General features: G+C 43.9%; 51 protein-coding genes and 1 pseudogene (1 of these 52 running past the window's edge). 28 read left to right on the top strand and 24 right to left on the bottom strand.

What is annotated here, in order from left to right:
- Positions 1-1,109: 1,109 nt before the first annotated feature.
- The 4 genes from ACHUFW_RS01885 (at position 1,110) to ACHUFW_RS01900 (ending at position 4,765) form a co-directional block, all read left to right on the top strand.
- A complete protein-coding gene (locus ACHUFW_RS01885) occupies positions 1,110-1,361 on the top strand; it encodes an OadG family protein (RefSeq protein WP_394200289.1) in 252 nt (83 codons plus the stop codon).
- 15 nt (positions 1,362-1,376) lie between these two features.
- The gene (gene oadA / locus ACHUFW_RS01890; RefSeq protein WP_394200290.1) at positions 1,377-3,176 is read left to right on the top strand and encodes a sodium-extruding oxaloacetate decarboxylase subunit alpha; all 1,800 of its coding nucleotides are present in this window, start codon (positions 1,377-1,379) and stop codon (positions 3,174-3,176) included.
- A gap of 8 nt (positions 3,177-3,184) precedes the next feature.
- Entirely contained in the window at positions 3,185-4,315 is a 1,131-nt protein-coding gene (locus ACHUFW_RS01895; RefSeq protein WP_394200291.1) for a sodium ion-translocating decarboxylase subunit beta, read from the top strand.
- A 261-nt stretch (positions 4,316-4,576) separates the two neighbouring features.
- Positions 4,577-4,765 carry a hypothetical protein gene (locus ACHUFW_RS01900; protein WP_394200292.1) on the top strand — a complete coding sequence of 63 codons (189 nt, stop codon included), beginning with the start codon at positions 4,577-4,579 and terminating at the stop codon, positions 4,763-4,765.
- 10 nt (positions 4,766-4,775) lie between these two features.
- Here ACHUFW_RS01900 and ACHUFW_RS01905 read toward each other — a convergent pair whose 3' ends face one another.
- The 3 genes from ACHUFW_RS01905 to ACHUFW_RS01915 all read right to left on the bottom strand — a co-directional run bounded on the left by ACHUFW_RS01905 (position 4,776) and on the right by ACHUFW_RS01915 (position 7,159).
- The gene (locus tag ACHUFW_RS01905; protein WP_394200293.1) at positions 4,776-5,111 is read right to left on the bottom strand and encodes a PBPRA1643 family SWIM/SEC-C metal-binding motif protein; all 336 of its coding nucleotides are present in this window, start codon (positions 5,109-5,111) and stop codon (positions 4,776-4,778) included.
- 485 nt (positions 5,112-5,596) lie between these two features.
- Entirely contained in the window at positions 5,597-5,782 is a 186-nt protein-coding gene (locus tag ACHUFW_RS01910; protein WP_084632593.1) for a hypothetical protein, read from the bottom strand.
- Positions 5,783-5,908: 126 nt separating this feature from the next.
- Complete coding sequence (locus ACHUFW_RS01915) at positions 5,909-7,159, bottom strand: dicarboxylate/amino acid:cation symporter (RefSeq protein WP_394200294.1); 1,251 nt, start codon at positions 7,157-7,159, stop codon at positions 5,909-5,911.
- 356 nt (positions 7,160-7,515) lie between these two features.
- Between ACHUFW_RS01915 and ACHUFW_RS01920 the strand changes: the two genes are divergently transcribed.
- The 6 genes from ACHUFW_RS01920 to ACHUFW_RS01945 all read left to right on the top strand — a co-directional run bounded on the left by ACHUFW_RS01920 (position 7,516) and on the right by ACHUFW_RS01945 (position 16,912).
- Entirely contained in the window at positions 7,516-7,938 is a 423-nt protein-coding gene (locus ACHUFW_RS01920) for a YqaA family protein (protein ID WP_394200295.1), read from the top strand.
- Positions 7,939-8,006: 68 nt separating this feature from the next.
- On the top strand, positions 8,007-10,841 hold the full coding sequence (locus ACHUFW_RS01925; RefSeq protein ID WP_394200296.1) for a M16 family metallopeptidase: 2,835 nt from the start codon (positions 8,007-8,009) through the stop codon (positions 10,839-10,841).
- 186 nt (positions 10,842-11,027) lie between these two features.
- Positions 11,028-12,617 (top strand): glutamate--cysteine ligase, encoded by a 1,590-nt coding sequence (gene gshA / locus ACHUFW_RS01930; RefSeq protein ID WP_394200297.1) that lies wholly within the window; start codon positions 11,028-11,030, stop codon positions 12,615-12,617.
- Positions 12,617-13,051 carry a hypothetical protein gene (locus ACHUFW_RS01935; RefSeq protein ID WP_394200298.1) on the top strand — a complete coding sequence of 145 codons (435 nt, stop codon included), beginning with the start codon at positions 12,617-12,619 and terminating at the stop codon, positions 13,049-13,051. The genes gshA and ACHUFW_RS01935 overlap by 1 nt, the downstream gene beginning before the upstream one ends.
- Positions 13,052-13,176: 125 nt before the next feature.
- Positions 13,177-13,794 (top strand): transglycosylase SLT domain-containing protein, encoded by a 618-nt coding sequence (locus tag ACHUFW_RS01940; protein WP_394200299.1) that lies wholly within the window; start codon positions 13,177-13,179, stop codon positions 13,792-13,794.
- Positions 13,795-14,410: 616 nt separating this feature from the next.
- Complete coding sequence (locus tag ACHUFW_RS01945; RefSeq protein WP_394200300.1) at positions 14,411-16,912, top strand: hypothetical protein; 2,502 nt, start codon at positions 14,411-14,413, stop codon at positions 16,910-16,912.
- Positions 16,913-17,091: 179 nt separating this feature from the next.
- Here ACHUFW_RS01945 and ACHUFW_RS01950 read toward each other — a convergent pair whose 3' ends face one another.
- Together ACHUFW_RS01950 and ACHUFW_RS01955 are read right to left on the bottom strand one after the other, a co-directional pair.
- Positions 17,092-17,463, bottom strand: a complete 372-nt coding sequence (locus ACHUFW_RS01950; RefSeq protein WP_394200301.1) for a hypothetical protein — start codon at positions 17,461-17,463, stop codon at positions 17,092-17,094.
- A 2-nt stretch (positions 17,464-17,465) separates the two neighbouring features.
- Positions 17,466-17,912 (bottom strand): hypothetical protein, encoded by a 447-nt coding sequence (locus ACHUFW_RS01955; protein WP_394200302.1) that lies wholly within the window; start codon positions 17,910-17,912, stop codon positions 17,466-17,468.
- Positions 17,913-19,807: 1,895 nt separating this feature from the next.
- Here ACHUFW_RS01955 and ACHUFW_RS01960 point away from each other — a divergent pair.
- From ACHUFW_RS01960 to ACHUFW_RS01975, 4 genes are all read left to right on the top strand, one after another.
- Entirely contained in the window at positions 19,808-20,446 is a 639-nt protein-coding gene (locus ACHUFW_RS01960) for a hypothetical protein (RefSeq protein WP_394200303.1), read from the top strand.
- Positions 20,443-20,793 (top strand): hypothetical protein, encoded by a 351-nt coding sequence (locus ACHUFW_RS01965; RefSeq protein ID WP_394200304.1) that lies wholly within the window; start codon positions 20,443-20,445, stop codon positions 20,791-20,793. The genes ACHUFW_RS01960 and ACHUFW_RS01965 overlap by 4 nt, the downstream gene beginning before the upstream one ends.
- Positions 20,794-20,884: 91 nt before the next feature.
- A complete protein-coding gene (locus tag ACHUFW_RS01970; RefSeq protein ID WP_394200305.1) occupies positions 20,885-21,313 on the top strand; it encodes a hypothetical protein in 429 nt (142 codons plus the stop codon).
- A 479-nt stretch (positions 21,314-21,792) separates the two neighbouring features.
- Positions 21,793-22,566, top strand: a complete 774-nt coding sequence (locus tag ACHUFW_RS01975) for a hypothetical protein (RefSeq protein WP_394200306.1) — start codon at positions 21,793-21,795, stop codon at positions 22,564-22,566.
- A gap of 229 nt (positions 22,567-22,795) precedes the next feature.
- Here ACHUFW_RS01975 and ACHUFW_RS01980 read toward each other — a convergent pair whose 3' ends face one another.
- The 6 genes from ACHUFW_RS01980 to purE form a co-directional block, all read right to left on the bottom strand.
- Positions 22,796-23,437 (bottom strand): hypothetical protein, encoded by a 642-nt coding sequence (locus ACHUFW_RS01980; protein WP_394200307.1) that lies wholly within the window; start codon positions 23,435-23,437, stop codon positions 22,796-22,798.
- Between the two features lie 140 nt (positions 23,438-23,577).
- Entirely contained in the window at positions 23,578-24,087 is a 510-nt protein-coding gene (locus ACHUFW_RS01985; protein WP_394200308.1) for a hypothetical protein, read from the bottom strand.
- 305 nt (positions 24,088-24,392) lie between these two features.
- Positions 24,393-25,178 (bottom strand): helix-turn-helix transcriptional regulator, encoded by a 786-nt coding sequence (locus tag ACHUFW_RS01990; protein ID WP_394200309.1) that lies wholly within the window; start codon positions 25,176-25,178, stop codon positions 24,393-24,395.
- A 109-nt stretch (positions 25,179-25,287) separates the two neighbouring features.
- Positions 25,288-27,096: a flavin monoamine oxidase family protein gene (locus ACHUFW_RS01995; RefSeq protein WP_394200310.1), complete on the bottom strand. Its 1,809-nt coding sequence runs from the start codon at positions 27,094-27,096 to the stop codon at positions 25,288-25,290.
- A gap of 648 nt (positions 27,097-27,744) precedes the next feature.
- Positions 27,745-28,893 (bottom strand): 5-(carboxyamino)imidazole ribonucleotide synthase, encoded by a 1,149-nt coding sequence (locus tag ACHUFW_RS02000; protein WP_394200311.1) that lies wholly within the window; start codon positions 28,891-28,893, stop codon positions 27,745-27,747.
- Between the two features lies 1 nt (position 28,894).
- Complete coding sequence (gene purE / locus ACHUFW_RS02005) at positions 28,895-29,377, bottom strand: 5-(carboxyamino)imidazole ribonucleotide mutase (RefSeq protein ID WP_394200312.1); 483 nt, start codon at positions 29,375-29,377, stop codon at positions 28,895-28,897.
- 514 nt (positions 29,378-29,891) lie between these two features.
- Between purE and ACHUFW_RS02010 the strand changes: the two genes are divergently transcribed.
- From ACHUFW_RS02010 to ACHUFW_RS02020, 3 genes are all read left to right on the top strand, one after another.
- Positions 29,892-30,746 carry a hypothetical protein gene (locus tag ACHUFW_RS02010; RefSeq protein WP_394200313.1) on the top strand — a complete coding sequence of 285 codons (855 nt, stop codon included), beginning with the start codon at positions 29,892-29,894 and terminating at the stop codon, positions 30,744-30,746.
- Between the two features lie 343 nt (positions 30,747-31,089).
- A complete protein-coding gene (locus ACHUFW_RS02015; protein ID WP_394200487.1) occupies positions 31,090-31,635 on the top strand; it encodes a sigma-70 family RNA polymerase sigma factor in 546 nt (181 codons plus the stop codon).
- Position 31,636: 1 nt separating this feature from the next.
- The gene (locus ACHUFW_RS02020) at positions 31,637-32,239 is read left to right on the top strand and encodes a hypothetical protein (protein WP_394200314.1); all 603 of its coding nucleotides are present in this window, start codon (positions 31,637-31,639) and stop codon (positions 32,237-32,239) included.
- Positions 32,240-32,241: 2 nt separating this feature from the next.
- Here the strand turns inward: ACHUFW_RS02020 and ACHUFW_RS02025 are convergent, their stop codons facing one another.
- Positions 32,242-32,694, bottom strand: a complete 453-nt coding sequence (locus tag ACHUFW_RS02025) for a hypothetical protein (protein ID WP_394200315.1) — start codon at positions 32,692-32,694, stop codon at positions 32,242-32,244.
- Positions 32,695-32,855: 161 nt separating this feature from the next.
- Between ACHUFW_RS02025 and ACHUFW_RS02030 the strand changes: the two genes are divergently transcribed.
- From ACHUFW_RS02030 to ACHUFW_RS02055, 6 genes are all read left to right on the top strand, one after another.
- On the top strand, positions 32,856-36,128 hold the full coding sequence (locus ACHUFW_RS02030; RefSeq protein WP_394200316.1) for a S41 family peptidase: 3,273 nt from the start codon (positions 32,856-32,858) through the stop codon (positions 36,126-36,128).
- A gap of 297 nt (positions 36,129-36,425) precedes the next feature.
- Positions 36,426-37,580 (top strand): HlyD family secretion protein, encoded by a 1,155-nt coding sequence (locus tag ACHUFW_RS02035; protein ID WP_394200317.1) that lies wholly within the window; start codon positions 36,426-36,428, stop codon positions 37,578-37,580.
- A complete protein-coding gene (locus ACHUFW_RS02040) occupies positions 37,570-38,604 on the top strand; it encodes a DUF2955 domain-containing protein (RefSeq protein WP_394200318.1) in 1,035 nt (344 codons plus the stop codon). Before ACHUFW_RS02035 ends, ACHUFW_RS02040 begins: the two co-directional genes overlap by 11 nt.
- Positions 38,604-39,467, top strand: coding sequence for a hypothetical protein (locus ACHUFW_RS02045; RefSeq protein ID WP_394200319.1), 864 nt, complete (start codon positions 38,604-38,606; stop codon positions 39,465-39,467). The genes ACHUFW_RS02040 and ACHUFW_RS02045 overlap by 1 nt, the downstream gene beginning before the upstream one ends.
- Positions 39,468-39,510: 43 nt before the next feature.
- Positions 39,511-40,503: a helix-turn-helix domain-containing protein gene (locus tag ACHUFW_RS02050; protein ID WP_394200320.1), complete on the top strand. Its 993-nt coding sequence runs from the start codon at positions 39,511-39,513 to the stop codon at positions 40,501-40,503.
- Positions 40,504-41,137: 634 nt separating this feature from the next.
- Complete coding sequence (locus tag ACHUFW_RS02055; protein ID WP_394200321.1) at positions 41,138-42,520, top strand: Na+/H+ antiporter NhaC family protein; 1,383 nt, start codon at positions 41,138-41,140, stop codon at positions 42,518-42,520.
- Between the two features lie 228 nt (positions 42,521-42,748).
- Here the strand turns inward: ACHUFW_RS02055 and ACHUFW_RS02060 are convergent, their stop codons facing one another.
- The 4 genes from ACHUFW_RS02060 to ACHUFW_RS02075 all read right to left on the bottom strand — a co-directional run bounded on the left by ACHUFW_RS02060 (position 42,749) and on the right by ACHUFW_RS02075 (position 46,701).
- Positions 42,749-44,104, bottom strand: coding sequence for a DUF3300 domain-containing protein (locus ACHUFW_RS02060; protein ID WP_394200322.1), 1,356 nt, complete (start codon positions 44,102-44,104; stop codon positions 42,749-42,751).
- A 76-nt stretch (positions 44,105-44,180) separates the two neighbouring features.
- Complete coding sequence (locus ACHUFW_RS02065) at positions 44,181-45,668, bottom strand: ATP-binding protein (protein WP_394200323.1); 1,488 nt, start codon at positions 45,666-45,668, stop codon at positions 44,181-44,183.
- A gap of 2 nt (positions 45,669-45,670) precedes the next feature.
- Positions 45,671-46,342, bottom strand: coding sequence for a response regulator transcription factor (locus ACHUFW_RS02070; protein ID WP_394200324.1), 672 nt, complete (start codon positions 46,340-46,342; stop codon positions 45,671-45,673).
- A gap of 26 nt (positions 46,343-46,368) precedes the next feature.
- Positions 46,369-46,701: a PepSY domain-containing protein gene (locus tag ACHUFW_RS02075; protein WP_394200325.1), complete on the bottom strand. Its 333-nt coding sequence runs from the start codon at positions 46,699-46,701 to the stop codon at positions 46,369-46,371.
- 266 nt (positions 46,702-46,967) lie between these two features.
- Here ACHUFW_RS02075 and ACHUFW_RS02080 point away from each other — a divergent pair, with 266 nt between their 5' ends.
- From ACHUFW_RS02080 to ACHUFW_RS02095, 4 genes are all read left to right on the top strand, one after another.
- On the top strand, positions 46,968-47,864 hold the full coding sequence (locus ACHUFW_RS02080; RefSeq protein WP_394200326.1) for a choice-of-anchor H family protein: 897 nt from the start codon (positions 46,968-46,970) through the stop codon (positions 47,862-47,864).
- A gap of 121 nt (positions 47,865-47,985) precedes the next feature.
- Positions 47,986-48,435, top strand: a complete 450-nt coding sequence (locus ACHUFW_RS02085; protein WP_394200327.1) for a hypothetical protein — start codon at positions 47,986-47,988, stop codon at positions 48,433-48,435.
- 103 nt (positions 48,436-48,538) lie between these two features.
- Entirely contained in the window at positions 48,539-49,072 is a 534-nt protein-coding gene (locus ACHUFW_RS02090) for an outer membrane protein (protein ID WP_394200328.1), read from the top strand.
- A 74-nt stretch (positions 49,073-49,146) separates the two neighbouring features.
- Entirely contained in the window at positions 49,147-50,481 is a 1,335-nt protein-coding gene (locus ACHUFW_RS02095; protein ID WP_394200329.1) for an amidohydrolase, read from the top strand.
- Positions 50,482-50,576: 95 nt separating this feature from the next.
- Here the strand turns inward: ACHUFW_RS02095 and ACHUFW_RS02100 are convergent, their stop codons facing one another.
- From ACHUFW_RS02100 to ACHUFW_RS02130, 7 genes and pseudogenes are all read right to left on the bottom strand, one after another.
- Positions 50,577-50,828, bottom strand: coding sequence for a hypothetical protein (locus ACHUFW_RS02100; RefSeq protein WP_394200488.1), 252 nt, complete (start codon positions 50,826-50,828; stop codon positions 50,577-50,579).
- 130 nt (positions 50,829-50,958) lie between these two features.
- Complete coding sequence (locus tag ACHUFW_RS02105; protein ID WP_394200330.1) at positions 50,959-51,615, bottom strand: NAD(P)H-dependent oxidoreductase; 657 nt, start codon at positions 51,613-51,615, stop codon at positions 50,959-50,961.
- A gap of 432 nt (positions 51,616-52,047) precedes the next feature.
- Entirely contained in the window at positions 52,048-52,365 is a 318-nt protein-coding gene (locus ACHUFW_RS02110) for a heavy metal-binding domain-containing protein (RefSeq protein ID WP_394200331.1), read from the bottom strand.
- Between the two features lie 53 nt (positions 52,366-52,418).
- Positions 52,419-52,856, bottom strand: coding sequence for a hypothetical protein (locus tag ACHUFW_RS02115; protein ID WP_394200332.1), 438 nt, complete (start codon positions 52,854-52,856; stop codon positions 52,419-52,421).
- Positions 52,857-53,047: 191 nt separating this feature from the next.
- Positions 53,048-53,176, bottom strand: coding sequence for a hypothetical protein (locus tag ACHUFW_RS02120; RefSeq protein WP_394200333.1), 129 nt, complete (start codon positions 53,174-53,176; stop codon positions 53,048-53,050).
- A 3-nt stretch (positions 53,177-53,179) separates the two neighbouring features.
- A pseudogene (locus tag ACHUFW_RS02125) lies at positions 53,180-53,359 on the bottom strand (antibiotic biosynthesis monooxygenase family protein); the annotation flags it as partial.
- Between the two features lie 381 nt (positions 53,360-53,740).
- On the bottom strand, positions 53,741-54,037 hold the full coding sequence (locus ACHUFW_RS02130; protein ID WP_394200334.1) for a hypothetical protein: 297 nt from the start codon (positions 54,035-54,037) through the stop codon (positions 53,741-53,743).
- 296 nt (positions 54,038-54,333) lie between these two features.
- Here ACHUFW_RS02130 and ACHUFW_RS02135 point away from each other — a divergent pair, with 296 nt between their 5' ends.
- Complete coding sequence (locus tag ACHUFW_RS02135; RefSeq protein WP_394200335.1) at positions 54,334-56,637, top strand: penicillin acylase family protein; 2,304 nt, start codon at positions 54,334-54,336, stop codon at positions 56,635-56,637.
- A gap of 48 nt (positions 56,638-56,685) precedes the next feature.
- Here ACHUFW_RS02135 and pfaD read toward each other — a convergent pair whose 3' ends face one another.
- Positions 56,686-57,671, bottom strand: partial view of an eicosapentaenoate synthase subunit PfaD gene (pfaD, locus tag ACHUFW_RS02140; RefSeq protein WP_394200336.1) — the 3' portion only. The gene runs 643 nt beyond the window's last position; the window shows 986 of its 1,629 coding nt (coding positions 644-1,629); its start codon lies off the right edge, out of view; its stop codon occupies positions 56,686-56,688.

Raw genomic sequence — 57,671 nt, forward strand, 5'->3', positions numbered from 1 at the left:
GCCGAAGGCGCTCCCCTGCTAAGGGAGTATGGGCTTTATCTCCCATCGAGGGTTCGAATCCCTCCTTCTCCGCCATTATTAAAGCCCGTTGAGTGATCAGCGGGCTTTTTTATTGCCTGTATTTCCACGACTTCTGCATTGATATCTTATACCGATTGGTATGAGCCCAGCGCTGCTTTATCTTAGATTGTTGCCGTTATTTAGGGCATTTCTATCTTGCTTATATTAGCCATGCTCATTGCTATCAGACTGGTTAAAGCCCTGATTGTTTTAGCCTAGCTTATTTGTGCCCAGCTCAATTAAATCTGAGCAAGGGTGCTTGATATCTATTTGTCTCATCATTGTTCGCTTACTGTTATGTGGGGCCACTAGCTTTTTATTAGGGCTATGAGCCATTTACTGTGGCGGTATTGTCGATAACTCATCGCGCCTAACTTGTTTAGTCTCAGTACTACCCTGAGTTTTTTATTGGCCGTTATTGCCTGCTTTCTCGTTAGCAGACTCATTTTTAATTAGATGAGCCGAGGCTATTTTGTGAAGCAGTTTTTTGCCCTAGTGCTTATTGTGTTGCCAGCGTCAGGATGCACCAAACTGGTGAGCTGACAAAATGACGCTTGCAGAGGACTTTATGTCACGTTCGGTATCTGGCACAGAACAACTGCCTTAGAACACAAAGCATACAATGGCGTTATTGTTGTGACCTCTAGCTTGGTATAGTGATTTGTTTTGTGAATTTTTAGGTGGGTAAAGTGCATAAAATTGTTTTTCATGCCTAATGTTCTGTTTAAAGGAATCAATTTTTACACCGAAGTGTCTCAGTTTGCGAAAAAATTAATTGTGGAGGCTAAATTATTATCATATCTGCATTTTTGGTGCTAAAAAAATGAGAAATCACTGCTTGGCTGAGTTTGGTTATCGTAATTTTGGTAAGACCAATTTACAAAAGGCTCGCGTTTTTGTTATAGATTAGTTATGGTTTTCAATCTTGGAAGCGAATATTTGCCCAATATGGTGCAAATAGCCTCGCAGCAATAGCAGTTTGATACTGCCTAAAAATGCATTAAGTTAACCACTGGCATGAAGCAGTTATTAAACATGAAGAGGGAAGTATGAACGCAATTACACAACAGATAGTAGATGCCTTTGGCATCATGCTACTTGGTATGGGCTTGGTTTTCCTATTCCTGTCAATGTTGATCATCGCGGTTAAAGTGGTGGCGTGGAAATTTGCGCCTACACCTTCGAGCCATGAGAGCAGTGAGCCTGAGCAAGCACCTGCGAATAACCTCAATAATAATATCGATCCAAAGATTGTCGCAGCCATTACTGCAGCGATTCATCAGTATCGAGCAAAAGCATAAAATTAGGGAGTTTATATGAGCAAGCCTTTAGCATTAACTGATGTTGCATTAAGAGACGCCCATCAGTCCATTCTTGCCACTCGTCTTCGCATTGAGGATATGCTTCCTATCGCGGCGAAACTCGATCAAGTGGGTTATTGGTCGCTTGAATCTTGGGGCGGTGCCACGTTTGATGCGTGTATTCGCTATTTAGGCGAAGATCCATGGGAGCGTATTCGCGAACTTAAAAAAGCCATGCCCAATACACCGCAGCAAATGTTATTACGTGGTCAAAACTTGCTAGGTTATCGTCATTATGCCGATGATCTGGTTCACCGATTTGTGGAACGTGCCCACGATAATGGCGTCGATGTGTTTCGGGTATTTGATGCCATGAACGATGTGCGCAATTTAGAAAAAGCGGTTAAATCAGTTGTTGAAGTGGGTGGGCATGCCCAAGGAACGATCTCTTATACTACAAGCCCTGTTCATACTTTAGCGACGTGGGTCGATATGGCTAAACGCCTAGAAGATATGGGCTGCGACTCTTTATGTATTAAAGATATGGCAGGTCTGCTGAAACCTTTTGAAGCCTATGACCTAATCAGCCAACTTAAAAGTCAAACTGACTTAACGGTAGCACTGCATTGCCATGCCACTACAGGGTTAAGTACAGCGACTTACCAAAAAGCCATTGAAGCGGGTATTGATGTCCTTGATACCGCCATCTCCTCTATGAGCCAAACCTATGGTCACAGTGCCACTGAAACTTTAGTCGCGATGGTTGAAGGTACTGACCGTGCAACTAACTATGATATGGCGCTGCTTGAAGAAATCGCCGCCTATTTCAGAGAAGTGCGTAAAAAATATGCCAGCTTTGAAGGTGAACTCAAAGGTATCGATTCTCGTATTTTGCGTGCACAAGTGCCTGGTGGCATGCTCACTAATATGGAAAATCAACTGCGAGAGCAGGGTGCGTCAGACAAACTCGATCTGGTATTAGAAGAGATCCCTAAAGTTCGTGAAGACCTAGGTTATTTACCTTTGGTGACGCCAACGTCACAAATTGTCGGTACCCAAGCGGTGATTAACGTGTTAACCGGCGAGCGTTATAAGTCGATGACCAAAGAGACCGAAGGTGTATTAAAAGGCGAGTACGGTGCGACTCCTGCGCCAGTCAATAAAGCGCTTCAAGATAAAGTGCTTGATGGGGCTGAGGCCATTACTTGCCGACCTGCGGATCATCTTAACGCTGAGCTTGATAGTTTACGCACAGAGTTAAAACAAAAAGCAACTGAGGATGGGGTGCGTCTTGCTACTGAGTTTGATGATGATGTGCTGACTTATGCCTTATTCCCACAGATTGGTTATAAGTTTTTGCAAAACCGTGATAATGCCGATGCATTTGAACCTAAGCCAGAAGTAGCTGTTGCAAACGCTACGGCAACAGCCTCGGCATCTGGTGAGCCAGAGACCTATACCGTTAATGTTGAAGGCCAAAACTTTGTGGTTGAGGTGTCACCTGGTGGCGATATCAATCAAATAGTTGCCACAGATAATGTGGTGTCATTTACTCCGCCAGCGAGTTCACCCGCAGCGGCTGCACCAGCCAATGCCGCGACGAAGGTGGAGATGAATGCGCCGTTATCGGGCAATATCTTTAAGATCAATGTTGCGCCGGGTGATGCCGTAAAACAAGGCGATGTGGTTATTATCCTTGAAGCGATGAAAATGGAAACTGAAGTGCGTGCTGAAGCCGATGGTGTGGTCAGTAAAATTTGGGTGAAAGAGGGAGACTCTGTCGCCGTTGGTAACCAATTACTGGGCATAGCATAGGAGTTATCATGGAAGGATTATTGTCGTTTTGGGCCGAGTCAGGGATTGCCAACTTTACTGGTGGTCAGCTGTTAATGATGGCCGTGGGCATAACGCTACTTTACTTAGCTATCGCCAAGGGGTTTGAACCACTACTGCTACTGCCGATTGGCTTTGGTGCCATTTTGGCTAATATCCCCAACGGTGGCTTTACCGATGAAGGTGGACTGTTATATTTCGCCTATTATGTTGGTATTGAGACTGGGATATTTCCGCTGTTAATTTTCATGGGGGTCGGAGCACTGACCGACTTTGGCGCGTTGATTGCTAATCCCCGCATGTTGCTACTCGGAGCGGCAGCGCAGTTTGGTATTTTCGCAACCTTAATTGGTGCGATTGCCTTGAACGCAGTTCCTGGGTTTGAATTTACCATGGCCGATGCTGGTGCGATCGCCATTATTGGTGGTGCAGATGGGCCTACCGCGATTTTCTTGGCCTCCAAGTTAGCACCTGAATTACTTGGGGCAATTGCTGTTGCAGCTTATTCCTACATGGCACTAGTGCCGATTATTCAACCGCCAATTATGAAGGCGCTCACCACAGAGTCGGAGCGTCAAATCAAGATGGAGCAGCTGCGTGAGGTGAGTAAGAAGGAAAAAATTATTTTCCCACTGATGGTGTTAGGACTCACTATCTTGTTCTTACCTGCTGCAACTCCGCTTGTTGGCATGTTTTGTCTAGGTAACTTAATGCGCGAGTCTGGCGTGGTTGATAGGCTTTCAAGTACCGCGCAAAATGAGCTGATTAATATTGTCACCATTTTCCTCGGACTTGCGGTCGGCTCTAAGCTTTCAGCGGATCAATTCCTGCAGATTGAAACCTTAGGTATTTTGGTCTTAGGTGCAGTAGCTTTTGCAATTGGTACGGCCTCAGGCGTGCTCATGGCCAAACTGATGTCTAAGCTCTCTGGCGGTAAGATTAACCCGTTGATTGGGGCGGCGGGAGTGTCTGCGGTACCAATGGCAGCTCGGGTAGTTAACCGTGTTGGACTTGAAGCCAACCAGCAAAACTTCCTATTGATGCATGCAATGGGGCCTAACGTTGCCGGTGTATTGGGATCTGCGGTTGCAGCTGGTGTGTTAATTGCTGTGTTAGGTTAACGCATTAGCCTTTAACTGGCTAAACCCGAACTGACAAAATGCCATGATGATATCATGGCATTTTTTTATGCCTTTAAAACGATAATTTCAGCGCTTTATGCTGTTATCGACACAGTTATATTTGAAAAATACTGTGGTAATTGACACAGATCATGGTTCCCCTACGACATTTAGGTTTTTATAAAGGTGACCTATATCCCATATTGCAACTCTAAGTTAACAAAAAGTTGCTAAAAATCGTTGCTATAAAGAGGTGCGAACATGGAATTACTACCCAACTGCTATACCGATCTGTGTATTAATGGTAAATGGTTTCACTATGACCATGGTGAACTGTCAGTATTCATGCTCAATGGTGGTGATCCATTAACCTTTAAACTAGACAGTGTACCGAAAACAGAAGATGAGCTTGAAGCGCACCTTCACACCTTTGCAAAGCGCGTCCTGTAATTACCGGCCATTAACCGCAGCAGCGTTTGTATTTTAGACCGCTGCCGCAACTGCACGGCTCGTTACGCCCAGGTTTGCTAACAACTTTTGCTGTAGTGGGTTTGTTTAAGTAAGCCGTAAGCTCAGCCGTGTTTTCGCTGCCATCTGCAACTAATTCAATATTGCCAAATAGCTGATGCTCAGCGAGCAGTGCTTGGATTTCTGCTTGACGTTCGGCGGTGGTCACCGTGAGGTTGAAAGGGTGCTCCTCGGTTCCAGGTTTTGCCGTGCGTTTAGTATTGTAGCCGTAGCTTTCATGCTTAGGCTTAGGCGTTTTTCGGCCTTTAAAAAAGAATTTGTCTGACATATTGATTCCTGAAAATAGTCGCGCCGTTTTTGCGGGGGCGCAATGTTATACCAATCGGCATAAGAAAGTGAACTACTCAGAGCTATTTTTGGCAAACTAGTTCGAGACGAATAACTAAAGTCATAGTGGTTCTATTGGGAAGTTATTCAACGAAGAAATAGGCAGCCAAAAAGCGCCCAAAGGGCGAGTTTTAGCACTTCTGATACTGTGTAAATGAACTTGAACGTAAGTAACTATACCCTTCATTCGTTGCAAGCCACATGGTCTTGACTGTTCCTGACAGTCATAAGACATTTCCTCCATCCCTGGAGGTCAGATGTGGTAAATGTCATTAATGCACGACTATAGAGATATAGGAGGTAGAGTAACGCAGGAGCAGTTACCGAGGAGCAATTAATGACCTTGTCTCAGAAGCGCTAAACTCTCGCTGAGCGATCACATCTTTGTGCGGATTGGTGTTAACAGAACCATCAGCAGCCTAGCAATTAACTGCGTAAATTTTGCCCGGCGGTTAACCAAAGTAAGAATAATAGCGATAAGATCAGTGTCATGCTAATGGCGATAATATAGATAAAACCTTTCTTCCCTTGTTTTAGTGGCACGCCATTGAGGTGCAAAAAGAGTGTCCAGAATAGGCAGAGTATAATCGGTAGGAAGAAGAGTTTGGTCATAAATGGCCTTAATTATCTTGCAATAAACTTTGCTATGTAATCAGTATAACGTGTTTGTTTTCAAAGCCCAATCTGGATATTAAAAAGGCCACATCAAGTGGCCTTTTTTAGATTTAGGTTGGCTTTTTAAGTGTTAGCCGCAGGCTTTAATGGTTCGTCATTGGTATAAAACTGGTCGACGTCAACCTGTCCCTCAGATTTCCCTACTACGACGGCAGTCATCATATCTCCGGTCACATTGGTACTAGTACGGATCATATCAATAACTCGATCAATAGCAGCGATAAAGGCAATCCCTTCTAAAGGCAAACCAACCACACCTAAGGTGACAGATAACATCACCATGGCACTACCTGGAACGCCAGCTGTGCCAACTGAAGCTACCGTAGCAGTTACTGCGATAAGCAGATAATCGCTCATCTCTAAAGGGATACCATAAATCTGGGCAATAAAGATGGCCGCAATAGCTGGGTAGATACCGCCACAGCCATCCATGTTCATCGTCGCCCCCATTGGCAATACGAACGCACCATACTTTTTCGATACACCCATTGACTCAGTACAGCGAGTACTGGCGGGTAATGTGCCAAAACTAGATGCAGTCGTAAACGCAACCAATTGTGCTGGCATCGCTTTACGGAAGAATTGTACAGGGCTCAATTTGGCTGCAAATTTAATTAAGCCACCGTAAACAAAAATAATATGGATTAGCGCAGCGATATAAATTGCACCAATGAACTTGCCTAGTGGCAGCAATGTGCTTAAACCGTACTCGCCCACAACCCAGGCCATTAAACCAAATACGCCGATTGGGGTCAGTTGCAGTACCATGCGAGTAAGTTGGAACATCACTTCTGCACCGGCTTCAATGGTGTTTTTGAGAGCTTGGGCTTTTTCACCCACCTTATTAATCGCGATACCCACTAAGGCTGCGAATACGATGATTTGTAACACTTTGCCTTCGGCTAAAGAGGCAAATGGATTAACGGGAATCATGTCCAGTAACACTTGGGCAAATCCCGGTACATGGCGCTCACGTACTTCTGATGTTGCCAGCTCCATGGTGCCGCCCATATCAATCATCGAACCAACAGTTAAGCCAATAATTGAGGCTATGGTGCCGGTGAACATGAACATGGCGAGGGTCTTAAAGCTCAAACGCTTGAGGCTAACATCGTTACCGAGAGCGGTAATACTGACGACGATGGCACAGAAAATCAGCGGCGCAACCAGCATTTTGATTGCGGAGATAAACAAGTCTCCGAGTGGTTTTAATACTGTTGCTTGTTCACCAAATATCACACCCACGGTAGCCCCTAAAATGAAGCCTGCTACCACCTTCTGCCAGAAAGGGATTTGTTTGATTGTCTGCCACATGTTTACTATTCCAAATAAATGATTAAGGCACATTCGCCGGGGTGATTAAGTGTTGTGGTTATTAATTTTGGTTATTAAAAAACACCTTAATCGATACCTCAGTGCTGTTGCGATATATTTTTGTGCGAAACGTCATAGTTTGCCTGCTCTGCTGTTGCATAGCAAAAATAAATAATTTCGCGTTAATTGAGCCATTTTATAGATAGACCGTGTTGCGCAACAAACCATTTTTGTTATAACTTATTGTGATAATAAAGCTTGTTTTAATATCTTTAAATTTTAACGGTTGTGCAACACTGTGATGGCACAGTACAGCCATTAACAAAACATTACGAAATATCATTAGGTAAGAGAATATGACAACGTTATGGTTGATGTTTAGTGCTGCATTTCTTGCTGCAACATTGTTACCAGGTGGATCGGAAGTTTTACTTGCCGCTTTGCTCAATGATGATGCGTCAATTTGGGTGTCACTGGTGGTTGTTGCCACCATAGGTAATACGCTTGGGTCGATTACCAGTTACTACCTTGGGTCGTTGGGACGATTTGCAAAGTCACCAGAAGATATGGCAACAGGCAAATATCAGCGCAGTTTGCGCTTAATCCAGCGCTACGGCTCTTGGTCGCTATTACTTGCTTGGGCCCCGGTAATTGGCGATTTGCTGTGTTTGTTAGCGGGCTGGATGAAGTTACCGCTAATTCGATCAACCATCATGATTTTTATCGGTAAAGGCATTCGTTATCTGTTAGTTGCTGCGGCAGCAATGCATTGGTTATAGTGACGACTAACTCGCGTTGTTTTATTTGATGTTTTAAGGAATAGGCGCTAAGCCTAAAGGAGTTTACATTGAAAAAATGGATATTGGCGGCGGCAGTTTCTGCGGCGTTACTTGGATGTGCCAATCAACAATCATCAACCAACTTACCTGCCGGTGTGTCTTTTGTAGAGTCCGTGAGCTTCAATGAGTCTGAAGTTGGCATTCCTTATAAAAAATATCAATTAGCTAATGGCTTAACCGTCATTTTGCATCAAGATAACTCCGATCCTTTAGTGCATGTCGATGTGACTTACCATGTGGGTTCAGCCAGAGAAATGTCTGGGCGCTCAGGGTTTGCGCATCTATTTGAACATATGATGTTTCAAGGCTCTGAAAATGTAGGCGATGAGCAGCATTTTAAAACCGTGACTGAAGCAGGTGGCACACTCAATGGCACCACCAATAGTGACCGCACCAATTATTTTGAAACCGTGCCGAGCAATCAGCTAGAAAAAATGCTGTGGCTCGAGTCCGATAGAATGGGCTTTTTCTTGCCAGCGTTGACGTCAGAAAAGTTTGAGGTTCAGCGCGAAACAGTAAAAAATGAACGAGCGCAGCGTATTGATAATCAGCCATACGGTCGCATGAGTGAGCGTTTTAATCAGGCATTCTACCCTCAAGGGCATCAATACTCTTGGCCTGTTATTGGTTGGCCAGCAGATTTAGAGCGTGCAGATCTTAATGATGTTAAACATTTTTTCCAGCGCTGGTATGGACCAAACAACGCCACCTTAACTATCGGTGGCGATATTGATGAATTACAAACCTTGGCCTGGGTTAATAAATACTTTGGTGAAATTCCTACCGGCCCCGAGGTTAAAGCCGATGACAAAGTTTTAGTTACCTTACCGGAAACGCGCTATATCTCCATGGAAGATCGAGTGCATCTGCCGCTGCTGCGAATTGCCTTTCCAACGGTATATGGTCGCCACCAAGATGAAGCAGCACTGGATTTGTTGTCTAACATCCTCGGCGGTGGACAGACGTCGATTTTCTACAAGAACTTAGTCAAAGATGGTTTAGCTGTGCAAGCGGGCGTGAGTCATCCATGCCAAGAGCTAGCCTGTCAGTTCTCCATGTATGCATTAGCCAATCCTGCTGCTGGCATTGGTTTAGCTGAAATAGAGCAGACCATGATGGACTCTATCGCTGAATTTGAGCAGCGCGGTGTGACGGATGATGACTTACAAAAAGTAAAAGTGCAGTTTGAGGCCAATACTATATTTGGCTTACAAAGTGTTAAAGGTAAAGTCTCGACACTGGCTTACAACCAAACCTTTTCTGAAAACCCTAATATGATTGGTTACGATCTTAATCGTTACGCCAACGTCACCAAAGCCGATGTCATGCGCGTCTTTAATACCTATATAAAAGACAAGCCTATGGTAGTGATGAGTGTTGTGCCGGAAGGCCAGCGCCAGCTAATCGCCCATGAAGATACTTTTGTTGCACCAGCGCCTTTAGTGGCCGCAGAGGCAGTGACCGGTTTAGAGAGTTATGTTGCCGCCACTTCATCATTTGATCGCAGCATCATGCCTACAGCAGGGCCTGCTCCAGTGTTAAAGGTGCCAAGTTTGTGGACCAGTAAGCTGGGTAATGGCATTGAGGTCATGGGAACGGAATCTGAAGAGACGCCTACAGTCGAGCTGGTGATCTACCTTAATGGTGGTCACCGTATGGTGGCGCGTGAGCAAGCCGGGCTTGCCAGCTTGACCGCTTCAATGCTGAACGAATCAAGTACTAGTCGCAGCACCGAAGAGTTAGCCCAAGCATTAGAGATGATTGGTAGTACTATCAGCTTTGGCTCTAATGTTTATCAAAGCTACGTCAAAGTGTCAGCGCTTACTTCTAAGTTGGATGAAACTTTAGCGATTGTGCAAGAGCGTTTATTTAGCCCTGCGTTTAAACCGGCTGATTTTGACCGAGTTAAACAGCAACAGCTGCAAGGTTTGCAGCACATGATGTCCGATCCTAATTTCTTAGCCTCTACCGGTTTTGATGCGCTGTTATATGGTAAAGACTCTCCGCTTGGGGTGAGTAGTCGAGGGACACTTGAGAGCGTCGCGGCACTGACACTGGATGATGTAAAACAGTTTTATGATAAGCAGTACCGCGCCGGTAATGCGCAAATGGTGGCGGTGAGCAATCTAAACCAGAAGCAACTGATGGCTAAATTGCAGCCTTTCAGTCAATGGCAGGGTGAAGCGGTTAACTTACCTGCGTTGTCTGATTTGCCCAATGTCAAAGGTGGCAAGATCTACATTCTTGATAAGCCAGGTGCGGCGCAGTCAGTAATTAAACTGGGTAAGCGCGCCATGCCTTATGACGCAACCGGTGAATATTTTAAAGCTTATTTGATGAACTACCCGTTAGGTGGTGCATTCAATAGCCGCATCAACTTAAACTTGCGTGAAGATAAAGGTTATACCTACGGCGCGCGAAGCTATTTTGCTGGCGGCAAAGAGCTGGGGATTTTTGAGGCGTCAGCCAGTGTTCGCAGTGATGTCACAGCCCCGGCTTTGGTTGAGTTTGCCAAGGAAATTAACCAGTATCGTAAGCAGGGGATGACAGAAAAAGAGCTGGCGTTTATGCGTAGCTCAATTACGCAATCTCAAGCATTAGACTATGAAACGCCATACCAAAAAGCGGGCTTTATGCGACGCATTCAACGCTTTGGTTTACCTTATGATTATACCGAGCAACAAACAGAGCTCATCAACAGTGTAAGCCGTGAAACCTTGAATCAGGTGGCGAGGGAGCAGCTTGATTTGCATAAAATGGTGGTGTTGATTGTGGGTGATAAAGCGGCTATCGAGGCGGATATTAAGGCGCTTGGGTATCCAGTTAGAGATTTTGAGTTGTAATCTGGTTATTTGACCCTATATTAGACACCATAAGCGGTATTCACTGTGTGAGTGCCGCTTTAGCGTTAATAGGCGCAAATAAAACTGACGTAAATGCACTATGATTAGGGCATTGCATGAAATATCTGTTTCGATTGGCAGGTCTGATAAGCTAACCGTGACAATGACAAATGAGAGACAAAGAGATTGAAATCTTTCAATGAAGTGATCGAGCAACTCTCCGATAAAAATAGCCAAGGTGCCCTAAGGGATCTTCACCGTGGTATCGAGCGCGAAGCCTTGCGAATTGATGATGCTGGGCATTTATCAATGCAGCCGCATCCGCAAGCACTAGGCTCTGCGTTAACCCATTCTCGGATCACCACTGATTATAGTGAGTCTCTATTGGAGTTTATAACTCCGGTTCACGGTGACATCGACTCGTTGTTTACCGATCTGACTTATACCCATGCCTACACAGTGCAAAACTTGGGTGGTGAGCAGTTATGGCCAGTCAGCATGCCTTGTTATGTGGGTAATGTGGAAGACATCCCCATTGCTGATTATGGCAGTTCAAATAGCGGCCAAATGAAACGTTTGTACCGTAAAGGCCTGACATACCGTTATGGGGCACAAATGCAGATCATTTCAGGTGTGCATTTTAACTTCTCGGTATCGAAGTCATTGTGGCAACGCTTGTATGAAGTGCAAGGTGCTGAAGGTGGACGCTGTCAGTTTATTTCTGAGTCTTATTTCGGATTGATTCGAAATTATCGCCGCATGGTGTGGGTATTGCCTTATCTGTTCGGTGCCTCTCCCGCTTTATGTGGCTCATTTATTAAAGATCAACAAACCGATATCGCTTTTGAGAAAATGGGTAAGGGCACGTTATATTTACCTTACGCGACCTCATTGCGGATGAGTGATTTGGGCTACACCAATAAAGAGCAAGAGCGCCTGAGTATTAGCTACAACTCGCTGGATGAGTACCTTAAAGGTGTTGATGCCGCGATCAATATGTCCTCTGACAAATTTGCCCAAATTGGCGTGAAAGTTGATGGTGAGTACCGCCAGCTCAATGCCAATGTGTTGCAGATTGAAAATGAGTTTTACTCGCCGATTCGTGCTAAACGTGTCAGTTTACCCGGTGAAAAGCCTTCTGAAGCGCTCGCCAGAGCCGGGGTCGAGTATATTGAGGTGAGAGCGCTGGATGTCAATCCATTTAGCAGTGTTGGGATCACGCCTTCACAAGTGCGTTTTCTTGATATGTTTATTCTATATTGTTTGCTTAAGCCGTCGTCAAGCAGCGATGCCGTTGAAGAGCAAGCCATTTCTGACAACCTCAACAAAGTGATTTTGCAGGGGCGTGATCCACAGTTAACCTTAAATCGCGATGGCCAGCAGGTGAGCAAAGTGGCTTGGTTACATGAGATTTTTACTGATCTTAACAAGATTGCCCAGCAGCTTGATGGTGATGAGGGTAGCGACTACCAGCAAGAGTTAGCTAAGTGGCACCAAGCGGTAGATAATCCAGATCTGACGTTGTCGGGTCAATTGATGCAACAGTTGTTTGAACAACAACTTGATCATGGACAATGGGTGATGGGCTTGGCGAAACAGTACCATCAAGAGCTACAAGATTATGTGCTGCCCGATGATGTTCAAGCCAGTTATCAATATGCCGCACAGCAATCGATACAACAACAAGCTGAAATTGAGCAGGCCGATAGCCTGACATTTGAGCAGTTCTTATCGGACTATTTTGCGCCGAAAGTGGATGACGCTAAGGTGAGTTAATGCGTAAGCTTGTATGGGTTGCAATTATACTGGGGTTGCAGGGATGTGCGTCAGCGCCCGACGATGAAAATGTTTGTGGTACCGTGTCTGGTTATCTAGAGCCACCACAAGCAGACAGCTTGTATCGTGTTGTTGTGACTCATCTCGATGGTAAGCCTGTTATTTCAAAGCCTAATTACCAGTTAAGCCCCGGACGCTATGAATTTACCGTGGCAGAGTTGATCAGTGACCCCGCAGTAAAAGTTAAGCTTGCTGCACGTACACCTAAAGTGTTGACTATCAATGTGGATGCTGATGAGCGCTATCACATTGGCGCCCAATTCAATGACGGTAAGATTTACCGTGGTATGGATAGCAGCTATTGGCAACCGGTTGTTTGGCAACAAGAGTCATATGATTGTGAACGTGCCAGCCTGAGTACAACAACGCGGTAACCTGACAATTGCCTTTACGGTTTTATCATCATCGTTTAGGCAATAATCCCACCAGAATCAATTGCCTAAAACGATAAACAATGTGACACTAACGGTTTATTGAGCCCACATTGGTTATGGAGATTATGAAGCATTTATCTTGGTTGTGGATCGTCATTGCCACGCAATTGCTGATCGGGTGTGCCACTCCTCCTCCCAAAGATCCTGAAAACTTATGTGCCATTTACCAAGAAAATCGCTCTTGGTATAAAGCGGCAAAAAATACCCGTGAAAAATGGGGCGTACCCGTTCATGTGCCGCTTGCCATGATGTACCAAGAAAGCTCTTTTAAACACAACGCGGCACCGCCAATGGAGTACTTTTTGGGCTTCATTCCCATTGGACGTGCCAGTGACGCCTATGGTTATGCGCAGGCTAAAACCATGACATGGGACGACTATGTCCGCGAAACGGGTAACTCTTGGTCTAGCCGCAGTAACTTTGATGATGCGATGGATTTTATGGGCTGGTTCATATACAAGACTCATAAAATTAATGGCGTGTCTAAATGGGATGCCCGTAATCAATATTTGAACTACCACGAAGGGTGGGGAGGGTATAAGCGTAAAACCTACAACCAAAAAGCCTGGTTGATTAAAGTGGCTGATCGCGTTGATGCTCGTTCTAAGCGATATGCAGCCCAATATCGAACTTGCCAAGAGGATTTGGACTCGTCGTGGTTATGGCGGTTGTTCTTTGGGTAATGGTGCTTAATAACCTGCGGTAGGCTGAGTAGGTTTTCGCCTCCAGCGGGGAATGGTACATAATCACCTGCGGTGGGCTGATGTGTGAATGCCCTTATGACACGCCATAAATACATCCATGTAGGCTTCGCGGCGACGTCCTGTCGCCGAGAGTCAACGTGCATTCACACTAGGTTAGGTGTCTCTTCGAATTGGGTTCGCTTGTTGTGGAATGGTTTCAGGACAAAACCAAGTTAGAGTATTGAGTCTAATCAACCAAACGTTGATTAGAAAAGTATCTTGGTTTACCCAACGGCCGTAATTTGCTGTTTACCAGCATAAAGCGGATATGCAACCAGACAATCAGCATCATCAAAACCTTGTTGAACAAATGCCGTTGGTAAAAATTTATAACTTAGGATTTTTACTTCACATTGAAATCTAATTTGTAACAGGGCGAATTTTTTATCATCCCCTGCTCGCATCAATTTATAGAGCAACTCTCAAAGGATTACATGTTAACAGAGCCGTGGGTGAGCCAGTACACTGCCGATTCGTTAAGTAACCACATGATTATGTGACAAACTCAGTTATTTAGGTAATATCCTATTTAGTAACTGATTTGATGGTTTTTAAAATGGTAACAGAGTTATTTTCATCAAATTTATTGGAATTTGATGTGGCATCTAAGTATGCCAATATAATTAGTGACACCTTCACCTTGATTGTTGGGTTTGTAGCTATTGGAATTCCATTGGCTATCCAAATCGCTAGCCAAGTGACTGAAAAGTACGATAGCTCACGACTAGCTAAGCGGCTCACCCAAGGAGTCTTGGTTAATCCAGTGTCACTAATAATAACTTCAATTATTTACATACTCCTAAGCATCCTCTTTAAAGCTAATCAATCTAAAGGGAATAGCTTACTGCCATCAGTAATTGAAACTGTTTTAGTTATAGTGTTAATTATAACCTTTTGTTTAACCATAGTTGCAGCTGCGTGGTTTTTTATCCGACTGTACTTTCGTGTAATGGATCCGACTGAAGATTACATTCGAGACTTCCTTATGTTGAACGATTCACTGAAGCTCAAGTTGTTGATGAAATTCGATGCCTTATCCAATAAAAGCTCATATTTTTATTGGATTAAAAAACTAAAAATTGAAGACCGCTTTTATTATTCAAATTTTACAGCATCTAAACTAAGTTATGTGAGTGCTGGATTAGAAGTTCTTATTGAGCAGTTGAAAAGCAAAAGTTGGGACAGTAGTTTTGTTGAGATTTTGTTTCAGTTCCATAAGAAGGTAGTAAAAACATATTTTGGACCTAAGAAACATTATATCTCATTGTCAAAATCTGACGTCAAGTTTATCAAGCTATACTGGGATGCTTTAGTTCGAATCATTAGGGTCTCTAGGGAGGCTGAAGATGCAAAGCTTTCATTTCACTCCCAAAGACTATTTGCAACAATGATTTCTCACATTATTCATGACCCTCGATACGTTCAGATCGTTGCAGAAGATTATGTTTTGACTTCAGATGAAAAAATAAACCTTTCATCTGACTTATACGAAATTGCCCGATGGCAAGGAAATCAATCAGGCAAGGGGATTGATCTAGTTATTGAGTGTGAGTGGTTCAGGGAGCTTTTCGGTCTCTTGAGACACGTCAATTTTAGAGCCGATTTAACTGGAATTGTTACTGCTAATCGTTCAATCGTAGATGTTTTTCAAATAGTTACTAAAGATCATCCCCACAAAGTCCTCAAGTTTTATAAAAATATTTCAGAAAATTTGTCTGGAGATCTACATTCTGATTGGATTAATTCCAAACCTACTGAAAGAAGCAAGAACTGGATAAACCAGTTTTGGAGAGACTTTAACAAAGTCGAATACACCATAAATAATTTGGACGTTTTAGAAGATAAAGTTAAATCTCTTTCTGATGGAAGAGCTTTTGTAAAGTACGGGGAGTTTGGGAAATCAGTTCCTCTTAATGAGGATGACGTTAACCAAGCTATCAAAGCTATTGAAAGTAATGATTTTAGTGACAATATTCTTCTTAGATATATGAAAAGTACAGGCTGTAGCATGTTGGGTGAACTTGCGTTTCAAGGTCGGTGGCAAGAAATCTATGACTGCCTAGAGTGGAAGCATCCTCGTGAATCAAATATTTGTCACCTAGGGGAGTCCCTGTTTGCCAGTAGTGTCAATGAACTTTTAGATTTGATATTCAGAGAGCTGAGTTCTATAGAAAATGATTTTAGATTTCACGACAGATATGAGCTTTCCCCTTTTGTATTTAGAGGTGTTTTATATCAGCTTTGTTATTTTTGTGAAAGGAGTAATGGAATAGGTTCACTATACGGTGGTGGGGCGTATGAGGATTGTACAAAGAAAAAGAAGATACTTAATAGGATACTTGAACAGCAAGGCAATGTGCCTTTAGTAGGTTTCAATCAAGAAACGTTAGACTCAGTACTTGAGGCGCTAAATAACTCAATAAAAGCTATTGATAAGCGAATGTCGAATGATATATGTAATAAGGTGGTAAGACCTTCCAACTGGATGTCACTAAAGAGTAATATTGTAAAAGGTTGGCAAGAAAATAATTTACTTTTTGAACAGCTTAATGTGGGGTATAAACCAAAAGTATTGAATATAGATACTTGTGTATTGAAACATTCAATAGGTAGAGAAATACTCATCACAACGACTAATGAGGCCGAAATAGCTAATCAATGGGGCTATAGAGCTGCTTGGAACCTCCTAATTCAACTTTACAATCGACTATCTGATTCGTCAAAGAAAGGAGTGCTATCAGATATAGTCATTGATAATATCGCTGTTTTTGCTTCAAAAGAATCGCTGCAAAATCTCGGCTTTAAGCTAGTTAAAAAGCAAACTTGGATACATGAAGAGTGTGCAAAATCCTTTGGGTATATGGCTGAGTCTGAAAATATTTTAGTTGTTGATAAAAATAATGTTCAAATAAATATGACATTGAATCCATTACGGGCCGGTGATAAGAGTCCAATCTTCTCTTATTTTATTGATAGTAATGAACTTCAAATAGAGCTGAATATTGAAGTTTTTTATGAGATATGTCTGAACAATGACAACGGGATAATTCTTATTTAGCCTTTAGTTGGCTTATCCGCTCACAAGTGATTCCTAACAACCCAAGCCTACTTAACCGTGGGCTTGTTTGATCTTCCGCCAAGCATTCTATACGTTACCGGAAAAGTATGGCGTTATCGGATATACGATAACGCTCAAAGCATCAATGCGCTGCATCAGTTGCCTTTGCTTGTTATGTTTTAGTCGTTCAGTAAATCATCAAGAATGTCATCAATTCCTGATGCCTGCTCTCTAGCAGTATTAAATAGGTCAAATAGCGCAGGCGACTGTTCTGTCGACTCCCAGACTACTCTTCCAAGCTTATCGACAATGCAAAATCCGATGCTTTCAGACCACGAATACTCATCTACATCTGTATAATACTTTGCACGAAGATCATAGATCCCTAGTATTTTCCCCTTGTATTCAGTTTGCAAGTAAAGGGGAACTGACTGCTCTGTTTCACTATTGAGCGACCTAGGAGCATCTTTTACCTCCCAAGTCACATTACCCTTGGATGTCTCACGAATCAATTTTGTAATCAATTGTGCTGTTTTGCTTTCAGTGTTCATAATTAGTCCCACTTAGAATCTTTTGCTAACTGCTGAAGAGTAGTAACTAGGCCGCTCAATTCGGTATATCTATCCCATGCTTCGTCTTCAGTGAGCTTAGAAAGAGAGTTATTCATAAAAAAATACTTTTTTGGGTGAAGCTTCATCAGGTATTCACCGACCTTCTTCTTTTCTTCTGGAGGCAACTTTGACTTGATGTTTTCAAGTAACGCCTTGATCGTAGAAAATGTTTCTATAGAAGGTGTTTTATCATCACTCCATCTCTTTAAGTGCTCAGACAATTGTGACGTTGATTTACTTAATTCTCTATTCACTTCAGGTAGTCTTGCTCTTCGTAGGAACGAGTTTCTAATTTTTCTTGCTTCAAGAAACAAAAATACCGTCACTATAAGCCCTATGATTGAACTTATAGATCCAATTTTATTTAAATCAGTTAGCCAATCTGGCATCTAGTTGATTCCTCGGTATTCTGGTTTAAACATAACGTCTTATTCAATAGCAGCATGATAACGTTCTTGGCTGCTCAATCATCTAGGTTAACTTACACCTACAACTCATTGCTGCAAAGGGGTTATTTTTCATTTTGCAGAGGAGAACACTCAAAACTGCATGATAAAATGATGCGTGGGTGTTTATGAGGTCTGCATAACACTTTTTAGGAAAACTCAACCTATTGATATTGTGAGAGGTAAATAAAACCTTTGAGCTATCGATGCGTCAACAGCACTTCTTTTGCATCTTTTTTATACGATAAACTTCAAGCTTGATTATAACTGTCCATAAACACAGTTAAATTTCATTCAGTCTGAGCAGCTTTGTTACTGAAAGGAAGTGTTATAACGTAGATCGTAGAGTCGTGAATTCACATAAGCTTTAGTATCGAAACTCTTAACTAGAAGCTTTTGGAATCATAATCGCTCTAACACGAAAAGGGGCAAAATGTGTTAGCTCTAATTCTCTCATGCTTACCCATTACTGTTAAATCGAAGAGATAATTAACCTAGTGCAGATGCGGCTGCGAGCTTCGATGACATGGCCGCTCTAAGACATCCATGTCATCGCGACATTTGTGAATCCTTTCACATCAGATGTCATCGCAGAGCCCACATGGAGGTGCTTGCGGCGTCTCGCAGTAGTAGCTGCACATTCCTCGCCGGACAGGCGTTAGATTAGTTTGAAGGTTCGACCTTCAATGACATGGCTGCTCTTTGACACTCTTGCCACGGAGCGATCTGTGAATCCTCTCATTCTCAGCCATCGCGGTTAAATCGAAGAGATAATTAACCTAGTGTAGATGCGGCTGCGAGCTTCGGTTTCACGGAAGAAACCGTAAAGCGGCCATGGACGGTTTTACAGCGTCTCGCAGCAGTAACTACACATTCCTCGCCGGACAGGCGTTAGGTTACTTTGAAGGTGCGACTTTCGATGACATGGCTACTCTATGACACCCTTGCAACTGAGGGATTTGTTAATACTCTCATGCTCAGCCATCGCGGTTAAATCGAAGAGATAATTAACTTAGTGCAGATGCGGCTGCGAGCTTCGATGACATGGCCGCTCTATGACATCCATGTCATCGCGGCATTTGTGAATCCTTTCACATCAGATGTCATCGCAGAGCCCATATGGAGGTGCTGGTGGCGTCTCGCAGAAGTAGCTGCACATTCCTCGCCGGACAGGCGTTAGATTAGTTTTAAGGTTCGGCCTTCAATGTCATCGCGGCATTTGTGAATCCTTTCACATCAGATGCCACCGTAAGCGGCCATGGATGGTTTTACAGCGTCTCGCAGCAGTAACTGCACATTCCTCGTCGGACAGGCGTTAGATTAGTTTGAAGGTTCGGCCTTCAATGCTATAGAGCGGCATTTGTGAATCCTTTCACATCAGATGCCACCGTAAAACGGCCATGGATGACTTCACTGCGCCTCGTTAGTTATATCCAGCTATTTACTTTTAGTGAATACGAATTATCAGGTTAAAACTTAAGTGTTAAATACTGCGCTCTCGATTGTATTAGCAGCAACTATGGGCATAATCAGCACTTTAAGTTTTTGTGATGGTACATAGATACTTAAATGCATTCGTTACATATTAGTCATTAACTAGAAAATGACTCAAGACTGGAATAGTTGATGTAGTTCTTAGTCTGATTAGCAATTGATGAGAAGTGCTATGTTACTTTTTACCTCAGCTGTCATTTAAGCTGTCAAATTCAATGTTTATGACCGATTAAGTGATTTTAAGTCTATGGACTGTATGAGTTTGCTATACGTTGTGGACAACATCACACCCGTGAAACGATTGAAAATTAGCCCTTTAGTGAGCCCTATACAAGGAAGTAGGTATGAAAGACATATTGCTCCCAATAGTTTTCCCCGATTATAAAATTATTGTGGATACACCGAGAACGGATGTTGATATTTTTCCATGGGTAAATTTCGACAACTTTACGATAAGAAAGTCGAGTCAGCAAATTTCTAACTTAGGACATGCAGGCATTCTTTTAATTAATGGAGTGTCAGGTTTAACGAAATACTACGAATACGGTCGATATGATTATCCAGAGAAAATAGGGGTAGTAAGGCGAGTGCCAGTGCCCAATGTGAAAACTGGTATCGATGGCGTAGATTTGAACTCATTGGTTCCCGTGTTAAAGAAAGTGAGCAACAAAGCAGGCAAGGGGTCAAGAGTTGAAGGCGTATTTTTAGAGGCTGCAGGTGTTTTTGAGAAACTCAACCAGCGTGTAGTGGCCCAAAAGTCGCAAAACAGTAATCCGGCTAGAAAGAAGTATGACTTAACAAAAAATAGCTGCATTCACTTTGTTAAGAGGTTAGTTGAAGCTGCGGGTAAAGAGACACCATGGATGATAGACCCGCGCCCAAACTCTTATATTGGAGAGTTCCGCGATGAATATCGAGATCTAGACTTTTTCCCAATTATGAACCGGCTGGTTATTGAGAATATAGGGGAGTTTTCTGCATGAAATTGCTAGCAGTTCTACTTCTGATGGTAATAATCAATGGGTGTGAACCTGTATCAAGCTACGAACCTGAAACTAGACCGATTACTGTTCCTATAACTGCATTGTGGGTTGGCGGCCCTGACGGTGGAGTATATGTTGCAATGAATAATACTGATAAAGGGTATGTTGGCACTGTTTATTTCGATGGTGACGGTGAGGTTTGGTATCAGGGGAGTTTTAACTATACTGGCACTGCGCCATTTGATGTAAATAGTCTTTCAGTATATGCAGCCTGGGATGGGGATACGTTATATTTAACTGACGGTTCTCAACTTGTTTCAACACCAACTCCAGTGGAAGTACACTAGCAACGGAGCTAACGACTGCCCATATCGGTTTATTCAATCGGCAAGATTTAAAAGGCGGTGATGCGAACTGGTTAAACATTGGAGACCAAGTATGGTTTTGGGAATTAAAGCAATAACTAAACTCGCAGGCTTTGTTTCTTTTTTGCTTATTACATCATGTGTAAATGCAGAAGTAAAAATTAGCTCCAATTCAACTAGATGTATTGCTGAACTAAACGAGCAGAGCATAGCTCTGGAGTTACAGCCACCATGCTCGGTTGTTAAAGTTAACCAGCAAGGGGAAAGCTTTCATCAATATAAAGGTGTGAAAGTTTACATTGTAGCAGGTGCCCCTACGTCGTTAGAAATGCTTGAAAAATGGTCTGTAACAACTGAAGACAACTGCTCGTTAAAATCCCAAGCAGTGTTTGTTGAAAGTGGTCTACTGAGTACTTCTAAAGTCAGAGATAAGAGTTTAGCGTGCCCAGATATAGGATTGGATGAAAAAGTATATAGAGATTTTTTACTCCATAAAATCTGAGTGACACTAACTATGCCTTTCTATGTTTATTATTAGCTAAAAAAGCGCTGTGATGTTATGGAGCGGCCCATCGACTTACTATCTGCTTCACCAAGGGTATAGATTCAACAGTTTAAATAAACTTGAGTGGGTCCGCTTAGAAGTTCACAGCTGTTATTGCCGAGATATCACCATCTGATTGATGAGTAACTGGCTCCTTAGGATGTATGTTCAATCAGTGTGATCACTGATGACCCTACGGTGACTCCTGCAGCTAAGCTGAAAGGCGTGTCTTTGAGACATTAACAATGGCTGTCCAATTGTTTCACATGTTCTATAGCTCTCGTGCAATTTACGTTATTGGAGCTGATTTATTCAAGGATAATGGCATCAATGTTGGACAGATTGTGAGCTAGGTAAGAGCATGAACTGAAGTTTGTTGTAATCAGGTTGATGGTTGGTTAGGGTTGCTATCAATAGAACAATACGGATGTTTATTTATGAATAACGGAATATTTTTAGCTTTAACACTTTTCGCGTCATGTGTAGCTCAAAACGCTTGGTCATGCGATGAGGTACCGCCGAAAATTACCCGCATTATAGCCAATACTGATGAAGTGATTTTAGTTGGTGAATATCACGGTACACAAGAGTCTCCAAAGCTTTTCTTTGATATTGTTTGTAATTCAATAAAAGTTTCTTCCCAAAAATTAACCGTAGCAATCGAGCTTATTGATGGTGATATAACACTCAATGGCGACAATAAATCCTTGGCCGAAGATATAGAAAACTCGACGATATGGATGGAGCAGCATGATGGTAAAACGAGTGTTGCAATGTTCGAGCTGCTGTTAAAACTCAATCAATTGGTCAGAGAAGATAAAGTAAACGTTATTTTCTTCGATTCAGATAAACAAGAAAGAGACTTAGAGATGGCTAAAAATATTAAAGAAAGTCTTTTAAGTAACACTCTTGTGATTGCTTTAACAGGCAATAGGCATAACAAGATTAAACATGGTAATTCTTGGGATCTCGAATCAAAAAATATGGGGGCTTATTTAGCTGAAATGGGGGTCAATCTGTCTAGCATTAATTTACTGGTTAATGGTGGAAGTGCTTGGGTTTGCAAGCCTAATTGTACAAACCATGATTTAAAACCAATTAATTTAGATGATAAGCAGGAAGTTTTTCAAGCTGGTAGCGAAAGCCGCTATCAATACCATTGGAAAATTGGCGCTGTAAGCTCTTCAGAACCTGCGATATACAGTAGGTAGCCAAGTTTAAGTTGTTAGTATCTGCTTTAGCTTACTTAGTGTCGGCAGCTGTAAGTAAGCAGATTTTCGCAACAAACAATCAGATAAAAAAGCCGAGCGATATCATGGAACGGATCCATAGTTAAGCTCAATGATATCGTTACGACAGTTCACTGAAAATAGGATGGGTCATTAAGGGTTCCTGCGGTTAATTCAGAGCTATCAAATTCTGTTTTGTATTTAGCAGGCTTTAGGATGTATGTTCAATCAGTGTGATCACTGATGATCCTATAGTGACTTCAGCAGCTAAGCTGAAAGGCGTGTCTTTGAGACGGTGAATGCCAGTCATTTCACCCGGCTCGATGATGACTTCATCTAAGGGGCCCTTTTTATCGTTTTGGAAAATTTTCACTAGCATCGATGGGTTATCGCTTGAGCCAACACTGACTAAGTGCATCCGTATTTGTAACGTGTAAAGAATTTCGCCGTCTCGAGACGAGAGTTCGATCCATTGAAAAGCGGTGGCGCTTTTTTTCGAATCAAGCAGGCCTTTTTCGTAAATCGCATCTACTGTGGTATTTTTATTGATTAATACTGGCAGTGGAGCGACGACATTGACATTCGCTTCGTTGTCTTCAGGCTGGGATTTAAAAGCGAGTGCGCCCATGTAGTAGTCAGTAACATTGGTTACTTGTAGCAAATTGATATTGTACTTTTTAAAATTCTCATATGCTGCATTGAGTCCTTCTAACACCTTATTGCCAACGTAGCCAATAACATCTGATACGACGCCACCTTCTAGTGCTGTTTGAGTGGGTAAATGAGTGGCTAGCGATTTTCTAGCTTCGTGGCGTTCGCGACTTTTTTCCATTAAATTTGTGATATTGTCCATTTTATCAACGATTCCCTTTGTTAGATAAGCAGAGCTTACTGTGACAGCTTGTATAGAAGTAAGCTCTGATATTATTGATTAATCTAACTAACACCTTGTACGGTTGCACTAAGGGTTAGATTGAGTATCAGGTCGTTAGTTTAAGCAACTTCGGCTTCGGCCTCAGTTTGCTTGAGTGCTTCTTTGACCGGTTGTAATTCCACACGTAAAGCTCTAAACCCACCGGCGTTCCATACCGCTACGTCTTTACCGATGGCCGGGTCACCTTTACAACTAATTGGTCTGCCAGATTTATCTTCCCAAATCGCGTCAGATTCGAAGTAAAAAGGTCTCGCTAACCAAAACTCACTGGTTACTAACCATGCGTTAGGCGTCGTTGATAGCCAATAGCCTCTTGATACACCGCTTTCGACTTTCCAGTATTCTCGGCGTCCGTCGGCCATAATAGAGAAGTCGTCACCTTTGGCCTCAATCGTTGCATAGTGGTTATAGGTAGATTTGTCATTAAACTTTATATAGCCAATGTGTTTATTGTTTTCATCAAACACACTGATTTTAAATTTCTCTCCCTGAGCAAGTTGATCTAAATGACTAAGTTCAAAAGAGTAAGGTGAATTACCTGGTACGAGCATTTGTGTATTCTTTTTCATTTAAATATTCCTTTTGGAAAAAGTTTAATTGGTTTTGGATGGAGTCATCCAGTTTGTACTAATTCATACTGCTCTGTTGTAGGAACAGTGTGAGTTAATTCTGTTGCTTGTTGTTTTATTAGCTGTCTTATATTTGTTTTATTGTTCTGTGAATGTCAGTGGTGACTGAGATTAAATATGTCACTAATATTCTTTGTTTGTTTTTTAATTTGTCGCTTGGTTAGTAACTATAGATAATGGCTGTTAAAAAAATATCCTCATAAATGAGGATATTTTTGTTATTTACTTTTATCTTGTTTTAATTTTTAACAGTGTGAATTTTCAAGTATTTTCTTGATGAGTAGTTGTCGACTATTGACTTCAAGTTTGTAGAATATGTGTTTTATGTGCGTCCTTAGTGTTGAAAAGGCAATATAAAGCTTCGATGCTATTTGCTCATCTTTATAGCCTTCCAAAATTTCTAAGGTGATCTGTGCTTCTCTTTTAGTTAGTGAGTATTGATTTTTTAATCCCTCTATAGTGACAGCGGGGCAGGAGCTGGCGTGTATCAGATGGCTGTTTTTAATCGCCTCGTACTCAGCTATGTTAGACATCGCATTGCAAAAATAGGGTTTGATTAAATCTAAAATATAAGCAGACTTTTCATCAAAGTTGGCTCTACGCTTTGAGCGCCATACCCTTATATCCCCGACGTTTTTTTCTCCCTGATGTGCATGCAGGTTGACTCCGTAATGGAGCCCATCAATCGCTAAGAAGTCATTATAAAATTCGGTTTTGATGAGCTGTTGCTGCGGCATGATTTGATTCACTAAAGTCGCAGCTCTTTTCTTAGCAAGCTTTTCGGTTATTGGATCCTTTTGATAATAATACTTCTGATAGTTATCGACATTTTGTGGTGAGATGTTGATTAAAACTCCTCTATCAAAGCACTGGTTATGCTCGTTCCATACAAATGACGCAAACTGATCAGATTGAAGTAAATCAAGTAAAGCAAACCCAGCTCGCTCTCTCATTTTTGAGGAGTCTAAGGTTTGGCCTAAGGTTTCAATCAACTTTAATACTTTCTGTCTCTCTTTGGCACTTAGATACATGTTGTTATCCATACTTTTAAGAGTTAAAACAGCAGGCTTAAATTTATAACGCGATCACAGGTCGTTTGTTGCTAATCACGGTCTGTTTGTGTGTTTTCCTATGTCAATGTTAGCGTGGGCCTTTGGGCGGAATATCGTATTTATACATGTGTGAAGCAATTTCAGTTAATGGCGAGTTATCCGCGACGGTTGCACCAACATAAGCGGCTGCAGCACAAGCTGAATTAATTGCTGTGGACATGGCGCCTTCTAACCAGCCACCGGCCCAAGAGACACTGTCACCCGCAAGGAAAACGCCTTGTTCTTTGGCTTGATATTGAAAAAATGCCGCATGATTATCCTGTTCTTGACCCGGATAATTGAGCTTAAAGGCACCATGATAATGTGGTTCACTTTCCCAATCGATTACATCAATTTTTTCAGTTTGATTTTCAAGCAAGTTGGCAAATGTTGAGTCAACTTCTTTAATAGCGAGCAAAAACTGTTGATATCGTTCTGCATTAGATAGCCCTAGTATTTTAGTCGAGTCATCTCCCCAGACATAGCTTATTAGCACTACACCTTTGCCTTCAGTATTTGGCCTACCGTCATCAAGATCTTTGTCATAATTTAGACAATATAAACCGCGCATTAACTCATCTGTTTGAATATTAAATGGTAAATCTAACCCTGTTGGGTTATTTGCGGCGTACCAAAATTTTGAAGCCGTTGTCACAAAGAACTTTGAAGAGTTCATTAAATGTAAATTTCGAATTGATGTTTTAGCGCTTTGGTGCAAAATCGGGTACTCGTCATAAACATCAGCTTTTAGTGTTAAGCCCATTAATTCCATTGCTCGAGTCGTCGTTGCAACAATCACTGCATCATAGTACTCAACGGTGTTATCACCACACTCCTGGCTTATGGTTATTCGATATTTTCCGTCCTGTTTAGCGATTTCAGTTACCTTGCTATTTAGCTGTACTTCGACACCGTGTTCATTTAGTGAGTCAGAAAGTGCATCGACTAGCGCGCCAATACCCGATAGCACTAGTTCTTGGTTATCCTCCCAACCATTTGCAAATAACCTCAACACTTCAACGAAATTGACATTATAAATAGGATCGAACCCGCCAGAACCGACACCCAAAGCGCCAAACTTATTCATGTCTTCTTGTGTCCACGGCTTTGAAACTATCTCCGAATTCTGAGCCAGTGAATAGACGGCATCAAAGTATGATGTGGTGCCATATTGATTGATTAAAGTTTGCCAAGCGCTTACAACCTGCTTTTTATTATTCTCCGTTGGACTTGTTTGGTAGATGTGCCAATAGTCAAATAACTTACTCGGTGCAGTTATATTGGGGTTATTAACATCTCCAAGGAGATAAACCACCATATTGCTAAAGTCATGTCCAATACGTTCAAAATCAGCATTTATTGGGGTTGCGCTATTTGCAGGCCAGTCAATGACCTTGTTCTGGTAGAGCAATTTTGTATTAACAATACCTGGATCGGGAAAGTTTGGTGTTGTGGGTAAGTCAAACTTATTTAAGTAGTAGTACAATGTGTGCGAGGTGGGGGGAAATCGCATACATCCCATTTCAAATACTTTATCATTTAGATCCCCATCTGCAATATAAATTGAATCCATGCGGCCACCAAGCCTGTCACTCGCTTCTATTAGTGAAACGTTGATGTTAGCGATTTTAGATAATTCATAGGCTGCGATTAAACCTCCCGCACCCGCACCAATAATGGCAATACGTTTTAGACTTTCAGGACCTGATTGCGCAATGGTGCCATTATGCTTTTCATTCGTTGATAAAAAATGTTGATAGTCATATAAAACATCAATCATGCTGGCAGGCGTAAAACTAGTACTTTTTGCTTTTGTTTTATTTCTAATAAATCCGTGGGGCATAGTTATAAAGGACATTATCAGGTTCCTTGTTGATTAATGTTGATGATGCTTGTGATTTACTCAGGTTAAATATTTGATGTTTTATTTTGCTATGTTTAAAAATAGCATGCTTTCTCATTAATAATAGTCGGTTGTTTTTGATTGGTAATGCTGTGTTGTATAGTTTTGTGGTTAAGGGTAGAGTACTATTGTTTTTATTGGTTTTTATTGGTTTTGATACTTTTAAATAAAACAGTTGTTTAGGTGGTTTTTATTTCTGCTGGATAAATTTGTGGATTTTTTATGAATTATTTTATTTGGATTGAATTTTTAATTCATAAGGTATTCTAGTTTTATCTATTTATGAAGTTGGTAGGAATATGGCCGCTGGCAATAAGTCGCATGGGGTCTTTAACATGCACTCATAAGTGTATAAGACTGCAACCCAATAGTTTAAATCATACAAGTAAAGTTAAAGACAAGGTTTATAGATTTGTGATCTAGTCCGTGTGTCCAGCAATGGGTCTTAAATAGTTTTGTGGGGTTGTTATACCAATCGGCATAAGAAAGTGATCTACTCAGAGCTATTTTTAGGCAAACTATCCGCTATAAAAAAAGCCGAGTGATACCTAGTGTATCGACTCGGCTTTTTAGTTTACCGTTAGGCAATTGAGTTAACTCGCGTTAGCTAGTTAACAGCCGCTGTGCGGTTGCTGCAACACCGGGATAATCTTGCTCAGGCAAGATCTCAGCTAGTTGCTGTAGCTTCTCTCCAAGCTCAACCTGGTTTGCCGCCGACACATTGATGTGGCCCATTTTGCGACCAGCGCGTTGCGACTTGCCATACCAATGGCTTTTTACATCTGCAATGCTAAGCACTTTGGTTGGAATATTGCCTTGGCCAAGTACATTAATCATCGCCGTAGGCTTTTGGGCTTGGGTGTCACCTAAAGGTAAGCCCGCCACTGCGCGCAGATGATTCTCAAACTGACTGCAGGCTGTGCCTTGCTGGGTCCAGTGACCTGAGTTGTGCACTCGTGGGGCAATTTCGTTGACCATTAGCGTGCCATTGACATCGAAAAACTCGATGGCCAATACACCAACATAATCCATAGCGAGGGCCAGCTTATCAAAGGCTTCCAGCGCTTGCTGTTGGATGTTGTTGTCCATTTCAATCGCCAATGACAGAGTGAGCACGCCGTTGGTGTGCTGGTTTTCAGTCACTGGATAGACTTTGACATTACCTTGGCTATCGCGGGCACCAATAACCGACACTTCACGGTCAAACGGTATCATTTTCTCGGCAATAATAGTGTGCGGAAAATCTGCGCTACCACTGGCAATAAAGCCTGCCATTTCTGCCCATATGCCATCAAGTTGGTCTCGCGAGGTTAAGCGCCACTGGCCTTTACCATCGTAGCCTGCTTGGCAGGTTTTAATCACAAGTGGCAGCTCAAGTAGCGACACGGCCTCGACCAAGTGCTGCTTTTCAGTGATTAGTTTGTAAGGCGCAGAAGGGACACCAGTTTTATCAAGTAAGGCTTTTTCAATGCTGCGATCACCACCGGTTTTGATGGCGGCTTTGCCAGGGTAAAACTTGCCACTTTGGCAGCATAAAGCGAGTACATCGTCAGGGATATGTTCAAACTCTGAAGTGATCACATCAACCATGGCAATGGCTTGCTCAAGGGTTTGGCCAAAATCTTGCTGGGTTAGCGGGTGGATGATTTTCTTCGAGCCAACATCATAGGCGCGCACGTTTAAATCAAGCGGCGCGCCTTCTAAGCTCATCATGCGTGCTAGTTGCCCAGCACCTAAAACCAATATGTTCATATTAAACTGCAGGATCTGGGTTAGCTAATACTGAGTCAGTTTGTTGCTGACGGAAGGCTTCAATCTTGGCAAAAATTTCTGGCTGCTGACAACCGAGAATTTGCGCAGCTAATAAACCTGCGTTTGCGGCACCAGGATCGCCAATGGCCAAGGTACCAACGGCAACGCCTTTTGGCATTTGGCAAATCGACAATAATGAGTCGATACCATTTAATGCTTTAGACTTTACTGGCACACCGAGAACAGGAAGGCTGGTATGTGCTGCCACCATGCCTGGTAGGTGCGCTGCACCGCCAGCACCGGCGATAATAACGTTAATACCGCGCTCTGCAGCAGTTGAAGCGTATTCAGCTAGTAATTGTGGGGTTCTGTGAGCAGAAACGACGCGTGTTTCATAGGCGATGCCAAACGTGTCCAACATGTTAGCCGCATGTTCCATGGTAGGCCAGTCAGATTTGGAACCCATAATGATACCAACTTTCATACATATTCCTTCTAGGGTGAACTTCAATAAATGCGATGGAGTCGAAATTTGCGCCCGATTATACACATACAAACGTGTGATTCGAAGCTTTGCGACCGAATTCATCGTTTGATTAACTGAACCTTTACCTCTGGGTGATGTTTGAGTGATTTTGCTATGACAAATAAGGCGGCAGGCCAAGGCTGACTTGGTTTGATTTTGGCGGTGATAGGCTTGTGTGCGAGTCAGTGTTTTTCAGTGTGGACAATAAACCCCTACTTTTCGTGGCTAAGCGATGATTAAACCGATAAGCCTAAAGCCGCTAGAGTATTTACTGATGTTTTAAGGCGCGCAATGGTGGCAGGCTGATTGCGTAGATAAGCATTTAACGCCTTAAAAGTTTCTGCTATGTTGATTCATTGTGCTAATACTAAAGTGAGCAGCAGAGGAACGATAGCAAGGATGATTAACTAAGGAAGGACTTTTACAACAACGTTACCCGACAACAATAATGATAATTAAGGGGAAGAGTCAGTTGAAGTTAGTTATAAAGATGAAAGTCATAGCGGCTATATTGCTGCTATTGATATTGCCGCAGCTCAATGCCGCTGAGCAGAAACCGATACCTATGGTTATCCTGCTTGAGGCGGGTGAGTTTGATAATATTGATGAGCAAACACCGCACCTGCTAAGTAATGTTTGGCAAACTATTCGTGAATATACGCCAACACCACTGCAACCTAAGCAGCTTCAGGTGAGTATGAGCCGCTCTTGGAAAGAGTTACCGAAACAACAAAATGCTTGCATTATGAATGCGCTGAAATCAGACGACAGAGAACAAGTCGCCTACTTTAGTCGTTATCCGTTGTCAGTTTATCCGCCAATTCGCTTATTTCATCGTCGCGATACGCAAATTAGCTTTAGCCGTCCCTTCGATTTTGCTCAGCTAGAGCAACACCCAGAAATTACCCTTGGGGTTGTAAAAGGGCGCAGCTATGGGGCCGATTTAGATAAGCAATTAGCTGCGCACCAACTGAATGTATATCAACGCAGTAGTATTGAGTCATCCACTAAATTGATAGAGATGTTATTGGCCAATCGTGTGGATGCGATTTTAGATTATAGCTTGTCTATCGACCATTATTTTAACGTGCTGCAACTAGAAAACCCGTTAGTAGCCGAGCCTATTGCTGACGTAACTCAACCTATGTTTGGCTATATTGCTTGTTCAAAAACGGCACAAGGAAAGGCTATTATCGACAATATCGATGCCAGCCTCACCGTTGAACACGTACAACAGCAATATATCGACTATCATCGACAGTTTTTCGGTGAGATGGAATTTGCGTTGTTGCAACCGCTACTTGAGCAACTTTTCCAGTCACAATGATAACTAGGGTGTGTTGATCTTTCACGGTTAAATTTTGTTCGAGATACAAGCGTTTTGGTCGCGGCGAGCAGTTTGCCGCCTAGCATGCTAAGCAAAATACTGCTCAACAAAGCGTAAAACGCTTGCAGCCGAACCCGCAGACTGCTGCAAAGATCATCTTGAAAGATCAACACGTCCTAGCACCTGTTCTGCAACAGCGCTTTGGGTTAGGATAACTATAAGTGCGCGCCAGGATTTATAGTCCATCGCGTGCGCTTTTAAATCGTTTATTTAACCCTTGGAGATGATATAGGTGCAAAAGCTGTCGAGTGACAACCAGCCTATCGATACCGATCAAGCATTGATGCTGCAATATGTTGATGGTGATATGTCAGCGTTTGAGACGTTGTACCAACAGCACAAAGGGCCTTTGTTTCGCTATTTTGTTCGCCAACTTGATGATCCCCAATTGGCTGAGGATCTTTATCAAGAGGTATGGAGTAAAGTGATTCGGGCTGCTGATAATTATCAGCCCAGCGCAAAGTTTACCACTTGGTTATATAAGATTGCCCACAATTTGATTATTGACCATGTTAGAGCGGTGAAACCGGTCGATTTATTTTGTGATGCTAACCAAGATGACGAACCTTTCGAGTCGCAGTTAGCCTCAGACGTTCATCAGCCTGATGATGATTTAGCCCGGCAACAAAAAGCCTCGATTCTTAAACGCTGTATGTCACTGCTACCACCCGTGCAAAAAGAAGCCTTGCTACTTAATATTGAGATGGGGTTTACTGCTGCGGCAATTGGCGAGATAGCCGGGGTGAGTATCGAAGCGACCAAGAGTCGCATTCGCTATGCTAACCAAGGGCTAAAATCATGCGTCAATCAACATTGGCAGCAGGTGTGATATGAACAAAGATGATCAGCAACAACAAGTGCAGCTAGATGCCGAACTCGTCGAACTGTATCGAAGTCAAGCCAATGAGCAACCCACAGCAGAGGTAGATGCAGCCATACTTGCTCAAGCTGCTCAGCGCTGTCAAACATCAAGCAGCCCACAAGTTATCTCACCACCGGTAAGCTTTTGGCGACGTCATCGCTGGCCTTTGTCTTCGGCCGCTTCAGTGGTGATGGTCGTAGGCTTGGTATGGTTAAATGATGGCAGTGATCCGATGAATATGCCGCCAGAGTTAGCCGAGCCTGCCATCGCGCCAATGGCGACCAGTCCAGCAGCATTCAGCGCCGATATGCCTGCCAGTGCTGACATGGGGGAGAGTGTTGGCATGGGTGAAAGTGCAGCGCCGGCGCAATTAATGCAAAAGCGCAGTCAAGGGGTAAATGTCACCGAACTTGAACAGCTGCTATCTCAGGTAGAGCTGCTGGTTGATGCGCAACAAAACCAACAAGCCCAAGCGTTATTGAGTGAAGTGGTGACGCAGTATCCTCAAATTACTGAGCCACAACATCCGCAATATCAGCGTTACCAAGCGCTACAATCAAGCTTGCAGTGAGACTAGAACAGCGATTTAAACCAGTCCCAAATACCGGTCGATGAGTCAGCAAATAGGTCAACACCCATTGCTGACTTGATTAAATACAGTACCAGTAGACCTATCATGACGCTGATAAGTAAGAAACCACCGACCATGGCGATGAACATCAGCATCGACAGGTTTTTTTCACGTCTTGTGTAAGCCCGGCGGTTACGGCCAAGTAAAAATACATAGTAAAAGCGCCAACGTACAAATGGAAAAGCGAAGGTGCCGCGCTTGTCCACACTATGTTTTCCCCAACTTTGCCCCCTAACGGCAAGGCTTAATGCTCGTTTTTGTTGGTGACTAAAACTAGCAACTATTTGCTTATCCATATTTTCAAATAAGCTGGTTAACACAGGGTCATCGTTAGCTTTCGTCGTTGTATTAGTTGTTTGTGTTGGCATATCGACGTTAGGTGGTTGTTGCTCCATAACAGCCCTCATGTTGCCTTAGAGATGTAGTTAGTATAGTTGGACACATTTGCTAATACTTAATTGGCAGCAAAATACTGTTAATTTGATAAATATTTGCTAACGTGTCGTGCGAATTATTGTAACGTTTAGCTCCCTGTCTATTTTAATAAGAGTGTAAAATGAAACTCCGAACCTCATTAATTAGCTGTTTAGTTGCTTTTGGTGCACTTTCTAGCAGCAGTTTATCCGCTGCATCCCTGAATCAAGGTTATTACCGCGCGCCAGCCTTACACGGTGAGACGTTGTTGTTTACCGCCGAAGGCGATTTATGGAAGCAAGCTATAGGTGACAAACAAGCGTCGAGGTTAACAAGTTTACCGGCACTAGAAATGGGCGCGAGTGTATCTCACGATGGCAAGCAGGTTGCCTTTGTCGCTAATTATGAAGGTAATGATGAAGTTTATGTCATGCCATTAACCGGTGACGTAGCTAAACGTGTCAGTTTTGAAAACAGCCGCGTACGTTTGCAAGGCTGGACCGCTGATGGTCAAGTGCTGTACGCTACCGACAATGCGTTTGGCCCAGCAAATTACTGGGTGCTACGTATCGTTAACCCAGAGACATTACAAAGCCAAGATTTACCGCTTGCCGATGCCATTGAAGGGGTGATTGATGATGCTGGCGAGTACCTATACTTTACCCGCTTTGGCCTGCAAACCACAGGTGATAATGCCAAAGTGTATCGTGGTGGTGCCAAAGGTGAATTATGGCGCTATCGCCTCGGAAGCCAACAAGAAGCACAAGCGCTGACCCAAAGCCATGAAGGCTCGGTGCGTCAGCCAATGTTATGGCAACAAAGACTCTATTTTGTCAGTGATGCTAGTGGTAATGACAATATTTGGTCAATGGACTTAGATGGCAAAAATAAACGTCAACACACTGAGTTTACTGATTGGCAAGTCCGAGCGGCTAAGTTAGATCAAGGCCGTATCGTGTTTCAAAAAGGTGCGGATATCGTGATGTACGATATTGCGCAAAATAACAGCCAAGTACTCGACATTAGCCTTAGCTCGGATTTCTCTGAGCGCCGTGAGCATTGGGTCAACGATCCGATGCAGTATGCGACGTCAACCATCTTTAATACCAAAGGCGACAAAGTTGTTGTCACTGCCCGTAGTCACGTAGCGATTGCCGGCATTGATGGTCAACGCTTGGTTGAGATTGCAGCCCCTGGTAAAAGCCGTATTCGTCAGGCGCTGTTAAGTCATGATGGCAAATGGGTTTATGCCATTAGCGACGCCAGCGGTGAGCAGGAGTTATGGCGCTTTGCGGCCGATGGCAGTGATAATGCCAAACAGCTAACAAGCAAGGCGTCTAGCATGAAAATGTCGCTAAGCTTATCGCCCAACGGCCGTTATCTGGCATTTGATGATTATGATGGCAATGTGTCGTTATTCGACATTAAACGCGACAAGACCAAAACCATTATTAAACAAGGCCAAGGGCTGGGTCCTTATGCCGACATTAGCTGGTCTCCTGACAGTCAATTTATTGCCGTGACTAAGCACCAACGCGGCAATCTGCGCTCACATATCGCTTTGTATTCACTTGATGATGACAAAGAAGTGGCATTGACCAGTGATAAGTATGAGTCTTATTCGCCAAGCTTTAGTCCTGATGGCAACTGGCTCTACTTTGTTTCTAATCGCTATTTTAAATCAACACCGAGTTCGCCATGGGGCGATCGCAACATGGGGCCGATGTTCGACAAGCGTGGTCAAATCTTTGCCATTGCATTGAACGAGCAAGCGCAATTCCCCTTTGCCGCGCCGACAGAACTTGATAAGCCACAAGCGGATAGTGATGATGAAGTCGAAGTTAACGTTGATTGGAACAATTTAAGTCAGCGCCTATGGCAGGTGCCTGTTGATTCAGGAAATTACTATGATCTTAGTGTGACCGATAAAGGTTTATATGTGATGGATCAGCGTCAAGGTGAGGCATCACCGCGTTTGCAGTGGATCAAGTATGAGCGCCAAACACCTAAGGTCAGTACCTTCGCTAAAGATGTCGCAAGCTATGCGCTTAACCTTGAACAAGACAAATTGTTTGTTCGTCGTCATAGCCAAAACGGCAAAGAGATGTTGATTGTTGATGCTGGCGACAAGCTACCCAAAGAGCTAGCAGGCGCGAAAGTTGGCATGTCGCACTGGCAGCTAGCGATTGAGCCACAACAAGAATGGCAACAAATGTTTGATGACGCTTGGTTAATGCACCGAGATTCATTTTATGACAAAAACATGCGTGGGGTTGATTGGCAAGCGGCGAAAACTAAGTATCAACCGCTGGTCGACAGGTTAACCGACCGTCATGAGTTGAATGATCTGTTTAGTTTGATGATGGGTGAGCTGGACTCGTTACACTCGCAAGTGCGCGGTGGTGATTTGGCCGTCGATGTTAATCAAGCTAAATCAGCCAGTATTGGTGCACGCTTAACGCAACAAGATAATACCGTGGTGATTGAGCACATTTATCAAACGGATGCAGAGTTGCCAAGTCAGGCATCACCATTAGCTAAACCAGGTGTGAATGCACAGGCGGGAGATGTGATTGTCAGTATTAATGGCAAGCCTGTCACCAATGTTGCGCAAGTAAACCAACTACTGAGAAACCAGCAAGGCAAGCAGGTATTGCTAGGGCTTAAGCGAGGCAAAAAACAGCATCGTACTATCGTGGTGCCCAATTCAACTAAAGCCGATGCCAAGTTGCGCTATTTAGACTGGGTTAACCATAATGCCGATAAAGTAGGCCAAGCGAGTAAAGGTGAGATTGGCTATTTACACCTTTACGCGATGGGCTCTGGTGATATTGCCAGCTTTGCGCGTGAGTTTTATGCCAATATCGACAAAGACGGGCTAATTATTGATGTACGTCGTAATCGCGGCGGTAACATCGATAGCTGGATTATTGAAAAACTGTTGCGCCGAGTATGGATGTACTGGAATCCAACTCAAGGCGATGCAACAACTAATATGCAGCAAACATTTAATGGCCATATTGTGGTGCTGACCGATCAGTTGACCTATTCAGATGGGGAAACATTCTCAGCGGGTATTAAGGCGCTAGGTATCGCACCGCTAATTGGTAAGCAAACTGCCGGAGCGGGAGTCTGGTTATCAGGGCGTAATGCGTTAACCGATAAAGGTATGGCACGAGTTGCAGAGTACCCGCAATACGCTGTCGATGGCACTTGGGTTGTTGAAGGACGCGGTATCTCGCCAGATATTGAGGTGGACAACTTACCTTATGCGACCTTTAACGGTGTTGATGCGCAGCTAAATTATGCCATCGATTACCTACAAGATGAGCTCAAGCGTGACCCTATCAACCCATTTAACCCTAAACCTATGCCTGCTAGAGGCATGGCAGCAGATGTTAAACCGATAAAATAAGTAACAAGTTTAGGGTACCACTCGCTAAGCAGTTCCCAGGCGGGGGTACCCATTTTCTCAGCTAGCGTGCGCAGCTGTTCTCAAACTTCTGTCAATGATTCATCTTCATATAAGGCCTTGATAAAGAGCCTTAATATAGAGCGCAAGTTTAACACCGCGGCCATTGATTTCCCTTTACACTTGTATCACTTAGGTGCTAATTTTTAGCTAACCCATTGCGCAGTTATTCACTATGCTTAACTTGGTCGTGACATTTCAAGTCACCAGGCAATGTCAGCTAATTTATAGGGAAGTGAGATGTCAGAAAAAGCTAATACGCAAGTCGCTACAGCGGCGGATTCCTCCACTGATACCCAGTCTAACGATGCCGATATTCAGGCAAGCCAAACTAAAACCAATAAGATTCGTAAAGCGACTAATTATTTATTGATTTTTGCCCTAGCGATGTTTGTTTTTCATTTGATTGCAGATCGCTTTATCCCTTCAACAGATCTTGGCAGAGTGCGCGCGTTTGTCGTGCCTATTAGCCCGCAAGTATCTGGTGAAATTGTTGATATCTTGGTTGAGCCCAACACTTTAGTACAAGAAGGTGAGATTCTCGCTAAGGTCAACGCGTCAGATTATGAAATTGCGGTGAAATCTGCCGAGCAGAATTTAAAGCAAGCAGGGCAAAACATGGGCGCGCAAACGGCCAATGTGACCGCAGCTCAAGCTAAAGTGACCAATGCGATTGCTAACTATAAGAACGCGCAGGTTCAGTCAAAGCGTGTGTTTGCAATGACTGAAAAAGGGGTTATGTCGCAAGCGGATGCTGATAATGCGAGAGCCTCATTAACCAGCGCGGAAGCCGCGGTGGCGGCAGCAAAGGCAGATTTGGCGAAGGCTGAAGAGCGTTTGGGTATGGAAGGAGAAAACAATACTCAAGTGAAATCTGCGCTATTAGCGTTGCAGCAAGCTCAACTTAATTTACAGCGTACCGATATTCGTGCACCAACTTTAGGTACTGCATCTAATTTTCGCCTAAAAGAAGGGGTGTTTGCCAATACGGGGCAGCCGTTGATGACCTTTATTAGTGCCGAGAATGTGTGGATAGAAGCTTACTTTCGTGAAAATAGTCTAGGCAACATGAATGCAGGCGATAAAGTCGAATTTGCCTTAGATTTTGCCCCAGGCAAAGTGTTTCAAGGGCGTATTGGCAGCATTGACTATGGGGTTGATTGGGGGCAAAACGAGCAAGTGGGCAAGCTTGCAACTGTGTCTGGACAAACGGGGTGGTTACGTCAGTCGCAGCGCTTTCCGGTGACCATTATATTTGATGAAGACCAGGCCAAAGGCTTGAAGCGGGTAGGTGGTCAAGCCGATGTGATTGTGTACACCGATGACGACAGCTTGCTGAACTTATTTGGTAAAGCTTATATTCGGATTGTGAGCTGGTTATCTTATGTCAGGTAATGTGATAGCGACAGAAGAGCAAATCTATACCCGTAAGGTATTACGATTTACCTTAGGGGTTGGCTTAGCTGTCGCAATCTCCGCGGCCTTTGCTTGGCCGCTGGCGTTCATTGTCCCTGTGTTTGTTGCCAAGTTTTTAGTTGATCGCCAAGAGCCCACCGTGCAAACCGTCTATGAGTTGTTATTGTCGATGGTGGTAACGATATTGTTGGGTTGGTTGGTCAGTTTTGGCCCCACCCAATACGCGTCGGTGTTATTACCTTTGATTGCAATGCTGATGTTGTGGGCCTATTACCTGTTTACCGACCCTAAATGGAACTTCTTTGCCACGGTACTTATCATTGCGGTGTTGCTATTACCTTATATGGGGATGTTGCAACCGGGCGCGGCCCTGCTAGTGGGTGTTGGCCTGAGCTTTTCTGGCGTGGTGGCGGTGGCCATTTTTGCCCTTGTTCATGCACTATTTCCTGATCTATCGGCACAGCGTGAGCAACATCCTATGCCGGCTCAAAGTCGTGAAGATAGGATGTATGAAGCCTTTAAAGCATTAATACTGGCTTTTCCTGTGATTTGCTTTTTCTACTTTTTGCAGATCTCGGGGGCGTTACTCACCATGATATTCATTGCGATTTTGTCGTTACAAGCGGCGGGTGAGAAAAGTGTCAAAGTCAGTTTGTTTTTGATTTTAACCAACGGCGTGGGAGGGATACTCGCCATTGTGTTCTATAACCTGTTGGTCATTGTACCTGAGCTGGCCTTTTATGTGGTACTGGCGTGTTTAGCTGCAATACTGTTCGCGCGTAAAATCTACCTAGAGCCTGAAAAAGCCCAACTTTATGCCGGGATTTTTTCGGCGTTGATTGTGGTTGTCGGCTCAACGGTATCATCAGCAGATAAAGATGTGGCAGAGAACTTTTATATGCGGATTGCGCAACTGATGATGGTTGGCGTCTATATGGTGTTTGCTTCGTTTTTCCTTGAAAGTCGCAACTGGTCATTTTTAAAACGGATAGAGAGGGTGTAATGACACGGATTGAGTCATTTCTCAGTAAGTTATTTATTGGTTGTTTTTGTGTCGTTAGCTCAGCGGCCTATGCCGATGATGCCGGGTCATTACGATTGTCGGTCGGCGGGTTTTATTCTAACTCTGACAGTGGCATGGAAGTCACCAGCCCACTAACCGATAAAGAGTTTGACTTAGATTTTGAAACCGACCTTGAACTGGTTGAGCAGGAGTTTCTGCCCTTTATTGAGCTTGCTTACTGGCTTTATGATGATCATGTTCTTTATGGTGATTGGAAGCGCCTGCATCGCGACGCTCAAAACACCACCATTACGGTTCCCTATGAGTTCCAACATCCTGATACCGGTGAAACCTTCAATGTTCAGGCAGGGGCAAAAATCACCACCACGTTTAACGTTGATATTGCACGTATTGGTTATGGATATCGCTTTTATAAAGATGAAAGTTGGGACTTAATTGCCACCTTAGGTTTGCATGTGATGTGGCTCGAGCTTGGGTTTAGTGGTGACTTAGGTCTGTGTGTCGATGAGACTTGTGAAGTGGTCAATATTGACCCCAACCAAGTGGTGTTTACCGAAATGACCGCACCTTTACCGGATATTGGTGTGCTGGCGGCTTACTCATTTGCTGACAATTGGCGTATTACCGCTCATGGTCAGTATTTTTATCTTAAAGTGGATGAGGTGAGTGGTAGCTTATTTGATTTTAGTGGTGGCATTGAATACCAAATTACCCCGCAGTTCTTCACCGACTTGTCTTATAAGTACTATAAGGTAGATGTCGATGTTGAAGGCGATTTTACAGATATGAATATCTACTATGGCTTTCATGGGCCTATGTTGACCTTATCTTATATGTTCTAGTGGCGCAGATAGGTAAATCCACGTTTAAAAAGGGAGTACAGTGATGCCAAACAAAACCATTGTTGCTCTTTTTCAAAGTGAATATACCGTTGTGCTTGTTGAACTATTGAAAGAATTTGAGCGGGATATTTATCCCATTATCGACCGTGCTAATCTGCCGGAAAATATTCTAGAGCAAAATCACGATTATGTGCCTGAGGCATCGGTGATTAATCTGCTCGAGATCTTAATGTGCAAGGTTGGCCCCGATAAATTTTCTGAAGTGATAGGTACCGTGGCAGAGAAAATCTATTTGCCGCGTTATTTTGCCAAAATGTCAGGTGTGTCAACGGTAGAGCATGCCTTAGCACAGTTTATTGATATCGTGCATGACGAATCGACCCACACCCACCTGCAGATAAAGCGATTTCAAAATAAAGTGTGGTTTGTTCGCCAACGTCGAGCCCATGCCGGTCAAGTTCGCTCTAACATCGCAGAGCAATTTGCTTTGACCTTTATGGTGGCCTTGGCCCGCAGTTTATTAGGTAAAGCGTGGCAACCGATTGATGTGGCGCTGAGTGATAATCGAGCTGATGTCATTCAATCAGCGCTTGGGCTTTCTAAAAGCCAGTTTTACACTGATAGAGCCGTCACAGCGATTAGCTTTAGCCCTGAATCAGTGCATACCCAAATACACTTAAGGCAGCCATTACAAAGAGCCGAGAGTATTTCGGCTCCTACTGACTTTGTTGGGTCGTTAGTCAACGCGTTAACGCCTTATTTTATGCTTGGCCGCTTGCCCATTGCTCAAGCCGCGGTTATCGTCAATATGAGTGTGCGCACTTTACAGCGGCGCTTAACTAAGGCCGGCGTGAGTTACTCTCAAATTGTTGATCAGATTATCTTTAGTCAATCTAAACGCCTGCTTAAAGAGGGGAACTATTCGGTTACCGATATCTCTAGCAATTTTGGTTATGCTGACGTTGCCCATTTCTCTCGTGCTTTTAAACGATATGTGGGGGTTTCCCCTCGTGCGTACCAACAGGCCCCTGATTGATTTTTGTGAGTCAATTTGCCAAGTTTATTTTTTACATTGTTCACATTAGTCTGTTGAGGCTATGGCTAGCAAAAATCAAGCAAGAAAGATAAGCAGCCCTTAATTGTGTCGCCAAGTTTATTTTTACATTGTTCACATTAGGGTCTGTTGACCTTTCATGGTTATTTTTGCAGCGAGTTGCTGGGCTTTTATGCAAAGCTGCGCAGATGATGTGTTGTTGCTCTACATGAATCAGTGTCAATGCAGCAGAAATGCCTAACAAACGCTGCCCTTAGGGCTCTTCTCAGTGCATAGATTGCTGTGTTACGAGCTTCTCGCTTAGCTTACTAAGCCATGAAACTCGATGCCTTGCACTCTATCCACTGAGATAGAGCAAAAATTAAGCTCGAAAGATAAATAGACCCTAATTATGTTGCTAAGTTAAATTTTTATTGACTCATTGCTAATTCGGTCTTATTTTCTGCTCGATGTTTTTATGCGGGAAATGCTGCAAGGAGTGAGCTGGTTACTCCAGTGAATAACGCAATAAGAAAAGCAGAAATTTGTAAAGGAATTCGTGGTGTTACCCCGGCCTTTATACCTAAGCAAACTTTGAATGTGACGGCATTCATTTGAAGATTAAGGACCTAGTTGCATGTCTGAACCGACAGCGTTAAGTCTTATTCCCCCAGTTGTTGTATTAGTGTTAGCTATTTGGCTGCGTCGACCTATTTTGTCGCTAATTGTGGGGGCGATATCAGGGTTATTGTTGCTTAACCCTATGGAAGTGTTACCTAATTTTGCTGCTATCTCACTGAGTGTGATGGCGGATGAGACCATTGGTTGGTTGATATTGGTGTGTGGTAGTTTCGGTGCGTTAATTGCGCTACTGGTTCGCACCGGTGGCTCGATGGCCTTTGGTCGTCACGCACTTAAGTTTGCCAAAGGTCCACGCTCGTCGTTATTTATGAGTTTTGTGTTGGGTGTCATTATCTTTATTGATGACTACCTAAATGCGTTGACTGTTGGCTCGACCATGCAGCGGGTGACAGATAAGTTCAAAGTCTCCCGAGAGATGCTTGCTTATGTTGTCGACTCCACCGCTGCGCCAATCTGTGTACTGGTGCCTTTATCTACTTGGGCGGTATTTTTTGGCGGCTTGCTGGTGGATAACGGTATCGCGCCAGAAGGGCAAGCGATTGCTGTGTACATGCAAGCGATCCCCTATATGTTGTATGCCTGGTTATCAGTGGCCATGGTGATATTGGTGATTGTTGGCATTGTGCCAGTATTTGGGCCGATGAAAAAAGCTGAGCTTGCGGCTAAACATGGTGAGCCAGCGTTGAAGCAAGTGAATTTAGATGAAGTACAAACATCTGATGAATATGCGGTAAAAGCAGCCGAAGATAGTTTTGAACAGGCGGATAACTCAGGGAAACTACATAACTTCTTTGTTCCAATCTTTCTGTTAGTTGGCTTTACTATCTATTTTGATATTGATATTTGGTATGGCTTACTGGCGACTTTGGCAGTGACGTTACCCTATTACGCGGTGCAACGTTTGATGCCATTGTCAGAGATGATGGAGCAGATGATTGATGGCTTCAAAAGCATGCTACCTGCCATCGGTACGGTCATCGCAGCGTTTATCTTTAAGGATGTGTGCGACAAGTTATTGCTACCACAGTTTGTGATTGAAAGCTTAAGTCCGTATATGACTGCGCAGTTCCTACCTGCAGTGGTGTTTGTGGCTATGGCGGGACTGGCATTTGCTACCGGATCGAGCTGGGGAATTTTTGCGGTATCTATCCCCATTGTGATGCCACTAGCGCATGCGGTTGGCGCTGATACACCTTTGGTCATTGGTGCGTTGTTATCGGCTTCATCATTTGGTAGCCAGGCGTGTTTTTACTCTGACTCGACGGTATTGGCGGCTCAGGGATCTGGCTGTAACTTAGTTAGTCACGCAGTTACTCAGTTACCTTATGCATTGATAGCAGCAGCGATCACCTTTGTTGGGTTTGTCTTGCTCGCCTAAAAAGGGAAGGTAGTGCATGGTGTTAAGTGGCTAAGCCCAGTAAAGCGGTGAATAGTTATGCACATAGTGATGTCTGACTTAGCACAATGAAGTGCGAACCTTTTGCTCAAATAACAGGGCAGTTAGGTTATAGCTAACCTTGCATAGTTTATCGATTAAAAAAACGCAGCCAGTGGCTGCGTTTTTTATTGCACTTGGTTAACTATCTCAGATAGCGCTCCTAGTCGCTTACTGTTTGCCCACTTTTTGGCGACTGCTGCTGTGGCTTGGCGAGCGGGTTACCTGTCTAGAGTTTGTCGGCCTTGCGCTTTTCATCTGACTGCTAGTTGTACGGTTTTTACTGTAACTTGGTGACTGGCCAATGTATTGCCGACTTGAGCTGCTGGCTTTTGGCTGACTAGCACGTTGAGTTTTGCTTGAGTACTTTGACACCTCTCGTGTGGCCTTGTTTTGTGTACTTTTATCACGCGTGGCTTTATTGGTGCCATATTGACGCGTGTTGTGACTCAATGCAGGCTGTTTAACCGCTTTATTGCTAGGTGCGATTTTTGTCTGGTGCTTGTTATTCGCCAGATGTTGCGGTTTAGCCACTTTGTGTTGCTGCATCTTTTGACTGAATGCTTGCTCGCGCTGTTTCGATGTCGATACGTGATTATGCTTAGGGCTCTGTTGCAAACTGGTGTGTTTAACATGCTGATTATTTTTGTAATACCTGCTGGGTTTTGGGCTGTTATAACGCTGTTTAACCACAGGGCTACGATAGGCTACACCACGACGATGTTGTGGCTTGTGGTGCCATCGCTGCGCCCCTTTGCTGGTGACAATGCGACCGTGATGACGGTATCGATGTGACTTTCTGTGGTGGGTGATCACAACATGGTGTTTATGCCAGTGAAAAGCACTGAAGTAAAAGTTAAAGCTGATATAGGTACGACTGTGCCAGTAGAAATAGCCGTGACGGTAATGCACATAATGGCTTGGGTAGTGCCAGTAAATCGGCGGGTAAGCATGCCAGCGCCAATAGCCATAGACAACCCGAGGATCATAGTAAGGTACATAGATCACCTGAGGTTCACTGGGCTCAATGATCACCTGGTTATTGACTTTAGTGACCGTCATATTATCCATTTCTTGTAGGTTACCCGCTTCATCTGCTTGCTTGCGCAAGGTTTGAATGCTGGCCATGACAGCCGCTTCATCTTGCAGAAAAGCATCACCTAAGTCTTGGGTCCAGTTGAGATCTTCGCTGAGACGTTCTAATACGGTTGGAAACGCAAGTAAGGCTGTAACACTTGGGTCCCACTGCTCCGACTCGGACTTTTCTATCAATTGCTCAACCGGTAACTTTGTATGTTTTTTTACAAATCGATCCGCTTCAACCACTTCAAGCGGGTAGGTTGCTGCAATTAAAATATGGGTTAATAGGCTATCTGGATATAGGGCAATAGGCGCTAGCATCTGCGCCATTTCGGCATCACTAAATTGGGCTTTGTCATCATCGTAATTTTCACTGGCAAATGCAAAGCCAACACTCGATAGTAGTAAACATAGGCCGAGTTGCCATTGGCGAATTAACGTTTTCATAAGCGCTCCATTATCACTTAATGGGTTATCTTGCGCTTATAATAACCAAGTGAAAATGAACATAAGCTGACAGTTTTTAGTGGGGGTGGCTTGTTTTTGGAAAATAGAGCGTAAAAGCTGCGCCGCCTAAGCTGGGTGATTGGCCTATGGTGAGTGTTGCGTCGTAACTGTGGCAGATATCTCTAACAATTGCTAAGCCAATGCCATGACCTTGCTCATAGGTATCGGCGCGGATACCGCGCTGTAAAATCTTTTGCCGTGCAGATTCACTAATGCCGTTACCATCATCTTCAACAACTAAAGTTAATCCCTGCTCCTGGTCTACATTAATGCTGAGCATGACCGATTGTTTTGCGGCTTTACAGGCATTGTCCAGTAAATTGCCAAGCACTTCGGTGAGATCGCTATTATCGCCATAAAATAGCACGTCATCAGTGGGGCGCTGCTGGTAGTTGAGCTGCACATGGGGGTAAATTTTGGGCAAATTACGCACCAGCTTGTCGCTGACATCACTGACTTTAATGCCAATATGCCATGCGTTGTTGGCAACGCTTTTAGCGCGCTTTAGCTGATAACTGATAATCTGGTCGATATGATTGACCTGCTCAGCAGAGCTAGCTGATAACCCTTTTTGGCTGCGAATGACCGCTAGAGGGGTTTTTAAACTGTGGGCCAAGTCAGCGAGCGCGTTGCGATAACGGCTGCGCTGTCGTTGTTCTGCCGTCAATAAGGTATTGAGCTGTTTCGCTACGGCGTTGATTTCCGTGGGATATTGGCCGCTGATTTGTTGGGAGTGGCCTTGTTCGACTTCAGTGAGTTCGTGGCGAAACCTTGCTAGCGGACGTAAGGTCCAGGTTAACCAGCTAAGCTGAACGATGAACAATACCGCCATCAATATCAACATCCAGGTCCACAACTGGCGGCTGAATTTTTCTATTTGAAGTTGAAATTCCGCTCGCTCTTTAAGTACATGCAGGGTCACTTTAGCGCTTTCTTTTAAGCTATTTTTCTGAAGAAAACTGACACTTAAGCTATACACTAAAAACGGTTTATCGTTGATGGATATTTGCCGGAAACTGTTTTGACCTATAGCTGGACTAGGTAGCGATGCGGGAGCATTTAGACCACTGTAGGAATTGGATTGCCATAGCAGTTGTTGGTTTGGGTTTAGTGTCACATTTACTGGGCCGCTTAGGGAGTTAGTGGCGTCAATCGGGCTGGAAATCAATGCATATAATCCAGATTGAATCACATTAAATCGGGTTTCGGTGAGTAACTCAGGGACAAACAATGAATGATTGTCGACGTCTGTGACGGCTAATACGGAATACAAGTAGGCGCTGAGTTCGTTCTCTGCTGCCTGACTAACATAGTCACGAAATGCATTATTGAGTGTGACGCCAATGATGGGCAGTAACACTAAAGTCAGTATGAGTGCGCTACCGAGCAAGCGTAACCGCAAAGAGCGAATGCCCAGCTTAGTCAACAGTGCTGGGGCGCTCGCCGCTTGGCCAGCCCCTTTGCTCACTTTTTTGCTTGTTGCTTTGCTCGTAGTTGTGCTCATGACTAATAGGTTCTAAGTCGGTAGCCTTGGCCCCTTAACGTCTCAATGGGCAGGTGTTGATTGTCAGCATCTAGCTTTTTACGTAAGCGGCGAATGAAGACTTCGATAACATTGGAGTCTAAATCAAAGTCTTGATCATAAATATGCTCAATCAGCACCGTTTTAGAAATGACTTCAGCTGGGTGCAACATGAAGTACTCAAATAACTTGTACTCTGAGCCACTGAGTTTAATGGCTTGACCTGCCACCGTGATCTCATGGCTACTGGTGTTTAGCATGTAAGGCCCATGGTTGATTATCGGGCTCGACTTGCCCGCTGAGCGGCGGATTAGTGCTTTAATACGCGCGACTAACTCTTCGGGTTGGAAAGGCTTAGTGAGATAATCATCAGCGCCTGCATCTAAGCCTTCAACTTTGTCCTGCCAGCTGTCGCGAGCGGTTAGAATCAATACTGGGTAATCGATTTGTTGGCTGCGTAAAGTGCGAATTAAGCTGATGCCATCTAACTTGGGTAAACCAACATCAATAATCGCTGCATCATAAGGGTTTTCTTGCGCTTGAAATAACCCGTCTTCACCATCACTGGCAACATCAACGGTGAACTGAGTCTCTTGTAACTGTAACTTGAGGTTTTGTTGTAATTCGATATCGTCTTCAACTAACAAGATACGCATGCCAATGCCTCCTTTGCTGGGGTTCGCTAACGGCTCATCCGACCGGTTCTCGCATCAATATTGACGTAAAATACGCGCCCATCATTATTTAGCAGCTTGACTCTATATCCTGGGTTGCCATTAATTTGGGTTGGCTGAGCATTGAGTACTTTGGCAGCATACTGGCTTTTGGCCATGCTAATCGCTTGATTACGACTTTTCACCACAAGTTGATTAGACCGTGGTGGTTTGGCTTTTTGGTTGGCTGGCGGTTTATTGTTGCCATAAAGACTAATCCCCGCATTTAGTTGGGCGTTGCTCAAGCTTGAATAGCTAAGCAATACACAAACTAAGGTAATGACACTGAGGGATTTTTTCATCTAACTCTTCCAAACATTGGTACTTTACCCAGTGTAAAAGATCCCATAGCAATAGGAAACATCTCACTGCTTAAAAGCCGCTTAACTGCGACTTGTTGCTATGATGGCGCAGGTAAAATGAACATCAGCTGAATGCTGGCCTTTGGTGATAATCTGTTGTTGCTTATAGAGTTTATCTTTTGGCTTGTTACTGTTTTGTTCAGCGTATGTTCATTTAGTATCGCTTTTAATTGATAACAACTTAGTGGTTAAGTTGGAGAATCAATATGAAGCCATTTCAACAGATCAAGGAATCGGTCCTAAGGTCATCTCCCAAATTACAACGCCGTGTGCAATCTGCGCTTTGGCTGGGATGTTGTGTACTGATCATGACGGTCAATAGTGTCGCCGCAGATGAGGCGGCCCCTGTCCATAAAGGTGTATCTTCCGTCGAGTTTAATCAGGCGCATCAATATAGTCAGCAACAAAAACAAGCTGCGCTGCAGAGTCGATTACAGCAGTCAAGTGTCGCGGCGGCGGTAGCGGTTGAATCGATGCCAGAGGCTGAAAAATATCGCTTACATAAGCAAGATATAGTGCAGGGGATGTCGCCTGCTGCGGTTAAAGCGATACGAGCAGATATTGCTGCAAAGCAATCGGTGACCGCAGCTGACATTTTCTCTGCGGATTTACCTATGTATCGAGAGTTTGCGATTTACGATGCCTACAGTCGTATGTTTACCGATAATAATGGTGACGGATATTACCAAACCTTCAGTGTCACTTTTGATGCTGATGTTTATGGTTACTATGTCGGCGAGCGGGCACAAGTGTTTGCAGATTTATACCTAAGCCGTAATGGTGGCCCATGGAAGCTTTATTATACCACTGATATATTTACTATTATTGATGATAATACTGACGATGACTTTGAAGTGTTAAGCACACTACATACTGGTTACCCCACTGACAGTTATGATGTGTTAATCGACCTGTATGAGTTAGGTAATCCCAATATTGTTGCCACCTTTAGCAGTGATGACAGCGACAGTTTGTACGCTTTGCCTTTGCAAAGCAGCGATTATGATGTTGATTATGTTGAAGTGGTGGAAGTCTCCGGCGGCGCATTGGGTGTGGGTGCGTTAGCTTTGTTATTGCTGCTTGGCTATCGCCGCCGAGGTTAACCGGCGCTATTGACTGGTCGCTAGTTACTCTGCAATCGTCTAATTGAAAGCGGCAAATAGCCGCTTTTTTATTATCGCTAAGGTATGATAGTGGCAATCTCGACATAGACTCACCATTATTATGACGCAAGCTAGTGAAATTACTCAGGTCACCTTCAATGGCAATAGCCAAGATACCGCACTGTGGATTTGGGAAAACTTAGTACCAGCGCGCGGTAAAGCACCAAGCCTGCAAGGGGAGGTGTTACGGGTTATTGAGGCTTTGTGTTTTGAGGCGCAATGTAACGGTAATTTAAATTGGGATAGTCAATTTGATGGTTACATTGCTTTTTTGCGCCGCGCCTATTTAACCGATGCTTACCCGATGGCTGCTTTTTTTACTGCTCACGACAAAGATAAAATTAGCCAAGACATTGATAGACTCGCCACATTTATTTTACCTACCCAGCTTGATAGTCGTGTTTATACCGAAGAGCTTCCTTATATCGAAGAGGACCTCTACAACCGACTCATCGCACAGCTGGTTCGCTATTGTCGCTTCGCCCCCGCTCTAGTACCGTTGGTGGAATAAACCGGCTGTTCATCATCCAACTCAATGACATTAAAGGCTTAATATCCGGAAGGTTTTAGTCTACTATGTTGATAGCTTGTTATTAATGTTATGTGAGGGTTTGATGAAACGACCAACTATCAGCGCCGCTGCGGCAACCGCACTTTTGTTGTCAAGCCAGTCAATGGCCGTCAATGTGCCCGATATTAAGGGCTATTATCTTGGTGTTTTAGGCGGCAATGCGCAATTGTCGGCGGGTGATTTCGATGAGTCAGCGATAAGTTATGGTTTATATGGTGGTTATTATTTTAGTAAAAACTTTGCCTTAGAGTCGACTTACATATTAACCGATAATTTTGTTGATGATGGCGATGTGAAAGCAGACCAATTATCTCTGTCGGCAAAGTTTCATCACTATTTTAGCCCGATGTACTCAATGTTTATTAAAGCCGGTATGGCAAAAACTAACGTCAAGAGTACCCCAGATTACGATGGCACAGGCTGGCTATGGGGAGCGGGTTTTAACGTGGCGTTTAGTAATCAAGTGAATGTTCGCCTTGCCTATGAAATGCTGTATACCGATTTAGAAAATAGCGCCAATGAAACCTTAGACAGTGATTTAGGCACAGTCTATTTAGGTGTTCATTACCAGTTCTAAGCTCGCTGTACCGTCAGTGCCCAGCTGCGACGTTGCTGTGGCAAATAGCCACGATAGGTTTATAGGGATATTTCATGAATCATTACCATCAATTTAGTGCACTCGCTTTGGCAATGTTGTTGTCGTTTGGCAGCCAAGCTAAACCAACGCCGCAACAGCTTGAACAAAGTGTGTCTCAATCCTTACCTCAGCTTGAGCAGCTCTACCTCCATTTACATCAACATCCAGAATTGTCTTATCATGAAAAGCAAACCGGCCAGCGAATGGCTGCTGAGCTCAAACGTTTGGGTTTTGATGTGACGGATAATTATGGTGGCTATGGTGTTGTTGGTATTTTCAAAAATGGCGATGGCCCAACCATTATGGTGCGCGCCGACACCGATGGCTTACCGATTACTGAGCAAACGGGTAAGCCTTATGCGTCTACCGTGACCACCAAAGATAAAGACAATAATACCGTTGGGGTGATGCATGGTTGTGGTCATGATATTCACATGACCAGTTTTATTGGCACGGCAGAGCAGCTTGTTAAGCATAAATCAGCGTGGAAAGGCACGCTGATGATGGTGGCTCAACCTGCAGAAGAGGTGGGTGGCGGCGCCAAGGCAATGTTAAAGCAGGGCTTGTTTAGCGAGTTTCCAACGCCCGATCATATTTTAGGATTGCATGTTAGTGCATCGTTACCGGCCGGGCAGGTGGGGATAACGCCTGGCTACGCGCTGGCCAATGTTGATTCAGTGGATATCAGCGTCAAAGGTAAGGGCGGTCATGGGGCATATCCTCACACGACCATCGATCCCGTAGTATTGGCGGCAAGGATTGTGTTGGCACTGCAAACCATTCCCAGCCGTGAGGTATCACCGCTTGCGCCAAATGTGGTGACTGTAGGCTCAATTCATGGTGGTTCGAAGCACAATATTATCTCTAATGAAGTGAAGCTTCAGTTAACATTGCGCTCTTATGATCCTGATGTAAGACTGCAGCAAATTGCAGCTATTAAACGAATCGTTAAAGGGATAGGCATTAGTGTGGGACTCACCGAAGAGCTATTACCGAGTGTCTATGTGCACAGTGATGAGACTATTCCATCGACCTATAACGATCCGCAGCAAACAACTAAAATTAGCGACAGTATTCGTAGTGCCATTGGCAGCGAGAATGTCGTAGAAGCACAACCTGTCATGGCGGGTGAAGACTTTGGTTTATATGGCTTGACGCCTGAAAAGCGTCCAATCACCATATTTTGGCTTGGTGGGGTTGAGCCCGATAAGTATCAACGGGTTATTGAGTCCGGCAAGCAGTTACCATCGCTGCACTCAAGCCAGTTTGCCCCCGATTATCCACTCACCATCAAAACCGGTGTTCGCGCAACAACTGCAAGCGTGATTGATCTGTTTAATGGTAAATGATCTGTGTAATGGTAAATAGTGGCTATTTAGTAGGCGAACATTGGGCTGGTCATTATTTGCTAAGTCGTCGGCAAGGTGTTTAGGGTGGTATCGCACTATTTCATAAACACTTTGCCGCCTATCATTTTAAAAGCGGGTGTACCGCGCACTAAAGTATCACGGGCAAATACCTGTTGGCATTGTGGGCAGGTGCAAGCTTGCTGGGTATGATCGGTGACTATACGTTCTTTGAAGCACTTAACCAGCGCACCTTTCCCCCCTTTGCGATATTTATACAGCAGTGCTTTGCAGTTAGCACAAAAAATGTCGACAGTGCGGGTTGGGCCTTTTTTATTGGGTTTTGCCATTAATGACAGTAGATAGCAAATGGTTGTCACAGTTTACTGATATTCGACACTGCGACAACCGTTAATTGAATCAGCGTATAACGCTGCCTGCTCGAGCGAGACTATGACTGGAGTTTAACAAACTTACCGATTATAAGACCTGTAACACTTCATCCATTGCTAAGCGAGATTTAGGTAGACTGGCGTTATAGTCTTCCGTGCTGTGGTGATAGCCCATCGCTAAAGCCACTTCACACACATAACCGTCAAGCTCGTCTTTGAATATTTCACCTATCATCTCACTATCAACGCCTTCCATGGTGGTAGAGTCAATACCTAATCGTGCTAGCACATGCAGGGTATTGCCTAGTGCTAAATAGGTTTGTGACTTGGTCCATGTTGAGGTGTCGCCACTTTCATCAGTATTTAATTCTGCAAAGGCAAACCCTGCAAATGCTTGCTCGCGATCTTCTGGCTTGGTACGGCCATCAATGATGCCTTTATCGACCACTTTGGCATAATCATCACGAGTATACTTAGGGTTGTAAGCAAATAGCATGATATGAGATGCCGATTTGGCGTGAGGCTGGTTAAATTGGAACTTGTTGGCGAAAGTATCGTGAAAGCGTTGTTTCGCTGCATCTGATTCAATGACAATGAATTTCCATGGCTGTGAATTGATTGATGAGGCTGACAGTCTGGTGGCTTCATAGATCACCGCCATATCTTCAGCAGAAATGCGCTTGCTTGCATCGTAACGTTTAGCGGTATAACGATTTTCAAGATCGGAAATAATTGCATGAGTCATAATTCATCTATCCTGTCAGTGGTAGCCTAGCTAAAGACTAGGCCAAACAATGTATGTGGCCATACTAATCGCATTTATGGGGGAAAAACACCACGCTTGGTTTGAATGATTATCAAAAATGATTTGTGAATCACAAAGTGATTTATCATTTTGAAGAGATGATATAAATATCAGCATAAACGCAATACACGGGTATTTGTGCTTACGCAAGATAAACGATAGCAAGTCGATGTCATGTATTGATAGAGTCGGTTATTCCCCTTTGCTGCTTTGGCGCTTTTGGCTAACTCGTAGATAAGCCCAACGCCAAAAGCAGCATTATCAATCCACAAACTGCTGCAAAAATCATCTTGAAAGATCAACACGCCCTACTGAGTGATCAAACTGCCAAGAGCCATATTGCCTCAGAGCCTAGCGCTCAGCGCTTTGGGGTTACGGCTTTAGGGTAACTGCGGTGCCAAATACCATTATTTCCGACGAGCCATCCATTATTGCGCTGGTGGTAAAACGAATACCCACCACGGCATCGGCGCCTTTTTCATTGGCGTTTTCAATCAAGCGCTGTATCGCGGTATCTCGTGCCTCAGTCATCATTTCGGTATAGCCTCGCAACTCTCCGCCGACGATGCCTTTCAAACCGGCCATGATGTCACGACCAATATGTTTTGACTGCACGACATTGCCCATGACAACGCCGACAATTTGCGCTATCTCTCTTCCCGGAATCGTGTCTGTCGTTGAATAAATCATATTACCTCCATCTTAAGGGTAAATAGGAACGCGTCAGTGAGTGTTAATCTGCACTATGAGGATAACTGGCGCCAATTTTGATAAGTGCCTATGGCGTAGCATAATCCGATGACAATACAGATACTCGAACTGACTAGCCAAAACGTTAAACTATTATCAGGAAACATCGGCATAATGGCGACAAAGCCAAATCCACGCAGCAGATATATTAATGATATGGTGATTAAGCCCAGTTTTAACAAGGGCAGTTTTACAATGACTCTACTGCCAGATAATCCATACATCGACCAGATTAACAGCACCAACACGATGACACTTGTAACAATGCTAGGGTACCAAAGGCCTTGCTCGGCCATTTGAGCCATCTGTTCACCAGCACCGAAAAACCGATACCATGTAGCACCAAAAACGATGCAGCCAAGGTGAGCGAGAGCGGCAATGGCGCTAAAAATTGCACCGAGGATTAATAAGATATTGCGATCTGAATTCATCATTTTTCCCTAAATGTTGGCTCGATATTAAGCTTGAGCAAATTCCCTTAACTTATACAAAGTCGCTAACTAGCATCCAGTACCTTGATAAATGTTGACTATCCCTTGCTGTTACTGTGTAACCCTATTTTACGACTATGCTGGACAGCTACAGCTTTGTATTACATGGTCAATATCAAGCGGTGCGCTGCTTAACCGTGGACAGTTACGCTATCAGCAGGTGCTTGGTCGCGTTTATCCATGCCATAATCTCGTATCACACTGGCAACCCTTAGTCGGTATTGTGCAAATACGCCATCACGTCCTTTGGATTGTGCCAATCGATGTGCTTCAATTTGTCGCCACTTCGCAATCGCTTGTTCATCACGCCAAAAGGACAGTGATAATACTTTGCGATTATCGCTAAGGCTTTGGAAACGCTCAATGGAAATAAATCCGTCAACTTCGGCAAGCAGTGGTTTGATCTCGTTGGCAATATCAAGGGCGTGTTGATCTTTCGCGATTAAATTTTGTTCGAGATAAAAGCGTTTTAATCACGACGAGTGGTTTGCCGCCTAGCATGCTAAGCAAAATACCGCTCAACAAAGAGTAAAATGCTTTTAGCCGAACCCTTCGGGCAGCGTTTGCGGCTTATTTCTACGTCGTTATCGGCTTATCAAGTAGCGGGCTACATATCAAAGCCTCTGCCTTGTATAAAAGAACCCGCAAACTGCTGCAAAAATAACCTCGAAGGATCAACACGCCCTATAATACTCAGCTGTCTTTCCATCTGCGACTTGTACTTCAAATATGACTGCAATCATAGATTACCTTAGATTTTTAACGTTAATTAGATAAAGGAACAGGTTAGTCTGCTGAGGGGGTAACCCTCAAAGCGCTATATTTTAACGAGTTTTCGGCAAAAAGAACTCGACTTTGCCGCAACGATTGCAGGCATACATATCTAGTGGCTGTTTATCGACAAATAGTTCCGCTAGGTTACCAAGTGCTCCCCAGCGCGCGCCTTCATGAAATGATTTTTCGCCAAGTTGAGTCAGCGGTATATCACAGCGTAGGCAGTTAAGTTTGGTCGGTGCTGCGTCGATTGGGGCGGTTTGACCTTGTTCACAACCGCAATTCCAGCATACTTCAAAACTGTTTTCTTCTATCTTGGTATGACAGTGTTGGCAGATCCAAGCCATTCAAGCTCCTTAATTTAATTTAGCGGCAATGAGTGACTCAGGAAAAGAGATGAGCGGTTTTCTCATATTTGCGGTATTGCCGATGAGTGAGTTCGCCAATCTACGACATTTTAATGGGGGATTGCCAATATTTATGATTAAACATACTTAATATCGGCTCAATATGCTCAGCTAGGGTTGCGCTTTAAAGTTTGCGAGGTTTCAACCGTTAGAGCATTAAATCTAAACTTGGCTGTTAACATCTTAATAACTTGTCGTTATAGTGGGCAGTCACGCATAAAAGAAATAGTTACACTATGAAAATAATAAAGAAGTTGTTGATAGCAACCTTAGTCATGGCTTTTATGGCTGCCATCGCTGTGTATGCCGGTTTATCATCTAGCCTACCTAAACTCAATGGCACAGTTACAACCGATAAGGTTTCAAAGCCAGTCAATTTACAACGCGATAGTTTAGGTACTGCGGTAATTAACGCAGCAAACCGCAACGATGCGGCTTATGCCTTAGGTTATGCCCACGGCCAAGATCGATTCTTTCAGATGGATTTGTTACGCCGTAATGCTGCAGGTGAGTTAGCTGAAATTTTTGGCCCAGCGGCAATAAAATTAGATGAGCGCCAACGTTTTCATCAGTTTAGGCAGCGAGCAGAGATGATTGTGGCCAATATGAGTGTTGCTGATAAGCAACTATTGCAAGACTATGCCGCAGGTGTCAATGAATCGCTTGCCGCTCAAAGTTTGCGCTCGTTTGAATATCTCCTCACCCAAAGTAAGCCTGAACCATGGCGCAGTGCTGACAGCTTGTTAGTGATTTTTAGCATGTACCTAGATTTACAATCTGGTACGGTGAAACGGGATCTCACCCTGACTCAGGTAGCCCGTTACTTTGGCGATGATATGTTGGCATTTGTCAATCAAAACAGTCGCTATCAGGCCGCGATTGATGGCAGTGAATTAGCAACTCCTGAGGTCGATGTACCTGCGCTCAATTCCCCAAAAGTCGCGATGCATCAGGTTGACAACATTCTTGAACCCGTTGAAGTCGGTAGTAATAACTGGGCAGTAACGGGTGATGTCACCCAAACTGGTCATGCTATGTTATCCGATGATATGCACTTGTCATTTGCGGTGCCGATTATCTGGTATCGCGCTCAGCTAAATTATCAAGATTCTCATGGAGAGCCTGTTCAAGTCACTGGCGTGTCGTTGCCTGGGGCGCCAGCCATCGTTGTCGGCAGCAATAATCATGTTGCTTGGGGCTTCACCAATGCCTATATCGACACCGCTGACTGGATTGAACTGGCGACTGACGAGCCAACCCAAGTTGAAAACGAAGTCATTAAACTCCCCAAGGGTGAGCATCAATATGAGCTTGAACTGAGCCGATTTGGCCCGGTTAAACGCATTGATGGTAAAGCTTATGCGCTGGCTTGGGTTGCTCATCAACCCTATGCTGTGGATATGCAGCTAATGGGATTAGAAACGGTGAAAACGGTCAGTGAAGGGCTTGAAAAGGCGAAGCATTTTGGTATTCCAGTGCAGAATCTACTGATTGTTGACAACCAAGGAAGCGCAGCATGGCAGCCAACAGGTGCGGTGCCTTCTCGAACCCATATCAGCGATATTGCGCAATCGCCGCAAGATTATCAAAGTGATCTTTGGCAGCAAGATGAGTCGCAACTGCCAGTGATCCACAATCCATCAACCCACCGCTTATGGAGTGCAAATTCACGGGTGATGTCAGCCGATGAGCACCAACGTTTCGGTGATGGTGGTTACGCACTAGGCGCCAGAGCAGAGCAGGTTAGAGATAACTTGTTTGCTCATGAGCAGTTTGATGAGCGGTTATTCTTTGCCATGCAGTTCGATAATACTGCACACTTTTTGACCCCATGGCATGAATACTTGGTGAAGGTGTTGTCACAAAACCCGCAAGAGTTTGCTCAAGACTTGCAAGCGTTGGCACAGTGGCAACAGTGTGCCTGCAGTGATTCAGTGGGCTATACCTTGGTTCGCCATTTTAGAGATCAGCTGATTGATGCCACTTTCGCGCCGCTGGAAGCGGGATTGAAAAAGCAATCGCTCAGTTTATCAGTGATAAAACGTAATCTTGAAACGCCAATGTGGCAGCTTATTAAGCAGCAACCTCAAGATTGGTTAGCAGCAGATTATGCATCATGGCAAGACTTCAGCGTAGCGGCTTATCGACAGGCAAAGCAAGAGTTACAACAGCAGTATGATCCACAAGTTAGCGGCGATATGAATTTGTTGCGTTGGGGATTAGTGAATAAATTAACCGTGCAGCATCCATTTTCTAAACAGATGCCCATGCTGAGTCAGCTGCTGGATATGCCAAGTGTGGAGGGTTTTGGTGACAGTTATATGCCAGCAGTTCAGCGTAATAGTTTCGGCGCGTCACAGCGATTTGTGGTGCAACCTGGCCGTGAATCTCAGGGGATAATGGCGATTCCTGGTGGTCAGTCAGGGCATCCATTGTCTGAGTTTTACCGAGCGGGCTTTGATGAGTATGGCACGCACCAGCCGACGCCATTGTTACCTAGCGATCCGGTTGCCAGCTTAGTGATTCAACCTAGTGAGTAATAAAAAATAAAAAAGCCGCGAATTTCGCGGCTTTTTTATCGTGGCGGATTATGCCATGCGCTCAGTGGGACGCCAGCGCAGAAGCTCGTTAGGCAGTTTGATACCTTGTGCCGTTAAGGTGTTAATGCGGTTGAGATAGGCTGCACCATACATTAAGTGTTTGGCCAAATCGACGGCGTTACGGTCTTGGTAGTTATCTAAATAACTGCCTTTAGCCCATTGGTTAAAGGCGCCAAGTGCTGGGCCTGCCCAGATTTGGTAGTCCATTTCACGACCGGCTTCACCCGAGTTAGACCAGCGACTTGATAAGCCAAGGTACCAGCGGAAAATCAGTGCCATTTTACGCTTTGGATTGCCTTCTGCACGCTCAATCTGTTTTGGATCGCGCTCGTTGAAGTGGGCAACCGTGCCAGCCCAAATTTCATCTAAGCTTGAACGGAATACCTGCTTCTCAAGCTTTTCACGCTCATCGGCAGGAATGGCTTCAATTGAGTCATAACGGGTATAAATGTCATAGAGCTTATTGGCGCGCATTGGAAATAGGGTGCCGCGTTTAACCACTTGCAGTTTCACGCCCATCTCAAACATATCGGCAGCTGGCGCCATGGTCACATCTGCCATTTCCGTCGTGGCCAATAGTTTGCGTGTGTGCTCACTGGCACCAGCTTCAACGCAAGCTTGGTTGATTGAGCCCGTTACGATGTAAGCTGCGCCCATGTTAAAGGTTGCAAGCGCCGCATCTGGTGTGCCAACACCGCCACCACAGCCAACACGAATGGGAGTCGCATATTGGTATTTCGCTTGGATGGCGTCTTTTAGTGCAAGAATGGTCGGCAATAAGGTCACCAGTGGACGATTATCGGTATGACCACCTGAATCCGCTTCAGCAGTGACATCATCAGCCATCGGCACCAGTTGCGCCAATTCCATCTGCTCTGGGGTAATCGCACCTTCATCTACCAGCTTTTGTAGCATTTTCGCTGGTGCTGGCATCATGAACTTTTCAGCCACCTCGGTACGACTAACTTTAGCGA

This window comes from Shewanella waksmanii, assembly GCF_043643685.1.
Taxonomy (GTDB): Bacteria; Pseudomonadota; Gammaproteobacteria; order Enterobacterales; family Shewanellaceae; genus Shewanella; species Shewanella waksmanii_A.

What these genes read in the sequence shown, in the direction of transcription:
- ACHUFW_RS01970 (WP_394200305.1), top strand. Translation starts at nt 20,885, where the DNA reads ATGGTTTTGGGAATTAAAGCAATAACTAAACTCGCAGGCTTTGTTTCT.
- ACHUFW_RS01995 (WP_394200310.1), bottom strand. Translation starts at nt 27,096, where the DNA reads ATGTCCTTTATAACTATGCCCCACGGATTTATTAGAAATAAAACAAAA.
- ACHUFW_RS02110 (WP_394200331.1), bottom strand. Translation starts at nt 52,365, where the DNA reads ATGATTTATTCAACGACAGACACGATTCCGGGAAGAGAGATAGCGCAA.
- ACHUFW_RS02015 (WP_394200487.1), top strand. Translation starts at nt 31,090, where the DNA reads ATGCTGCAATATGTTGATGGTGATATGTCAGCGTTTGAGACGTTGTAC.
- ACHUFW_RS01955 (WP_394200302.1), bottom strand. Translation starts at nt 17,912, where the DNA reads ATGCCAGATTGGCTAACTGATTTAAATAAAATTGGATCTATAAGTTCA.
- ACHUFW_RS02055 (WP_394200321.1), top strand. Translation starts at nt 41,138, where the DNA reads ATGTCTGAACCGACAGCGTTAAGTCTTATTCCCCCAGTTGTTGTATTA.
- ACHUFW_RS01915 (WP_394200294.1), bottom strand. Translation starts at nt 7,159, where the DNA reads ATGTGGCAGACAATCAAACAAATCCCTTTCTGGCAGAAGGTGGTAGCA.
- ACHUFW_RS02020 (WP_394200314.1), top strand. Translation starts at nt 31,637, where the DNA reads ATGAACAAAGATGATCAGCAACAACAAGTGCAGCTAGATGCCGAACTC.
- ACHUFW_RS02130 (WP_394200334.1), bottom strand. Translation starts at nt 54,037, where the DNA reads ATGGCTTGGATCTGCCAACACTGTCATACCAAGATAGAAGAAAACAGT.
- ACHUFW_RS01920 (WP_394200295.1), top strand. Translation starts at nt 7,516, where the DNA reads ATGACAACGTTATGGTTGATGTTTAGTGCTGCATTTCTTGCTGCAACA.
- ACHUFW_RS01950 (WP_394200301.1), bottom strand. Translation starts at nt 17,463, where the DNA reads ATGAACACTGAAAGCAAAACAGCACAATTGATTACAAAATTGATTCGT.
- ACHUFW_RS02085 (WP_394200327.1), top strand. Translation starts at nt 47,986, where the DNA reads ATGACGCAAGCTAGTGAAATTACTCAGGTCACCTTCAATGGCAATAGC.
- ACHUFW_RS02030 (WP_394200316.1), top strand. Translation starts at nt 32,856, where the DNA reads ATGAAACTCCGAACCTCATTAATTAGCTGTTTAGTTGCTTTTGGTGCA.
- ACHUFW_RS01885 (WP_394200289.1), top strand. Translation starts at nt 1,110, where the DNA reads ATGAACGCAATTACACAACAGATAGTAGATGCCTTTGGCATCATGCTA.
- ACHUFW_RS02040 (WP_394200318.1), top strand. Translation starts at nt 37,570, where the DNA reads ATGTCAGGTAATGTGATAGCGACAGAAGAGCAAATCTATACCCGTAAG.
- ACHUFW_RS01910 (WP_084632593.1), bottom strand. Translation starts at nt 5,782, where the DNA reads ATGACCAAACTCTTCTTCCTACCGATTATACTCTGCCTATTCTGGACA.
- ACHUFW_RS02045 (WP_394200319.1), top strand. Translation starts at nt 38,604, where the DNA reads ATGACACGGATTGAGTCATTTCTCAGTAAGTTATTTATTGGTTGTTTT.
- ACHUFW_RS01985 (WP_394200308.1), bottom strand. Translation starts at nt 24,087, where the DNA reads ATGAAAAAGAATACACAAATGCTCGTACCAGGTAATTCACCTTACTCT.
- ACHUFW_RS02100 (WP_394200488.1), bottom strand. Translation starts at nt 50,828, where the DNA reads ATGGCAAAACCCAATAAAAAAGGCCCAACCCGCACTGTCGACATTTTT.
- ACHUFW_RS01905 (WP_394200293.1), bottom strand. Translation starts at nt 5,111, where the DNA reads ATGTCAGACAAATTCTTTTTTAAAGGCCGAAAAACGCCTAAGCCTAAG.
- ACHUFW_RS02115 (WP_394200332.1), bottom strand. Translation starts at nt 52,856, where the DNA reads ATGAATTCAGATCGCAATATCTTATTAATCCTCGGTGCAATTTTTAGC.
- ACHUFW_RS01940 (WP_394200299.1), top strand. Translation starts at nt 13,177, where the DNA reads ATGAAGCATTTATCTTGGTTGTGGATCGTCATTGCCACGCAATTGCTG.
- ACHUFW_RS02000 (WP_394200311.1), bottom strand. Translation starts at nt 28,893, where the DNA reads ATGAACATATTGGTTTTAGGTGCTGGGCAACTAGCACGCATGATGAGC.
- ACHUFW_RS02095 (WP_394200329.1), top strand. Translation starts at nt 49,147, where the DNA reads ATGAATCATTACCATCAATTTAGTGCACTCGCTTTGGCAATGTTGTTG.
- ACHUFW_RS01965 (WP_394200304.1), top strand. Translation starts at nt 20,443, where the DNA reads ATGAAATTGCTAGCAGTTCTACTTCTGATGGTAATAATCAATGGGTGT.
- ACHUFW_RS02060 (WP_394200322.1), bottom strand. Translation starts at nt 44,104, where the DNA reads ATGAAAACGTTAATTCGCCAATGGCAACTCGGCCTATGTTTACTACTA.
- ACHUFW_RS02080 (WP_394200326.1), top strand. Translation starts at nt 46,968, where the DNA reads ATGAAGCCATTTCAACAGATCAAGGAATCGGTCCTAAGGTCATCTCCC.
- ACHUFW_RS01960 (WP_394200303.1), top strand. Translation starts at nt 19,808, where the DNA reads ATGAAAGACATATTGCTCCCAATAGTTTTCCCCGATTATAAAATTATT.
- ACHUFW_RS02065 (WP_394200323.1), bottom strand. Translation starts at nt 45,668, where the DNA reads ATGAGCACAACTACGAGCAAAGCAACAAGCAAAAAAGTGAGCAAAGGG.
- ACHUFW_RS01980 (WP_394200307.1), bottom strand. Translation starts at nt 23,437, where the DNA reads ATGGACAATATCACAAATTTAATGGAAAAAAGTCGCGAACGCCACGAA.
- ACHUFW_RS02025 (WP_394200315.1), bottom strand. Translation starts at nt 32,694, where the DNA reads ATGGAGCAACAACCACCTAACGTCGATATGCCAACACAAACAACTAAT.
- ACHUFW_RS01895 (WP_394200291.1), top strand. Translation starts at nt 3,185, where the DNA reads ATGGAAGGATTATTGTCGTTTTGGGCCGAGTCAGGGATTGCCAACTTT.
- ACHUFW_RS02135 (WP_394200335.1), top strand. Translation starts at nt 54,334, where the DNA reads ATGAAAATAATAAAGAAGTTGTTGATAGCAACCTTAGTCATGGCTTTT.
- ACHUFW_RS01975 (WP_394200306.1), top strand. Translation starts at nt 21,793, where the DNA reads ATGAATAACGGAATATTTTTAGCTTTAACACTTTTCGCGTCATGTGTA.
- ACHUFW_RS02035 (WP_394200317.1), top strand. Translation starts at nt 36,426, where the DNA reads ATGTCAGAAAAAGCTAATACGCAAGTCGCTACAGCGGCGGATTCCTCC.
- ACHUFW_RS01945 (WP_394200300.1), top strand. Translation starts at nt 14,411, where the DNA reads ATGGTAACAGAGTTATTTTCATCAAATTTATTGGAATTTGATGTGGCA.
- ACHUFW_RS02070 (WP_394200324.1), bottom strand. Translation starts at nt 46,342, where the DNA reads ATGCGTATCTTGTTAGTTGAAGACGATATCGAATTACAACAAAACCTC.
- ACHUFW_RS01990 (WP_394200309.1), bottom strand. Translation starts at nt 25,178, where the DNA reads ATGTATCTAAGTGCCAAAGAGAGACAGAAAGTATTAAAGTTGATTGAA.
- ACHUFW_RS02050 (WP_394200320.1), top strand. Translation starts at nt 39,511, where the DNA reads ATGCCAAACAAAACCATTGTTGCTCTTTTTCAAAGTGAATATACCGTT.
- oadA (WP_394200290.1), top strand. Translation starts at nt 1,377, where the DNA reads ATGAGCAAGCCTTTAGCATTAACTGATGTTGCATTAAGAGACGCCCAT.
- ACHUFW_RS01935 (WP_394200298.1), top strand. Translation starts at nt 12,617, where the DNA reads ATGCGTAAGCTTGTATGGGTTGCAATTATACTGGGGTTGCAGGGATGT.
- purE (WP_394200312.1), bottom strand. Translation starts at nt 29,377, where the DNA reads ATGAAAGTTGGTATCATTATGGGTTCCAAATCTGACTGGCCTACCATG.
- ACHUFW_RS02090 (WP_394200328.1), top strand. Translation starts at nt 48,539, where the DNA reads ATGAAACGACCAACTATCAGCGCCGCTGCGGCAACCGCACTTTTGTTG.
- ACHUFW_RS01900 (WP_394200292.1), top strand. Translation starts at nt 4,577, where the DNA reads ATGGAATTACTACCCAACTGCTATACCGATCTGTGTATTAATGGTAAA.
- ACHUFW_RS02105 (WP_394200330.1), bottom strand. Translation starts at nt 51,615, where the DNA reads ATGACTCATGCAATTATTTCCGATCTTGAAAATCGTTATACCGCTAAA.
- ACHUFW_RS02075 (WP_394200325.1), bottom strand. Translation starts at nt 46,701, where the DNA reads ATGAAAAAATCCCTCAGTGTCATTACCTTAGTTTGTGTATTGCTTAGC.